The sequence below is a fragment of the Lacibacter sp. genome (assembly GCF_035299325.1).
GTDB lineage: Bacteria > Bacteroidota > Bacteroidia > Chitinophagales > Chitinophagaceae > Lacibacter.
Genome location: NZ_DATGWT010000021.1, coordinates 1 through 57,671, shown reverse-complemented (window position 1 = coordinate 57,671; position 57,671 = coordinate 1). Strand labels below are relative to the sequence as shown.

The 57,671-nt window shown below is 41.0% G+C and carries 40 protein-coding genes (1 of these 40 running past the window's edge); 11 read left to right on the top strand and 29 right to left on the bottom strand.

The features are described 5' to 3' along the window. On the bottom strand, window positions 1-1,785 hold the 5' portion of the coding sequence (locus tag VK159_RS12140; RefSeq protein ID WP_324230406.1) for a RagB/SusD family nutrient uptake outer membrane protein. The gene continues 36 nt to the left of window position 1, outside the view; the window shows 1,785 of its 1,821 coding nt (coding positions 1-1,785); it begins with the start codon at window positions 1,783-1,785; its stop codon lies beyond the left edge, outside the window. Between the two features lie 17 nt (window positions 1,786-1,802). After that, window positions 1,803-5,000 (bottom strand): TonB-dependent receptor, encoded by a 3,198-nt coding sequence (locus VK159_RS12135; protein ID WP_324230405.1) that lies wholly within the window; start codon window positions 4,998-5,000, stop codon window positions 1,803-1,805. A gap of 370 nt (window positions 5,001-5,370) precedes the next feature. On the opposite strand from VK159_RS12135, the gene VK159_RS12130 reads away from it, so the two are divergent. Next, window positions 5,371-6,402, top strand: coding sequence for a LacI family DNA-binding transcriptional regulator (locus VK159_RS12130; protein WP_324230404.1), 1,032 nt, complete (start codon window positions 5,371-5,373; stop codon window positions 6,400-6,402). Between the two features lies 1 nt (window position 6,403). On the opposite strand, the gene VK159_RS12125 is transcribed toward VK159_RS12130, so the two are convergent. After that, the gene (locus VK159_RS12125) at window positions 6,404-6,781 is read right to left on the bottom strand and encodes a hypothetical protein (protein WP_324230403.1); all 378 of its coding nucleotides are present in this window, start codon (window positions 6,779-6,781) and stop codon (window positions 6,404-6,406) included. A gap of 210 nt (window positions 6,782-6,991) precedes the next feature. On the opposite strand from VK159_RS12125, the gene VK159_RS12120 reads away from it, so the two are divergent. Continuing rightward, window positions 6,992-7,336: a single-stranded DNA-binding protein gene (locus VK159_RS12120; RefSeq protein ID WP_324230402.1), complete on the top strand. Its 345-nt coding sequence runs from the start codon at window positions 6,992-6,994 to the stop codon at window positions 7,334-7,336. Between the two features lie 84 nt (window positions 7,337-7,420). After that, a complete protein-coding gene (locus tag VK159_RS12115) occupies window positions 7,421-9,898 on the top strand; it encodes a helix-turn-helix domain-containing protein (protein ID WP_324230401.1) in 2,478 nt (825 codons plus the stop codon). Between the two features lie 5 nt (window positions 9,899-9,903). On the opposite strand, the gene VK159_RS12110 is transcribed toward VK159_RS12115, so the two are convergent. Next, a complete protein-coding gene (locus VK159_RS12110; protein ID WP_324230400.1) occupies window positions 9,904-10,227 on the bottom strand; it encodes a hypothetical protein in 324 nt (107 codons plus the stop codon). Between the two features lie 67 nt (window positions 10,228-10,294). Between VK159_RS12110 and rpoN the strand changes: the two genes are divergently transcribed. Then, a complete protein-coding gene (rpoN, locus tag VK159_RS12105; protein WP_324230399.1) occupies window positions 10,295-11,791 on the top strand; it encodes an RNA polymerase factor sigma-54 in 1,497 nt (498 codons plus the stop codon). Window positions 11,792-11,793: 2 nt separating this feature from the next. Next, window positions 11,794-12,474 carry a hypothetical protein gene (locus VK159_RS12100; protein WP_324230398.1) on the top strand — a complete coding sequence of 227 codons (681 nt, stop codon included), beginning with the start codon at window positions 11,794-11,796 and terminating at the stop codon, window positions 12,472-12,474. Between the two features lie 75 nt (window positions 12,475-12,549). Here the strand turns inward: VK159_RS12100 and VK159_RS12095 are convergent, their stop codons facing one another. Next, entirely contained in the window at window positions 12,550-13,317 is a 768-nt protein-coding gene (locus VK159_RS12095; RefSeq protein ID WP_324230397.1) for a murein L,D-transpeptidase catalytic domain family protein, read from the bottom strand. 294 nt (window positions 13,318-13,611) lie between these two features. On the opposite strand from VK159_RS12095, the gene VK159_RS12090 reads away from it, so the two are divergent. Beyond that, window positions 13,612-14,763, top strand: coding sequence for a cysteine desulfurase family protein (locus VK159_RS12090; RefSeq protein ID WP_324230396.1), 1,152 nt, complete (start codon window positions 13,612-13,614; stop codon window positions 14,761-14,763). Window positions 14,764-14,858: 95 nt separating this feature from the next. Here the strand turns inward: VK159_RS12090 and VK159_RS12085 are convergent, their stop codons facing one another. The 9 genes from VK159_RS12085 to VK159_RS12045 form a co-directional block, all read right to left on the bottom strand. Next, the gene (locus VK159_RS12085) at window positions 14,859-16,169 is read right to left on the bottom strand and encodes a gluconate:H+ symporter (RefSeq protein WP_324230395.1); all 1,311 of its coding nucleotides are present in this window, start codon (window positions 16,167-16,169) and stop codon (window positions 14,859-14,861) included. Window positions 16,170-16,196: 27 nt separating this feature from the next. Further along, window positions 16,197-17,366, bottom strand: a complete 1,170-nt coding sequence (locus VK159_RS12080; RefSeq protein WP_324230394.1) for an endo-1,4-beta-xylanase — start codon at window positions 17,364-17,366, stop codon at window positions 16,197-16,199. A 46-nt stretch (window positions 17,367-17,412) separates the two neighbouring features. Then, window positions 17,413-18,243 (bottom strand): fumarylacetoacetate hydrolase family protein, encoded by an 831-nt coding sequence (locus VK159_RS12075; RefSeq protein ID WP_324230393.1) that lies wholly within the window; start codon window positions 18,241-18,243, stop codon window positions 17,413-17,415. A gap of 18 nt (window positions 18,244-18,261) precedes the next feature. Next, window positions 18,262-19,128 carry an alpha/beta hydrolase gene (locus VK159_RS12070; protein WP_324230392.1) on the bottom strand — a complete coding sequence of 289 codons (867 nt, stop codon included), beginning with the start codon at window positions 19,126-19,128 and terminating at the stop codon, window positions 18,262-18,264. A gap of 13 nt (window positions 19,129-19,141) precedes the next feature. Then, window positions 19,142-20,161, bottom strand: coding sequence for an SMP-30/gluconolactonase/LRE family protein (locus VK159_RS12065; RefSeq protein WP_324230391.1), 1,020 nt, complete (start codon window positions 20,159-20,161; stop codon window positions 19,142-19,144). A 54-nt stretch (window positions 20,162-20,215) separates the two neighbouring features. Then, the gene (locus VK159_RS12060) at window positions 20,216-21,934 is read right to left on the bottom strand and encodes an IlvD/Edd family dehydratase (RefSeq protein ID WP_324230390.1); all 1,719 of its coding nucleotides are present in this window, start codon (window positions 21,932-21,934) and stop codon (window positions 20,216-20,218) included. Window positions 21,935-21,973: 39 nt separating this feature from the next. Continuing rightward, complete coding sequence (locus VK159_RS12055; protein WP_324230389.1) at window positions 21,974-23,554, bottom strand: aldehyde dehydrogenase (NADP(+)); 1,581 nt, start codon at window positions 23,552-23,554, stop codon at window positions 21,974-21,976. A gap of 225 nt (window positions 23,555-23,779) precedes the next feature. After that, window positions 23,780-25,375 carry a SusD/RagB family nutrient-binding outer membrane lipoprotein gene (locus tag VK159_RS12050; protein WP_324230388.1) on the bottom strand — a complete coding sequence of 532 codons (1,596 nt, stop codon included), beginning with the start codon at window positions 25,373-25,375 and terminating at the stop codon, window positions 23,780-23,782. Between the two features lie 5 nt (window positions 25,376-25,380). Further along, complete coding sequence (locus tag VK159_RS12045; RefSeq protein ID WP_324230387.1) at window positions 25,381-28,602, bottom strand: SusC/RagA family TonB-linked outer membrane protein; 3,222 nt, start codon at window positions 28,600-28,602, stop codon at window positions 25,381-25,383. 229 nt (window positions 28,603-28,831) lie between these two features. Between VK159_RS12045 and VK159_RS12040 the strand changes: the two genes are divergently transcribed. The 5 genes from VK159_RS12040 (at window position 28,832) to VK159_RS12020 (ending at window position 34,741) form a co-directional block, all read left to right on the top strand. After that, a complete protein-coding gene (locus tag VK159_RS12040; RefSeq protein WP_324230386.1) occupies window positions 28,832-29,719 on the top strand; it encodes an AraC family transcriptional regulator in 888 nt (295 codons plus the stop codon). Between the two features lie 11 nt (window positions 29,720-29,730). Continuing rightward, window positions 29,731-31,248 carry a gluconokinase gene (locus tag VK159_RS12035; RefSeq protein ID WP_324230385.1) on the top strand — a complete coding sequence of 506 codons (1,518 nt, stop codon included), beginning with the start codon at window positions 29,731-29,733 and terminating at the stop codon, window positions 31,246-31,248. 92 nt (window positions 31,249-31,340) lie between these two features. Then, window positions 31,341-32,459: a bile acid:sodium symporter family protein gene (locus VK159_RS12030; protein WP_324230384.1), complete on the top strand. Its 1,119-nt coding sequence runs from the start codon at window positions 31,341-31,343 to the stop codon at window positions 32,457-32,459. A gap of 11 nt (window positions 32,460-32,470) precedes the next feature. After that, complete coding sequence (locus VK159_RS12025; protein WP_324230383.1) at window positions 32,471-33,415, top strand: RraA family protein; 945 nt, start codon at window positions 32,471-32,473, stop codon at window positions 33,413-33,415. 45 nt (window positions 33,416-33,460) lie between these two features. Then, window positions 33,461-34,741 carry a mandelate racemase/muconate lactonizing enzyme family protein gene (locus tag VK159_RS12020; RefSeq protein ID WP_324230382.1) on the top strand — a complete coding sequence of 427 codons (1,281 nt, stop codon included), beginning with the start codon at window positions 33,461-33,463 and terminating at the stop codon, window positions 34,739-34,741. A gap of 84 nt (window positions 34,742-34,825) precedes the next feature. Here the strand turns inward: VK159_RS12020 and VK159_RS12015 are convergent, their stop codons facing one another. The 15 genes from VK159_RS12015 to VK159_RS11945 form a co-directional block, all read right to left on the bottom strand. Next, window positions 34,826-35,950, bottom strand: coding sequence for a Gfo/Idh/MocA family oxidoreductase (locus VK159_RS12015; RefSeq protein ID WP_324230381.1), 1,125 nt, complete (start codon window positions 35,948-35,950; stop codon window positions 34,826-34,828). Between the two features lie 56 nt (window positions 35,951-36,006). Next, window positions 36,007-37,353, bottom strand: coding sequence for a family 43 glycosylhydrolase (locus VK159_RS12010; protein ID WP_324230380.1), 1,347 nt, complete (start codon window positions 37,351-37,353; stop codon window positions 36,007-36,009). Between the two features lie 16 nt (window positions 37,354-37,369). After that, on the bottom strand, window positions 37,370-38,167 hold the full coding sequence (locus VK159_RS12005) for a polysaccharide deacetylase family protein (protein ID WP_324230379.1): 798 nt from the start codon (window positions 38,165-38,167) through the stop codon (window positions 37,370-37,372). A 40-nt stretch (window positions 38,168-38,207) separates the two neighbouring features. Beyond that, window positions 38,208-39,779 (bottom strand): glycoside hydrolase 43 family protein, encoded by a 1,572-nt coding sequence (locus VK159_RS12000; protein ID WP_324230378.1) that lies wholly within the window; start codon window positions 39,777-39,779, stop codon window positions 38,208-38,210. 44 nt (window positions 39,780-39,823) lie between these two features. Next, window positions 39,824-40,777, bottom strand: a complete 954-nt coding sequence (locus VK159_RS11995) for a glycoside hydrolase family 43 protein (RefSeq protein ID WP_324230377.1) — start codon at window positions 40,775-40,777, stop codon at window positions 39,824-39,826. A gap of 8 nt (window positions 40,778-40,785) precedes the next feature. After that, on the bottom strand, window positions 40,786-42,777 hold the full coding sequence (locus VK159_RS11990) for an alpha-L-arabinofuranosidase C-terminal domain-containing protein (protein ID WP_324230376.1): 1,992 nt from the start codon (window positions 42,775-42,777) through the stop codon (window positions 40,786-40,788). 2 nt (window positions 42,778-42,779) lie between these two features. Then, window positions 42,780-45,182 carry a glycoside hydrolase family 127 protein gene (locus VK159_RS11985; RefSeq protein WP_324230375.1) on the bottom strand — a complete coding sequence of 801 codons (2,403 nt, stop codon included), beginning with the start codon at window positions 45,180-45,182 and terminating at the stop codon, window positions 42,780-42,782. A 34-nt stretch (window positions 45,183-45,216) separates the two neighbouring features. Beyond that, on the bottom strand, window positions 45,217-46,062 hold the full coding sequence (locus VK159_RS11980) for a sialate O-acetylesterase (RefSeq protein ID WP_324230374.1): 846 nt from the start codon (window positions 46,060-46,062) through the stop codon (window positions 45,217-45,219). 30 nt (window positions 46,063-46,092) lie between these two features. After that, window positions 46,093-48,030, bottom strand: coding sequence for an SMP-30/gluconolactonase/LRE family protein (locus VK159_RS11975; RefSeq protein ID WP_324230373.1), 1,938 nt, complete (start codon window positions 48,028-48,030; stop codon window positions 46,093-46,095). A 43-nt stretch (window positions 48,031-48,073) separates the two neighbouring features. Then, a complete protein-coding gene (locus VK159_RS11970; RefSeq protein WP_324230372.1) occupies window positions 48,074-49,693 on the bottom strand; it encodes a hypothetical protein in 1,620 nt (539 codons plus the stop codon). A gap of 42 nt (window positions 49,694-49,735) precedes the next feature. Then, window positions 49,736-50,947, bottom strand: coding sequence for a cupin domain-containing protein (locus VK159_RS11965; RefSeq protein WP_324230371.1), 1,212 nt, complete (start codon window positions 50,945-50,947; stop codon window positions 49,736-49,738). 40 nt (window positions 50,948-50,987) lie between these two features. Further along, window positions 50,988-53,240 carry a PQQ-binding-like beta-propeller repeat protein gene (locus VK159_RS11960; protein WP_324230370.1) on the bottom strand — a complete coding sequence of 751 codons (2,253 nt, stop codon included), beginning with the start codon at window positions 53,238-53,240 and terminating at the stop codon, window positions 50,988-50,990. Window positions 53,241-53,359: 119 nt separating this feature from the next. Continuing rightward, on the bottom strand, window positions 53,360-55,285 hold the full coding sequence (locus VK159_RS11955; RefSeq protein ID WP_324230369.1) for an alpha/beta hydrolase-fold protein: 1,926 nt from the start codon (window positions 55,283-55,285) through the stop codon (window positions 53,360-53,362). 45 nt (window positions 55,286-55,330) lie between these two features. Further along, complete coding sequence (locus VK159_RS11950; RefSeq protein WP_324230368.1) at window positions 55,331-56,551, bottom strand: alpha/beta hydrolase-fold protein; 1,221 nt, start codon at window positions 56,549-56,551, stop codon at window positions 55,331-55,333. A gap of 36 nt (window positions 56,552-56,587) precedes the next feature. Further along, window positions 56,588-57,671, bottom strand: a 1,084-nt coding sequence (locus VK159_RS11945; RefSeq protein ID WP_324230367.1) for an esterase, incomplete at its 5' end; no start/stop codon positions are given.

Here is a 57,671-nt window from a genome sequence, read left to right as displayed (position 1 = left end):
TGCTGCAAGTGTTCCCTGATCAAACGGGAATAGTTCACTTTTGCCAGCTGTAAAAAAGCGTGCAAGGCCTTGATATAGTGGCAATCCATCTATTGCACTGTTACTGGTTAAGTGTTGTGCCCAGTCTGTACGTGTCCATCCCGTTGTTGGAGAAGGCACCTGAGTTGGTCGCCAGAAAGGTAAAGCTGTTGCAGGAGCAGTTGGACCTGCATAATATTGAATTTCTTCGCCATTATTTCTCCAGTAAATGTATTGGGGTACATTGTTGTAAGGAGCAGTTCTGGTTCTGATGAGAAGTATTTTATCTCTTGCTTCCTGAATTTTTGCAGCCAGTAAATTCCAACGTAGCAAATCGTATTTACGTACACCTTCATGTCCAAATTCTAGAAAACGCTCATTCACAATGGCATTAAAGAAACCTGCTTTATCTGTTGGCGTTATTCCTATCATTGACAAGTTACCAACGAAGGCACGTTTACGAACTTCTTCAAATGCTGCAATGGCCTCCGGTGTTGGGCCGTTACTAATTTCATTCACAGCTTCAGCATACATCAACAGCACATCAGAAAAACGGATTACCGACCAATTGTATCCAACATTCAGCACTGTACCTGGTAATAAAGGTACACGCCAGTCTCTGCGGTACTTACCTGTGTTGAGTTCACCCAGTCTGCGTTGCGATTTTATATTAGTAGCCGATGTTACCTGGTAATGAGTAATTGTTACATCTCTTCTGGTATCAACTGAATCAAACGCATAAAAGAAGTTGGGTAACATAACAATACCACCGCCACCTGTACCATATCGTGATGCTGCGTTAAGATTTGGACCATCGTAATTACCCATTCTGCTATCGCTGTTGCTGTTGCCGCCACCGGCACCAACTTCAAATAAAATTTCACCGTAAGGGTCGTAGGTAAATGATGTAACCTTACGCCATACGTCGGAATAGCTTGGGTTTAATGTGTGTTGTGTTCTGGCGGCCATTAACTCTTCACATTCTTTTTTTGCAATCTGATAGTAGGTGAGATAATCGGCAGGCCTTTCCATTTGTGCATTGCTGCGCAACGAATAGCCACCACGGAATAATGCAATACGTGCACGCAAAGCCTTGGCAGCTCCTTTGGTGATACGCTCATTTCTTGGAACTTCTGTACGCCAAGGCAACAGATCAATGGCTGTAGCAAGATCAGCAATAATATTATTGTAAGTAGAATCACGGTTTGTTTGCGGTATAAACAAACTAGTTTGTTTATAGGCAGGCACCATTGGTGCAGGCACGTCGCCCCAGTTGCGGATTAATTCAAAGAGGAATTGTGCTCGTAATGTTAATACCTCGCCGTGTAACCTGCGCAGTTCTTTCTTTTCCGCTTCGGTTCCGTTGTTGTATTGATTCATTAATGGAATTTGCTCAATACAAAGATTTGCTTTTTCGAGACCTCTGTATAACTGACGGAAGGGGTTTGCAATTTCAGAATTGGTAAGAAGCAGTTGATAGCGGCCAACTCCACGGCGACCATTATCAATATTACCACTAACAATTCCTTCATCTGTATCATAAGGATAATACATACTGATACGGATGCCGTAACCATTATCTCCCTGTAATTCATCATAAACACCCACCACTGCCGAGTATGCATTTGCAGGATCAGAAAACGCCTGCTCAACACTGTATTGCGAAACAGGTTGAACTTCAGTAAATTTTTTACAGCCTGTAAGTATGCTTATCAGTAGCACACCCGACATTACTTTTATTGCTGATTGGAAAAGTTTATTTGTCATAGCAATCTTTTTTAGAATTAGAAAGTAACATTTACACCTACTACCCATGTTCTTGCTCTTGGATAAGCTGCAAAATCAACACCCGGTGTTAATGGGTCGTTTCTGCGTGCTGTTACATCCGGATCGTAACCAGTGTAGCCGGTAATCGTAGCCAGATTGTTTACAGTACCAAATACACGGAGGGTAGAAATTTTTGCCTTGCCAGTTATTTTGGCAGGAAGTGTATAACCAAACGTTACGTTGTTGATACGTAAATACGACCCATCTTCAATTGCCCATGAATGTAACCACCAGCGTTGTACACGCACCGGGCTCCAGATTTTTGCATTAGCATTTAGTTTACCCAGTGCATCGGGATCGGTAACAACATTACCGTTTGCATCAATATTTGTCCAGCGGTCTTTCATTGTTGAAAGCATATTGAGGTTAAGAAATGCACCATCTGTCCATTCTAATTTATTTGCATTATAAATATCATTGCCAACAACAAAGTTGAAGAAGATACTTAAGTCGAATCCTTTGTATGAAAACTGGTTGTTCCAGCCACCGGTGAATTTTGGATTTGCATTACCAATAACAGTCCGGTCGCCATCGGCTGTAATTGTGCCATCACCATTTAAATCTTTCCATTTAAGCATGCCCGGTTGCGGAGTACCGTAGACACTGTTTAACGCAATACCCGGTTTAATAGTGTAAGTAGCAGTAGTTGAGTTGTAATCGAAATCGCCAATCTTATAAAAACCGTCAGTAACAAATCCATACATCAATCCGGTAGACTCACCTACCCGAACGATATAATCAGGCACGCCATCACTACCCTGCCAACCGGAGTTACGCACAATTTCGGTGAGACCGCCTAAGCTTTCAACTTCATTTTTATTAAATGAGATATTAAAGTTCGACGTCCATGTAAAGTTTCGATTGCTTACAGGTGTGGCATTGATCTGGAATTCCAGGCCCTTGTTTGAGGTTGCACCCACATTCTGTATTTGTGAATTATACCCGGTTGTTGGTGGTATAGCCACATCTAACAATAAATTGTTTGCAGAATTCTTATAGGCATCTATCGAAAGCTGAATGCGGTTGTTCAGGAAAGCAAGATCTAAACCAAGGTTACGGGTGATATTTTTTTCCCAACGAAGATTTGGGTTAGCCAAAGAGGTAGGGGCAAAGCCCGGAACAATTGAATGATTGAATGCATATTGCCCTGTAACACCGTATAGCTGCAGATACAATAAATTACCAATACGGTTATTACCCACAGCACCATAACCGAAACGCAGCTTACCGTCACTTAGCCAGCTGAGTTTATCAAGAAAATTTTCCCTGGAGAAACGCCATGCAACCGAGCCCGAAGGAAACACGAGTGATCCGTTATCAGAGCTGAATTTTGATGAACGATCTGCACGTAGGTTAAAGGTCGCCAGGTACTTATCATTGTATGCATAGCTTACCCTTCCAAACCATGAAAATATTCTGTCGGGTGGATTAATAAAAGATGTTGGCAATGGCTGCTGGGCAGTGGAACCTGAAGGCACAGATCCCAACCCCATATTTGCCAACGCTTTGTCTGCACTTATATCAGCAGGGAAATAACGTGTTTCTACAGAATTCTGGCTTGAACGGCGATCAACGGTTTCCTGACCAGCTAACACGGAAAAATCATGATATTTTTTATAGTTGTTTAAACTGTACTGAAGTGTGTTCGAATTAGTGAGTTGCCAGTTGTCCTGTTTGCCTATTGAAGCTACGGGCAGCGCTGCAAAGTTTCTTGCAGTGGGAGTGATTTTACTGTAAAACAAATCAGTTTGTATTCCTGCATTATCGTAACCTACGGTTGAACGGAAGACGAGATTTTTTGTAAGGTTAATGTTTGCATAACCGGTTAAATAAATTGCATCGGTTGTTTGTTTACGATATTCTGCTTCGGTAAGAATAACAGGGTTGATTGCGCCCGCTGAAGCAATGTAATAGGCTTCATCAAAATCCTCAACACCACCGCCATTAAAAGGTATTTCAAATGGGCGATAATTTATTGTATGTCGTAAACGGTTTGTGGTTCGTGTACCACTGTTGGTGGTACCTGCTCCATTAATTACCTGGTTGAGATAGCGGGTTGTAAATCCTACTTTTACTTTATCGGAAACTTTATGATCAAGTTTAAAGTTTACCAGGTTACGGTCGAATCCAGAGTTTAATTGAATGCCTTCTTCTCTGTTTGCAGTAAGACTCAGATTAAAACTTGTATTCTGGTTGCCGCCGTTAACCGCAACATTATGATTCTGGAATCTTGCCTGGCGGCCGAATACACGCTCTTGCCAGTTAATAGCGTCTATATTTTTATATACACTTAGTGTGTCCCATGTTGTACCATAGGTTTGAGCAAAATTACCGCTGTCCGTTGCGCTGCCACGTGAACGCTCATATTGCCAAAGCACAAACTCATAAGGACTGAGTACATCCACTGTTTTTCCGATTTGACGAAAACCATACTGGCCATTATAGCTTACTGTTGTTTTGCCTGCCTTACCGGCTTTGGTTGTAATAATCACTACACCATTTGCACCACGTGCACCATAAATAGCCGTGGTTGATGCATCTTTCAACACATCAATTGAAGCAATATCCTGTGGTGACAAAACAGATAATGCATTTTCTACCTGCACACCATCTACAATGTATAGCGGACCATTATCTTGTGTAATGGAGCTGCCGCCACGAACACGAATAACAATTTCTGCACCAGGAGCGCCTTCTGAAGCAATAGCCTGTACACCAGCCAAACGGCCTTGTATTGCCTCGGCAGCAGATGAAATAGGAATATCTTTAAGTTGTTTCGCATTTACTGACGATACAGAACCCGTAACATCTTTACGACGAACGGAAGAATAACCTACCACCACTACATCTTCCAACGTACTTACATCTTTTTCAAGACTAATGGATACCTCGGATTTACCATCAACTCTTACAGTTTGAGATTTATAACCGCTGTAACTGATCAATAATGTTACAGTGCCGGTGCCCGGGGCTGCAATGGAGAAAGATCCGGTTGCATCTGTTTGCACTCCTTTTTGTGATCCACTTAATAACACGTTTACACCTTGAAGTGGTGCGCCGGCATCATCCATTACTTTTCCTTTGATTTGGCGGTTTTGGGCAAACAGCAATGTGCCGCACATCAAAAGCAAAAGCAGGAGTAAAGATTGTTTCATACTACGCTTTTTTTAGAATTGATTTTTTACCGGAGCACACAGCCACGGTAAAATGGGTTTAAAATTGAAACTGATTTTTTGAATCGTTAACTAAATGGCTGTTGAATTAGACACGGTCTGGCGACTTATGTTTTAGCAAGCAATTCCGTTCTGTTGTCATAACAAGTCTAGGCACATTTTGAGGATTACTGAAGGGTTTAAAACCTTTTATTTACGCAATCGTTCCCGAGAACGATGCCATTTTTTAAACAACCATCCTGCCCTGTCTGTTTTATCAAAAAAATGATTTGCAACGGGTTATGTATCGAGCCCCGAAGTGGCTCATCATTTCAGGCATGAATAAACTATCTTTAGCCGCAAGATTGTTTATATGAAGTTTGAAGCTGTAACGATAAAAGATATTGCTAAAGCATTGGGTCTTTCCACATCAACTGTATCGAGGGCTTTGCGTGACAGTCACGAGATCAGCGCTGAGACCAAACAACTGGTGCTTGAGTGTGCTGAAAAACTCAATTACCGGCCCAATCCCATTGCATTAAGTTTAAAAGAAAAGCGAAGCAGATCTATAGGTGTTGTAGTGTGTGAAATTGCTAATACCTTTTTTTCACAAGTGATCAATGGTATTGAATCAATTGCTTACGACCGGGGTTATAATGTAATTGTATCGCAAAGCCGTGAGTCGTACGAAAGGGAAGTGATCGATCTCCAGTTCCTTGCATCACGTTCAGTTGATGGGGTGATCATTTCTTTATCTACCGAAACAACTGATCTTACACATATCAAAGCGTTGCATGCACGTGGAATGCCGATCGTTTTGTTCGATCGTATTCATGATGATATTGATACACACAAAGTAATTGTAGATAATTACCGGGGAACCTATGAGGCAACTGAACATCTTATTAAGAACGGATTTAAACGAATTGCTGCATTAGCAGGATCAGAGTTTTTGTCCATTACTGCCGAACGTTTAGCCGGTTACCATGATGCATTGAAAGCGCATAATATTTCATACAGCAAAGAATATGTGCAGCATTGTTTTTATGGCGGGATGGTATTTTCTGAAGTGGAAGAAGCGGTGAACAAGCTGCTTACCTTAAAACAAAAGCCGGATGCCATTATTACCACAAGCGATAAATTAACAACGGGCTGTTTAAAAACGTTGAAGCGTCGTGGATTGGATATTCCAAAAGACATTGCGTTGATCGGCTTTTCTAATTCTGATATTGCTGAGTTGGTTGATCCGCCGTTGACAGTAATTCGTCAACCTGCTGAAGAGATGGGAAGAGCTGCCACTGAATTGTTGTTGCAGCTGGTGGAAAGCAAACGGCCGGTGAAAGAATTTGAAAAACGTGTTCTTACACCTGAGTTACTGATCAGGGGATCGGCAATCAAGCTATAACTTATTCTTCTTTCTTTTTAACGATCAGGAACCAATCATTTTCCAACGGCAGATATCCATAATCGTAACAATAGAAATAGGTCTTGCCTGTTTTTGTAGTGTATAAATGCGTGATGTATTTGAAATGAAAACCCAGTCGTTGGAGTTTGTCTTTATTGGCTTTAGCGGTTTCTTCACCGTCAGGCAAAAGGCCTTCCAATATCTTTCTGTTCTTCAATAATGTATTGTTGATGTTGCGTACAAAACTGCTGTGGCTGCCCTTTGCTTTTTGCTGATTGTTATAACTATTGCGGCAGTAATCATCACAGAATTTCTTATCAACTCTTCCTTTTAATGTTTTACCACAGGCGAGGCAGGTTTTGTTGTCAGATGCAGTCATAGCATAGCTTTTGACCGATAAGATACAATTTATTTATCCGTGTGCAAACGTTTCTACACGTTTAGCTTCGGGAAGAAACGGTTAACTACCGACTATCGTTTTTACAGCAGTGCATCTTTGTGTTGTCAACGGAAAAACAAGTACCGCTGATTGAGATAACAAATTTTTAAACCTCGCCTGTACAAACTACGGGCGGCAAATTTCAAACTTATGTACGCATTAAAAAACAAAGTGCAATTGATCGGTAACCTGGGCAATGCACCTGAAGTAAGAACATTGGAAAGTGGAAAGAAAATGGCACGCTTTAATGTTGCGACCAGTGAAAGCTATCGCAATGCGAAAGGCGAAAAGATCACTGAAACACAATGGCACACCCTTGTAGCCTGGGGCAAGGTGGCGGAGATCGCAGAAAAGTACCTGGTGAAAGGAAAGGAGGTGATGATCGAAGGCAAACTCATCAACCGCAGTTATAACGATAAAGACGGAAATAAGAAATACATCACTGAAGTGCAGGTAAGTGAGATTTTAATGCTGGGCGGAAAAGACATGAATTGATTGAAAGATTGAAGTTATGTTTGATCATTAACTTTGACGGCACGGCAATCGATTACAAGCGTCTTATCTATTAATTTATCATTTATGCAATCTGTGGAACGCAACGAAAGGTTTGAATTAGCGTATCGGTTTGTAACTGAAACGCAGGAAAGCGTGTTCCTCACCGGAAAGGCAGGAACCGGCAAAACAACTTTCCTCAAATATTTGAAAGAACATAGTGCAAAGAATACCATTGTGGCGGCACCAACAGGGGTAGCTGCCATCAACGCAGGAGGTGTTACGTTGCATAGTTTATTTCAATTGCCCTTGCACCCATTGTTACCAACTAGTGCAGGCAAGCAGGAATTACTTTCAAAGATCCGTTACAATAAACAACGTTTGCAGTTGCTCCGCAAAATGGAAGTGCTCATTATTGATGAAGTGAGTATGGTGCGTTGCGATGTAATGGATGCCATCGATACAATTTTGAGAAGCGTTCGTTACCAGCATGATCTTCCTTTTGGAGGTGTACAATTATTATTGATCGGTGACTTGTTTCAATTGCCGCCCGTTGCCCAAAATCATGAATGGGCTGTATTGCAGGAGTATTATAATTCCACTTTCTTTTTCGATAGTAAAGCAATACAGGAACAGATGCCATTGCTGATCGAGTTAACAACCATCTATCGGCAAAAAGAAGAACAGTTTGTTCGACTGCTCAACAAAGTGCGCAACAATCAACTGGATGCCGATGATCTGGAGATATTGAATGAACGTTATCAGCCCGGCTTTCAACCTGATCGTGATGAAACATTTATTACACTTACGTCACACAACAACCAGGCAGAATTAATTAACCGTCAGCAATTGCAACGTTTAACAGCGCCGCCTTATACCTACAAAGCAACCATCGATGGTGAGTTCCCGGAGAACAGTTATCCTGCCGATGCAGAGTTGGTATTAAGAGAAGGTGCACAGGTGATGTTTCTTAAAAATGATACTATCAGTAAACGTTTTTTTAATGGAAAGATCGGTGTGGTGCATTCGTTGACTGATGAAGAAGTAATTGTAAAATGTGGGAATGAGAGTATTCGTGTGCAGAAAGAAACATGGGATCACTCCCGCTACACACTTAATCGTACCGATGGAAAACTGGAGCAGGATGTATTGGGAACATTCGAGCAATATCCATTACGGTTGGCATGGGCCATCACCATTCATAAAAGTCAGGGCTTAACGTTTGAAAAAGTAATGATCGATGCCGGTCTTTCATTCACCAGTGGACAGGTATATGTGGCGTTGAGCCGTTGCACAAGCTTAGAGGGAATTGTATTGTTGTCGAAAATTCAACCCAATGTGATTTTCAGTAATCAGCAGGTTGTTGATGGACAAAAAGCATTGTCGCCAAAAGGTTCTTTGCCGCAGCGGTTTGAAGAGGCAAGAAAAGCTTTCTCCCAACAATTGCTGGAAGAGTTGTTTACATTTCAACAAACAGCATTGGCGTTGAAATTGTTGATGCAGGCTGTAACCAAACATAAATTCGAGTTGAATGAAGGAGCGGAAGAATGGATAGGCAGTATGCAATTTCAATTTCAGCAGGAGCAATCGGTGGCCAGGAAATTTTTACTCCAGATCAATCAATTACTCAAAGAGCAACCTGTGGTTGAAACAAACAGCCAATTGCAGCAACGTGTAAATGATGCAGTGAATTATTTCATTCCACGTTTTGAAGAACTGCAGCAACAGTTAAAACAACATCCGCTTATTACCGAACATAAAACAGCAGCAGATGAAGTGAATGAGCAGTTGAATGCATTGTTTACAACTCTGCATACTGAGATCTATTATTTGAAATCAGGATTGCAACCGTTCTCTATCACTGATCATTTGAGGCATAAGCTTAACCTTGTAACACCTCGTACAAATCTTACCTGTTATGCTGCTAATAAAAAGCAAACTGCTGCCGGTATCAATCAACCCGATCTGTATTTCCGTTTAAAAACCTGGCGTGATCGTATTTGCGATGAACAGAATATGCCCATCTATTTATTGGCTAACAGTAATAGTTTGCAGGAAATCTGTACTTATCTGCCATTCACAAAAGCACATCTTCAATTGCTTTCAGGTTTTGGTAAAGCCAAAGCCGATAAGTATGGTGATGAAATAATTGAGATTGTGATGAGTTATTGCGAAGAGCATGGCCTGGAAACAAATATCGAAGCAAAAAAAGATAGCCCCAAGCGTGAGCGTAAAGAAAAATCAACCCAGCCGAGGGAAGATACAAAATCGGTAACGCTTACATATTATAGTGATGGGAAGAGTATTGCTGAGATAGCAGCATTAAGAAATCTTACAGCAGGAACCATCGAAGGTCATCTTGTAGATCTCATTAAAACAGGTGCGATAAGAGTTGAGCAGCTGATGAATGCCGAAAAACTACAAACAATCTTAAACCGGATCGAGTTGTTTCCCAATCATTCAAATACAGAGCATAAACTTGCCTTGGGCGAAGCCTATAGTTTTGCTGATGTGCGTGCGGTGCAAAATCACCTGCTGTTTATAAAAGAGAACATTATGCAGTAATGATCTTACTGTTTCCCTTCAAGTTTATTTACATAGTCAAGTGAACCGAGGCGCACTCTCAAAGGGATGCCTGTCTTTTGTTCCAGCTTGTATTCGCCAATGCACATAAATCCCCAATGGGCGAAAGGACTACCAAGATTTGTAGAAATTTTTTTTGAATGATTGGTCGATAATGGCTGAAGAAGGTTGTATTTGTTAAAAAGGGAAGAATGAATTATTTGAGCCTTCTCTTTTTTAACTTTCACAGAATCAGCTTGTTGGCCTTTTGCTGCCAGCGAAATCAATAGGAGAATTATCAGCATTCCGCAAAAATTGTTCCAATTTCTCATTCCTGTCTGTTTTTTTAATATTTTAGCGGCTCGCAATTGCATAGTAAAGTATAAATGTATTGAGAAAATGGCACTGAGTCAGGGACTACATCAAAAATTACTGCAAAAGTTATCGCCCCAGCAAATTCAGTTAATGAAGCTGCTGCAGGTACCTACGGCCAATCTGGAAGAACGGATTAAAGAAGAGTTGGAGGAGAACCCGGCATTGGAACAATCAAATGAAGAAAATGATGACCAGGATACGGGGGAAGTAAAAGACGAATTTGATACTTCTGATGAAGAAGAATATGATCTGGATGGCGGCGAAGATGAATACGACAATATCGACATTCATGAATACGTGAACGAAGGGGATGATGATATTGCCGATTACCGCATGCGGGATGATAGCTATGGTGAGCAGGAAGAACATAAAACCACTCCCGTAAAACTTGAAACTAGTTTTTACGAAGTGTTGCTCCAGCAGTTGGGTATGTTGAAGCTGGACAGCAAGCGTCAGGCCATTGCAGAGCAGGTTGTGGGCAGTATTGATGACGATGGTTATCTGCGCCGTGAAAACAGTGCCATTGTAAACGATCTCGCATTCAGACAAAATATTGATGCATCGGAAGCAGAGGTGGAAGAAGTAATTCAGATCATTCAGCATTTCGATCCGCCGGGTATTTGTGCAAGAGATCTGCAGGAATGTTTGCTGATTCAGTTAAGGCACAAGCAAAAAACAAATGCATCGAAGGATATTGAACAAGCCATCACAATACTTGAAAAGTATTTTGACGAGTTTACAAAAAAGCACTACGAAAAAATTCAACGTAGCCTTACATTAGATGATGAGCAATTAAGAGCAATCATTCACCAGATCATTAAGCTAAACCCAAAACCCGGAGGTAATTTTGGATCTGTAAATAAAGCAGAAACATATATTGTTCCTGATTTCTTTATTCTGAATAACGGTGGCAAGCTTGAACTCACATTAAATTCCCGTAACGCACCTGACCTGCGCATCAGTGAAGGTTACCGTGATATGCTGAAGGAATATGATAAGGGCAGCAAAAGAGATAAGCGTCAGAAAGAAGCTGTTCTTTTCATCAAACAAAAAATTGATGCGGCTCGTTGGTTTATTGATGCCATCAAGCAAAGGCAGAACACATTATTGCATACCATGACGGCCATCATGCGCCACCAGGAGGAGTTTTTCCTCACCGGCGATGAAACCAACTTAAAACCAATGATCCTGAAAGACATTGCTGAAAAAACCGGGTTGGATATTTCAACGGTGAGCCGTGTGGCCAACAGTAAATTTGTACAAACAGAATTCGGCACCTATCGTTTGAAATTCTTCTTCAGTGAATCGTTGAGTACAGATAGTGGCGAAGAAGTGTCGACCCGTGAAGTGAAAAAGATCCTCTTTGATATGGTTGATGCTGAAGAAAAGAGAAAACCATTAAGCGATGAACGTTTAACCGAACTCCTTCAGGAAAAAGGCTATAATATTGCACGCAGAACCGTGGCAAAATACAGGGAACAGTTGAATATACCCGTGGCCAGGTTACGAAAACAATTATAAGTATGACGGAACATTTGGTGATTAATGAAGAGGGAAGCTTGGATACAACTCCTGAAAAATATCCGGCTGCGTTGAGAATTCCCGCATTGATCTTTTCTTATTTATTTCACCCGCTTTTTATTATTGGTTGGGTGGTGCTGTATCTATTATATCAAAACAATCATGTGTTTCTTGGTGTTGATCCTGAAACAAGAATCATTTATTTTTTACGGGTGTTTGGTACAAGTATTTTTTTGCCGATCGTAACTGTGTTATTGTTAAAAGGGCTTGGATTTATTCAGTCCATTCAATTGCCTACTCAAAAAGACCGCATTATTCCATACGTTGCGTGTATTACATTTTTCTTCTGGACTTACTATGTATCAAAGCAATTAGGTGACCCCACAGAGTTGCGTGCATTTTTATTAAGCGCATTTGTTGCTTCCTGTGCTTCACTCATCATTAATAATTATATGAAGGTGAGTATGCATGCGCTTGGCGTTGGCGGCATGGTAGCTTTTTTTGTACTTCTGGTTTTCGCAAATAAATTAGATGATGTGTTTTCCTTATTAGCAGCAGTACTTATTGCAGGTGTTACCTGCAGCAGCCGGTTGATAGTAAGTGATCATAAACCTGTCGAAATTTATACCGGTATTATTACCGGCATCGTCATTCAGCTTGCTGCATGGATGATCGTACATTAAAAACCCCGGCAGGAATGCCAGGGCTTTTCATCATCAGGAACTCGAATCTCAATTGGTTAAAAAGATTGAACAGGATTAACTGTTCAGTATTGTTGATTTCGTTTTGTATTCTTCAGTTGGGTGATAAATAAATAAAAGACTTCCGTTTTTAATGCTGTTAATGATAGCCTTTGTTTGTTTTGTTGGAACAGCGGGACAACCAAGGCTTCTGCCTAAGTAACCATTGCTGTTGGCAAACTGGCTTGTTACATAATCTGAGCCATGCAATACAATAGCACGTTCAAACGCATTATCATTAATTCCTTTTTCTAAACCCTGAAGCCGTAATGCATATCCTTTGCCACCATAGTAAGGTTGCATGGTGAGGTAAAAACCAAGGCTGCTCTTATTTGATTCAGGTTTGTTTGAAAATTCAGTTGCATAGATAAGTCCGCTTTTGCGGCCATGTGCAACCAATGTTTGAAAAAGAATCTTTCCTTTTTCCATATCAATTACAAACAAACGCTCTTCAGAAGAGGGCTTTGAGAAATCGGCAATCGTCAACACATCTTTTTTCGACATTTTGCCTTGCTCCAAAAGTTTGTAATAACCTTCATAGGCCAGTTCAAAGGCTTCTTCCTGCAAACCTGCTTGTAAAAGGTGAAGCGTATCGTAAATGCTATCGGCCTTTGCAGCAATCATTTCTTCTGCATTCATTTCAACCCTTGCGGCTTCTTCCACTTCTTTTATATAATGCGTAAGTGTTCCGGCGTCGGGGCTGTTACCGGCAATAGCAATTGGTATTTGTAATGTGATGAACGCTGTAATAGCAATATACAGCAGGTTGGTACGGAATAGTTTCATAGTTAAGTGGTTTAACGGATGTTGGATTTTTAAAAATAATAAAAGTTTTGCTTTCACCAAACTCATAGCCGGTAACGATTTAATGTGAAAAATAGTATCTCAGGCAGCAGAGTTGTTTTGGAACTAAGTGTTTTGTAGTAGAGCCTGTTCGTTGGTGAGAGCAATGCAAAGGTAGGCCGATGCTTTTAGCCAGGATGTTAAAAAAGGGTTTGAATTCGGCAAGAATGTGCCTGCAAGAGCCGCCCAATCATGCGAATGGTTCTATTTATGTTCTAATTTGCAGCTCTTATAAGTATGCAAAACCCCATCTATCTCGATTATAATGCCACAACTCCTTGTGATCCAAGGGTGATGGAAGAAATGCTGCCTTATTTCACCAGCCAATTTGGAAATGCAGCCAGCCGAACACATGCATATGGTTGGGTAGCTGAAGAAGCTGTTGCGATAGGCCGGGAGAGAGTGGCAAGGCTGATAGGGTCTGATCCATCAGAACTGATTTTCACTTCCGGAGCAACTGAAGCTGTTAATCTTGCACTGCGGGGTGTATATGAAACCTATCAATCAAAAGGACATCATATTATTACTTACCAGACGGAGCATAAAGCAGTGTTGGATACCTGTGCTTATTTAGAAAAACAAGGTGCGGTAGTTACTTATCTTCCTGTTGATGAGAATGGATTGCCCGATCCATCTCTGCTTGAAAAAAGTATACAAGCTGATACGATTCTGATTGCAGCGATGTATGCCAATAATGAGACAGGTGTTTTGTTTCCGATAAAAGAATTAGCAGCCATTGCCAAAAAAACCGGCGTGCTATTTTTCAGTGATGCCACGCAGGCAGTAGGAAAAGTTCCCGTTGAAGTGTTGAAAGATGATATTGATCTGTTGGCTTTATCTGCACATAAACTTTATGGTCCGAAAGGAGTGGGTGCTTTGTATGTGCGGAGAAAAAATCCAAGAGTAAAACTAAGTCCACTTTTGTATGGTGGTGGTCATGAAAAAGGTTTGCGTAGCGGAACGTTAAATGTGCCGGGCATTGTTGGGTTAGGTAAAGCTTGTGATATTTGTTTGTCAGATATGCAAACTGATCAAACAAGAATTGAACAACTGCGTGATCAATTGCTGAATGGATTGTTGCAGCTCGGCTGCACCACTCTTAATGGCGACAAAAATTTTTTACTTCCGCATGTGGTAAATGTTTCATTTGATTTTCCTGGTGCGGCACAACTCATCGGCCAGTTGAGTAAACATATTGCTGTATCATCAGGATCAGCATGTACTTCTGCATCAGCAGAACCGTCGCATGTATTAAAAGCAATGGGATTGAAAGATGAACTGGCGATTGGTTCTATACGTTTTAGTTTGGGACGTTTTACAACCGAAGAAGAAATTACTATTGCACTGAATAAGATCAAACAAGTTGTACGGGATATGCAACCTGTTTAATTAACCGTACGATCATTGTTTTTATTTATCCGCTTATTGGTCGCATATCAGATTACAGCGTAAGTTGTTCGGAAAAAAGTAATCCGGATCAATGATTAGATGAAGTAGTTTAATAGCAAAACCCCTAGCAACCCTAAAACAGAAATGAGGGTTTCCATCACCGTCCACGATAAAAATGTTTGTTTGAGTGTAAGATTAAAAAACTCTTTGAACATCCAGAAACCCGAATCATTGATGTGTGAGCCAAATACACTGCCTGTTCCCACAGCCAGCACCATCAATTCCGGCGACACAACTCCCGAAGCCACTAAAGGAGTAACCACACCTGCAGCAGTTATGCCCGCAACTGTAGCAGAACCAATTGCAACACGCAACATTGCAGTAACAACCCATCCAAAAATTAGCGGCGGCATTTGCCATTTACCACTGAACGAAGCAATGTATTGATCAGTGCCGCTATCCTGCAACACTTGCTTGAATACACCGCCTGCTGTAATGATCAATAAGATGAGTGCAATGCCGGAAATTGCATCAGCCAGCCATTTCATAGTTGTTTCCATTGTTTTACCTGCCCTGATACCGAAGTACCAGATCGCAATAAAAACGGTTAACAATAATGCAATGGTTGTATCGCCAATGAAAAGAATTACTTTCTTCAATAATTGATCGGGCAAAAAATTATCAGCAATTACAGCCAGTGTAATTAACAGCACAGGTAACAAGCCAATTAAAAAACTGGGAAATGCAGCAGGTAATTCACGTTCGGGAGTTTGTTGAGGAGAAAGAAATGTTCCTGCAATTTTCACTTCTATACGTTGCAGTACACGGCCTAAAAAAGGACCAGCCACTATTACAACCGGTATTGTGATCATCAAACCATAGATCAATGTTTTGCCCATATCTGCATTAAATGCATTTACCAGGAAAACAGGACTTGGATGCGGCGGAAGAAAACAATGTGTGGTAGATAACGATGCAGCCATTGGAATAGCAACGTATAACAATGGAAGTTTTGCTTTGCTTGCAATGGAAAAAACCAGCGGCACTAATATGATAAAGCCTGCGTTATAATAAAGTGGAATGCCAATTAAAAAACCAGTGAGCAGTACAGCCCATTGGATATTTTTTTGTCCGAACCCATTGATCAGCGTAGTGGAAATTTTTTCAGCAGCCCCACCTGCTTCCAGTACTTTACCAAGTATTGCACCAAGACAAATGATAAGCGCCAATCCTCCTAATGTATTACCAACTCCTTTTTCAACTGATTTAATAACCTGCATCGGTTCCATACCGAGAAAAAGACCGGCAAGAATGGCCACCAGCAACAACGATAAAAACGGACTTACTTTTTTATAAGTCAAAAATATCTGCAAACAAATGGCAAGAAAGATGACAAGCAATTCCATAATTATTTCGTTGAGTTCGCTGTATTATTATTTCAGCTTCGCCGGAACATTCAATACAGCATTGAGTGCAGGTTTTGGCTGATGATTTCGATCCCATAGCAACGGGTAATTCGTACGGTTCGGAATTGGATAATCATTTTTCCAATTCATTCCATCCTGCACACCCCACAAAGTAACTCTTGCAATTTTTTCTTTTCGCTTGTAAAAGATAGCGAATAGTTCTTCATAACGTTTGGTCAATAAATTTTGAATACTATCCGGCAATCCATTCCTGTACGGATCAAGGAAGGTTTTAAATTCTTCGAGTTGAAATTGTTTATCACTCATTCCCTGCCCAATGATCTGCCCTTCTTTTGTTAATGGCAGTACATCTACATCCAGTTCAGTGATCATCACTTTTACACCACACGCCGCATATGCATCAATAGCCGCTTCAATGTATTCAGTTTTTGGATAGTTCAATCCCCAATGACCTTGTATACCCACTCCATCGATGCGGATGCCTTCTTTCTGCAACATTTTTACAAGGCGAACAATGCCGTCTCTTTTTGCAGGACGCCATGCATTAAAATCGTTGTAGTATAATTCTGTATTGGGAGCAAACTCGCTGGCAAACTTAAACGCATACTTTACCAATGTATCACCATTGCCAAATGCATTCACCCATGTGGTGGGGCGATAGCTGCCATCGTTATCAATTACTTCATTCACCACATCCCATGCATGTACTTTTCCTGCGTACCGACCTGCAACTGTTTTGATATGATTGCGAAGCTGCTCGATCTGTTCTGCTTTTGAATTTGGTTTGCCGGCTGCATTGGTAAAAAACCACGCTGGAGTTTGATTGTGCCAAACCAACGTATGACCAATGATAAACATTTTATGTTTTTCACCAAAAGCTACAAATGCATCTGCCGGACCAAAATTAAAAACGTTTGGTTGCGGATTGATCAATGCAGCTTTCATGCTGTTCTCCAACGTAATTGTATTGAAGTGTTTCACCACAATATCCTGCGATGCTTTTGCTGAACCTGAAACGATCGGATCGTTCACCGCAACGCCCATAAGAAAGGCATCTTTATAAACGTCTTTCAAAACCAATCCATTACTAGCTCCTTTACCTGCACGTTTCGATTGACTGCAACCAAATAATAACACGATAGACGCAAACGAAAAAAAGAGAATTAGTTTCACCATGATCTGTTTTAATGATCGATACGTTATTCCTGTAAAAAGGAAATAATTATTTTACTGTGTTTTGCAACGTGCCGATGCCATCAATGCTGATGCTGATTTCGTCACCACTTTGCAAAGTAAAATCGCTGCCGGGAACGATTCCTGTTCCTGTCATGATCAAACAACCATACGGAAAACTGCTTTCACGATAGATAAATGAAACCAGTTCCTGTGGCGTACGTTTCATTTGACTGATAGCAATTGTTCCTTCAAATACTACTGCCGCATTTCGTTTAATAGAAAGATGAATCGATGTTTCGGGCTTGAGCGCTTCATTTGTAAGATAAATACATGGACCTACTGCTGCACAACCATCGTATGTTTTTGCTTGTGGCAGGTACAATGGATTTTCGCCTTCAATACTGCGGCTGCTCATATCGTTACCAACTGTATAACCAATAATTTTCCCGGAAGATGTAACCACCAGTGTGAGCTCCGGTTCAGGTACATCCCATGTACTGTCTTTACGGATGCGAACAAAATCATTATGACCCACAACACGATGAAACGAGCTTTTGAAAAAACATTCAGGTCGTTCGGCTTCATATACTTTACTGTAAAAATCAGCGCCACCTGCTGCTTTGCTTTCTTCCTGCCGGCCCACCATACTACGATAGTAGGTTACACCACAAGCCCATAACTCCTGGTTGCTGCCCATAGGTGGCAACACTTCACTAATTAATGTTTTATCGGATGCAGACAATTTAGAAGTAAGCGCTTTTGCTTTTTCAAACACATCATCATTGTTAATAAACTCATCCCAGTTTTCATCTGTAACTAAAAAAAACTGATTGGCCTGTTCAATAACAACTCCTGCTTTGGTCTTAAATAATTTCATGTTTGTATGATTATCTGTTTATTTATTTGTGATATCACTCCATAGCCAGATCAATGATTCCGGCAATATACTGCCTCCATGTTTGCCGCTATGTGTGCCTGTGCCTTTTTCAAATTTAAATTCATAGCCTTTGAATTTAAAGGCCGATTCCATTTCCAAATTAGCAAGCCACCAGTTTCCATGTTCGTTATCAAGATCATTTGTGCCGTCCTGCATAAATATTTTGATGTCTTTCTTTTTATGCTTGCGGATGATCGATGGATAGTTATTACCTCCACGGATATTTGTGTAGCTCCCGATATGACTCAATACTTTGCTGAAGTATTCAGGATGTTCCCATGCAGCTGTAAATGCACAAATGGCTCCACTTGATAAACCACCTATGCCATGCATCTTAGGATCGTTGCTGATATTATATTTCCTTTTCAGTTCAGGAATAATTTCATCCATCAGCATTGTTGCATAACGATCATCCAAAACATCATATTCATCAGCACGGTTTCTTGACGCATACCTGTTTTGCGGATAGTCCTTTGTATTGTGACCCGGATTTACAAACAAGCAGATCGTAACAGGTAATTTCTTTTGATGAATTAAATTATCATACACAATAGGAACACGAAAATCACCGGAATCATTTACATAGCTATGCCCATCCTGGAAAACCATTAATGCTGCAGGTTTCGATACATCATATTGTGCAGGTATGTAAACATAGTACTCTCTGAAATTATTATAGAGCTTGCTTTGCCATTCGTGTTTTGTAACAGTTCCGCCTGGTACACCCTCTTTTCGTTGCGAGTTCGGCCCCAGCATATAAAGCGAATCCTGCGCTGCACATGCAACGGATGTAGTTAGAAAAATGAGGAATAAAAATTTCTTCACGATGGCTGATAATTTATTTTCTCATTTTAAAACGCAATACCTGCATATCGTTGCTGATGTACAAAGTTTTTTCATCAGCACTCAGTGCACAGTTCGATGTGGGGTTTTTGAGTTTTAGTTTGCCCAGTACCTTTCCTTCTTTGTTGAAGATCCAGATACCGCCGGGTCCTGTTGCAAATACATTACCGTTTTTATCAACCTTCAATCCATCAGGTGAGCCGGGTTGCCCTTTTGCAGAAGCAATATCATTGTAAAAAAGTCGGCCGTTCGTTAAGGAATCACCAACCACATCAAAAAGAAACCAGTTTGGATTTTTCCAATCGGAACTGGCGATAATGATTTGCTTTTCACCGGGAAGAAATGCGATTCCATTGGGGCGTGGAATACTATCCACCAATAAGATCACTTCACCATTGGTTTTTACTTTGTACACTCCGTTGAATGGAATTTCTTTTTTTGGATCATTATCTCTTTGCGACTCTAATCCATAAGGTGGATCAGTAAAAAACAATTCACCTGCACTGTTGTACACTGCATCATTCGGACTGCTCAAACGTTTACCTTGATATTTATCTGCCAACGTAATAAACTTCGCAGTTGGTTGATCAAGTGGCGCATCCATTCGTGCCATCTGTCTGTTTCCATGCTGACATAAAACAAGATTTCCATTTGCATCTAATAGCAAACCATTGCTACCCGTTTCACCTCCACGCTTTACAGTATCGGTATAACCGGAAGGAGTGAGATATACTTCTTTGCCTTTTGCTTCTGTCCATTTGTAAACTGTATTGGTTGGAACATCAGAGAACAACAGCATATTTTCTTTTTCGATCCACAAAGTTCCTTCGCTCCATTCAAAACCTTCGGCGATGATCTCTGCTGTTGCATCTGCATTAACAATTGAATCTAATGCAGCATCGATTCGTTCAACTGTTCCTGTTGTCTTATACTCACTCATAGTTTGTTTCTCTTCATTACTGCACGAAAGCATGACAATTACTGCAATAGTGAATATTGATTTATATAACCTCATATTTTTAATAACCCTTTTTTATCTTTTGTATCAGCGTCATCTGTGTTTCTATCATCAATGTGAATCTCTCGTTACCACACTACCCGAACTTCCCTGTAAGAAATCAAGATCAGCACCTTTATCTGCGCCCATCACATGTTTAATATACATGCTTACATAACCACGGGTAGCTGCAGGTTTGGGTGCAAGCCATGCTTCTTTCCGTTTTGCTAACTCCTCATCACTTACATGTAACTGCAATAATCTTTTCTCTACATCCAGTTCAATCATGTCGCCATTCTGTACCAATGCCAATGCGCCACCGATTGCACTTTCAGGCGATACATGCAATACAGCTGTACCATATGCTGTGCCACTCATTCGTCCATCGCTGATGCGCACCATATCTTTGATTCCTTTCTCTAATATTTTTTTCGGTAATGCCATATTACCCACTTCCGGCATACCGGGATAACCAACAGGACCAACATATTTCAACACCATTACACAGGTTTCGTCTATATCAAGTTCCGGATCATCAATGCGTGCATTATAATCTTCAATGCTTTCAAACACTACCGCCCGGCCTGTATGTTTCATCAATGCCGGTGTAGCAGCTGATGGTTTAATGACTGCACCATTTGTTGCAAGATTTCCTTTTACCACAACACAACCTGCTTCCGGTTTTATTGGTGATTCATATTTTGCAATCACATCTTCGTTGTAACATTCTGTATTGCCAACAATATTATCATGATGATTTTTTCCTGTAACGGTAATCACATTTTGATGCAGTTCCTTTTTCAATTCATTTAAGATAACCGGCAAGCCGCCTGCATAATAAAAATCTTCCATTAAGTACGATCCCGATGGCATCAGGTTTAACAGCAACGGAATTTTGCTACCGAGCGTATCAAAATCTTCCAAGTTTAATTCAACACCAATTCTTCCTGCAATAGCAGTGAGATGAATTATGAAATTGGATGAACCACCAACTGCAGCATTTACTTTGATGGCATTTTCAAATGCTTCCCGTGTTAATATTTTATCGATGGTTAAATTTTCTTTCACCATTTCTACAATACGTCTGCCACTTAATTGCGCCATTACTTTTTTTCTGCTGTCTGCTGCCGGTATTGCTGATGCACCGCTCAATGTTAATCCTAACGATTCAACCATTACTGCCATGGTGCTTGCAGTGCCCATTGTCATACAATGACCAATACTTCTGCTCATACAACTCTCAGCATATTCAACTTCTTCCTGGCTCATCTTGCCCGTCTTCATGTCTTCATCAAACTTCCACACATGTGTACCGCTGCCGATGGTTTGTCCTCTGTAACGTCCATTCAACATTGGTCCGCCAGGAACAACAATCGTTGGCAAGCCTACACTCGCTGCACCCATCACTGTTGATGGAGTTGTTTTATCACAACCTGTCAACAACACTACTCCATCAATAGGGTTGCCTCGAATACTTTCTTCTGCATCCATGGCAGCCAGATTACGAAACAACATTGCTGTTGGTTTCAACAATGTTTCACCCAAACTCATGATGGGAAATTCCAATGGAAAGCCACCTGCTTCCAACACACCACGTTTCACTGCTTCTGCATGATCACGAAAATGTGCATTACAAGGTGTGAGTTCACTGAACGTATTGCAAATGCCAATCACCGGACGTCCATCAAACATATCGGTGGGCATACCCTGGTTTTTCATCCAGCTACGGTAAATAATTCCGTCTTTATTTTTCTTACCAAACCAATCGTGGCTTCTTAAATGTGTACTCATCTTCCTTGATTTATTAATTTCATGGTTTGCCTTGAGCGGCTAATTTAAATCTTTATTTGTCCTTTCACCGTTAATCAACCTCCAAATAACCAGTGTGTTTTTATTCTTTAATTCAAGCGGTAATAACGAGTCGGGCATGTTCTGATAGCAAACCGGCCTTGTGAAACGATAGATCGCTGCTGTGCCAACTGATGTAGACTTACTATCGGTAGTTGATGGGAATGGACCTCCATGTACCATTGCACTGCATACTTCTACACCTGTAGGAAATCCGTTTATTACAAGCCGACCGACTTTTTGTTCGAGAACATCAATCAATTCTTTGTACTCTGTTAACTCATCTTCTGTTCCGTGAACAGTAGCGGTAAGATGACCGGAAAGTTTTTTAGCGATATCGATCATTTCCTTTTTTCCTGCAGTAGTAACAGCAATACTTGCAGGTCCAAAAATTTCTTCACTTAATTCCGGGTTATTAGTAAATGTTTCACTGTTAGTTGAGAAAAGTACCGGTGTTGCAATGTTATTTTCTTTTGCAGCATTACCCACTGCCAGTTGTGCTACACCATTTACATGAACATGTTGCTCTACAGCTTTTGTATAAGACTCAAAAATAGAAGGTGCCAACATCACACCTCCATTTGTTTTTTCAAACTCCTGTTTCAATGCACTTGTAAATCCGTCTTCATTCTCTTTGTAAAATAAAATGCCTGGGTTTGTACAGAATTGTCCAACGCCCAATGTTACTGATCCGGAATAGCCAGCGGCAATTGCTGCACCTCTTTCTTTCATTGCTTGCGGTAAAATAAACACAGGATTACTGCTTCCCATTTCTGCATAAACAGGTATCGGTTCAGGACGGCTTACAGCAGCATCATACAATGCTTTGCCTGCTTTATAAGATCCTGTAAAGCCAACTGCTTTTACGTGCGGGTGTTTTACTAACTGAATACCGGTTGTAGTACCATCACCATAAAGCAAAGAAAAAACACCATCCGGCATATTAGTTTTACGTGCAGCCATTTGTATTGCTTTGCCAACTATTGAAGATGTTGCGGGATGAGCACTATGTGCTTTCACAATAACAGGGCAACCTGCTGCCAATGCAGAAGCTGTATCGCCACCGGCAACAGAAAACGCTAATGGAAAATTACTTGCACCAAAAACCACAACAGGTCCTATGGCGATATGCATAAAACGAATATCAGGTTTGGGTAACGGAACACGATCTGGTATTGCTGTTTCAATTCGTGCATCAACCCAGGAGCCTTCACGCAGTAACGCAGCAAACATTTTCAGTTGATTCACCGTTCTTCCTCTTTCACCTTCGATGCGTGCCTGCGGCAGACCGGTTTCGCTGCTGCAAACAGAAAGCAGTGTATCGCCGGTATTCATAATTTCTGCTGCGATCGTTTCTAAAAAAACAGCTTTCTCTTCTCCGCTTTTTTTATAATACTCTTGAAAAGCTGCTGCTGCTTTTTCAACTGCCCTGTCTACTTCTGTGGATGTAGCTTTCGAAAAAGTAAATTCGTTATTCAATGCGGTGGCCGGATTGTGGGAAAAAAAAGTTTCACTTCCTTCATCCGAAAACTGATACCCAATGATCTGTTTCTCTTTTATCATGTTTAAAATTTCATTCATTATAATTATGCTGTATGGAAAAGACCCTTTGTAAATACAAAAGGTCTATTTCTAACGATAGATTGCTATGCAAGTTTTATGTTTCTTTAGCTATTTGCAATAAACTATTTCAGTCTCACATTTTTTTCAATACATTCTGATTGTAAGAAAAGACTTCGACTAAAAACAGGATCAACTGATTGATAATTTCACTGAACCTTTTTGATGTTATAACTTATCCCAAAATACCCTGGATGATAATTTATCTCCACCAATAGCCGCAGCGCCGGCATTATAGTTCGCAGTATTGGAAGATGCTTCAAGATCAGGATAAGAAAGCCTCCTTGCAAAACCAACACTGCCAAGCGCTCCGGCAACAGGGTTGGGTGTTAAAGCAGGGAATCCGCTTCTTCTGAAATTTGCAAATGCTTCTGTTCCGTTTCTGATATTCACGATCCAGTATTGAGTATTGATCAGCTTAAGTGCATCGGCAGGAGTGTAGACCACGCCGGGATCATTTAAATAGGCAGTAACTTCTGCACCGGAAATAGGAGTTGTGCCGGTATAAAGAGAGTAGACTGCCATGTCGGCCGTAATCGCATTATCATAATAGATCTTGGCCTGTGCATCACCTCCCGGTATCCAGCCTCGCTTAGCTGCCTCTGCCAGCAGTAATGATGTTTGCGCATAGGTAACCCAGAACTCGGGAACACCCGGAGCAGCAACGATATTTACATTAAACTGTGAATAATTTAGTCCCGATCCTCTGGCACCTCTATACGGACTTCCTGCAGCTAATATCTGATCACTGGTAACGCCAATTGGAACGCCATATTGATTTGCTAAAACCATATCGGGCGTAAGATTGTTTGCAATAGCACCGGGATCCGGATATTGTGCGATCAGGAACTTACCCCTTGGATCATTTGTTACTTTCAATTGATTTACAAACGGCTCTGCTGCATAGTTGAATTGAGAGAAGTTACGTAATGCTGCATTGTCAGGCTGCGAAAAAGCTGTTCCATCATTTTTTACAAACGCATTATCTGCGTTTGATGTCATCACTCCACCGGCAAATGCTTCTGCTACAATGTTCGCAGCTTTTGTAGGATCAAGCTTGCTGTAACGCATTCCCAAACGTAACAATAATGAATTGCCTAATTTTTTCCATTTCGTCGCCTGGTCTGAAGCGTTTGTAGTTTTGGTTGATGGCTGTGCATTTGCACCATAGAAAAGATCTGCGGAAATATATTCACCACTTGTACTTAATGCAGCGATTGATTCTTTCAGTTCTTTGTACAGGTCATCATAAATGGCTGCATCATCATCATATTTTGGAAAAAACAACGCATCGGAAACCGCCTTCCCGGCCTCTGAGTAAGGAACATCACCGTAGTCATCAACAAGGCCCATAAACACCTGTGCTTTCCAGATACGGATCATGCTTCTTAAATTAACACGGGTTGTATTGGTGCCCAGGATATTCAATGCCTGGGTAAGATTTTTTACCGGTGCTGCGTTACCGTTAGAACCACCGGCATAGGATTGATCCCATTTTGGATTACTGTTTCCGTCAATATCTACATTGAAACTAAAACCCTGGTTAGCACCTGTGTTGTACGGAACCACAAATTGCTGCACAATGATATGTTCTGCATTCCATGTACCGATATGTGTTCGTTGGGCACCGGCTAACAACAGAGCAGGATCAATTGATGTTACCGCATATGGGTTCGTGTTTATTTTTTCAAAATCCTTATCACAGGCTGTAAGAAAGCAGCCGCTGCAAATAATAAGGATCAGTTGTTTAAATATTTTCAGCATGTCAATTAGAATTTAACATTTAAAGTAAGATTGTAATTACGTGTAGTAGGTAATGATGAATTCTCATAACCTGCCCTGATGTCACCAGATGACTGAACAGCTTCAGGATCAAGACCCGGTAAATCTTTGTAAAGAATTGCCACATTGCGGCATGAAGCAGACAATGATAACCCTTTAACAAACTTGAACAGTGATACTTTGTTTATAAGACTGGTCAAATTATACGCTACAGAAATGTTTCTGAGTTTGATAAAATCAGACTTGAATGTAAACGGATCGCCAATCTGATCATTCCTGTAACCTGTCCATAAATTTTGCAAACCATTACCTGCAACTGTAATCGCAACAGTATTGGGTAAGCCGGTATTTACATTAACACCAGGAAATACATAACCACCTTCACGACCAGTCAACGACAATTTGCTATGCCCTTGTCTTGTCATGTTCAACAGCGTAGAAGACAATACGGTACCTCCAAACTTATAGTCAACGTTTATACCAAGACTCAGATTCTTATAAGTGAACGTGTTATTCCATCCACCAGTAAACTTAGGGATTGCACTTCCTACAGGGTTAAAACCACCTGTAATACCTTTCGGATTTGTATTTGATGGCAGCGGACGACCATCATTACCTACAAGAATTTCGCCTTTGGCATTTCTCCTGTATGTTCTTGTATACAGTTGGTTCATTGCCAAACCTTCTGTATATCTTATTTCCCCGAGGAACTCATTTCCTGTACCATTAAAATAAAGCAACAGGATTGTTCCACTTGGATTACCCACATTCAGGACTTCTGTTTTAAGAAACGCATTATTCCAGGAAGTAGTCCAGCTAAAATCTCTTTTTTGTACTGCTTTGTATTCCACCAGGGTTTCCAAACCGCTGTTTTTTAGTGAGGCTTCATTTTGTTTTGAAGTAGCATACCCCGATGCAGTGGAAAGATTTACATCAATAATCTGTTCGGTGGTTACTTTCTCAAATGCTGCAACATCGATCAACAACCTGTTCTTAAACAACCTTAACTCCAGGCCTATTTCTTTTTCTGTTACAGTAAATGGCTGTAATAAGGGGTTAGGTGCTCCGTTGCCATTGATACTGGCTGTTGTTTGACCATTGAACAGATTTGCACCAAGTCCATATGTGAGTACGCCATCATAAGGATTAACTAAGGCAACACTACCTACCTGTGCCCAGGAAGCTCTCAGTTTACCAAAAGAAAGCCAGTTTAAATTCTTTAATAGCTGGGAGAAAACAAAACTACCCGATACAGATGAATAGAATTTACTGTTATTGCTGGGATTCAAAATTGAAAACCAATCATTTCTTCCGGTAGCATTGAGGAATAAAAGTCCGTTATATCCTAACTCAAGCGAGCCATAAAGTGAGTTAACACGTTGCTGGCTATAATTATAACCATCACCTGCGCCTTTTACTGTACCATTCCTGTAAGAATAAAGATCAGGAACAGTAAAATTAGTTGCTGTTTGCACCATGTTTTTCCACTCTGAGCGTAATGTATTTCCACCAACACTTGCGTCAACAGAAAACTTGCCAATCTGATTGCTGGTACCAACAAGGAAATCAGCATTGATGTCGGTTGTGGTGGTTTTGTTCAGATTATAACCACCCCTGTATGTAACAGTAGGAGTGGTAGTGGCAATTCTTGTATTGGCCCCTGTGCCATTCAGCGTAAACCATTCTGCGAAATTATCGCCACGATCGTAGTTGAACCGACCCTGCGCATAGAGCCAGTCTGTAATATCGTATCGTAAGGTAGTAGTTCCAAGTAGACGGTTTCTGTCTTCTTTATATTTCTGTCCGTTTTGCAAGGCAAAGTAGGGGTTATTAACGGTTCCCTGGAAACCGTTGGTTCTCCATTCTGCACCTGTAGCAGGATCTTTTGCACTGGTCCTGTAGGCTTCAATTGGAACAGAAATGGGCATACGTGTAAAGAAGTTTACAGCGCCATCGCCCTGTGTACCTATTTGAGGCGGGTTAATATAATCTTCATCTGCGTAGTTCACGTTCACAAGTAATCTGAGTTTTTTAGCAATCGTTTGATTGATACCCACGTTGAAGATTCTACGCTTATATTCATTGCTTGGTACAATACCTTTGGCACTTGTTGTTGAAATAGAAGTTCTGAAACTTCCGTTTGTACCACCACCAGACATGCCAAGTGTATTGGTCAAGTTTGTTCCTGTTTGCAGGAAGTCGAAAAGCTGATGCGGATAAGCAGAATAAGGACGCATTTGCCCATCGAAATTGATGGTAGGTAGTCCATCTAATTTGGCACCCCATCCAAACTGGCCATTACCTTGTATTTGTGCAGCAGTTGTAAACTTGTTACCGCCCTGGCCCTGACCATATTCAGTCTGAACGATTTCGTCCATAAAATTCAATGCCTGTGAAGAAGTATAACTGGACGTAAAATCAACTCCGATACCGGAATTTTTTGAACCCGATTTGGTAGTAATGATAATGGCACCAGCAGCAGCTCTTGAGCCATATAATGCAGCGGCAGCAGCTCCTTTCAACACGGTCATACTTTCAATATCATCAGGATTAATGTTTGCTAAATTATCACCACGGTCACGTTGCTGACCAGCGCCTTCAGCATTTCGTACACCCTGATCCATGGGTAGACCGTTAATCACTAAAAGGGGGGAGTTTGTTGCACCTGCAAAACCAACTTGTCCACGCAGGCGAATTTGATTACTGGCACCGGCACCTGCAGCGGGAGGTGTGATGTTTAACCCGGCAACCTTTCCTACTAGCGATTCACCGAGGTTGGTGGTTCGCTGCCTAACGAGTTCATCCGCATTAACAGATGTTGTGGAATAACCCAGCTTTTTTGCAGCACGTTTCTCACCCAACGCTATCACTACCACTTCCTCCATGTTTGTTTCAGAGCGGGTGAGCGTTACAGAAACAGTTGTTCTGCCGCTGACGGGAACTTCTAAATTTACAAATCCAATAAAGCTAAACATTAATACGTCTGTCCCGGAAGCAGTAATGCTGAAATTACCGGAAGCATTGGTGACCGTTGCTCTGTTTGTACCTTTTACTGCTACGGTTGCTCCGTTAACAGGATTTTTTTCCTCATCCAGCACAGTGCCGGTAACTGTTTGCGCATTTGCTGCTGTAAGAATTGTTAAGAGGAAGAATGAAACCAGAAGCCGGATCAAACCCGTATTGGTTACGGCTTGAAATTTTACCTTCATAATGCAATCGTTTTGGTTATGTGATGAGTGACTTGTGGGAATTGGCATGTTGACCCACATTACGAGAACTTATGCTAAAGTATCTACATGGTGAAGCAAAAACTTCCAATAAAAAACTTCGTTGAATTTTGCAAATGCAGTTGAGATAAATTGATTTTCTTTATACACGCTGTTACTTATAACAACAATTGCGGAACGATGATTTCCTAAAGCTTGCTCTGGTTTATATATGAATCAATTTGTGCTTTGCCATAATGCTGCCTCGGAGTTGCGATTGTTTCCGCATATTCTTGAAATAGGCGTAATCAAAAATCCTGCAATACGTCTAAATGGTTTCCCTTGTGAAATTGATCGTTGTTTTAAGTTGTATTATATACAGGAAGGGAAATTTGAATGGAGTATCAATGATCGGCTATATACACTCTTCCCCGGTGATGTTGCATTGATATTACCCGGCACTGCATTTGGCAATGAAAGTAATGTACTGGAGATCGGTTGCTTTTCATGGATCCATTTGCAGATTGGCAAAAATGAAAAAGGTGAACTTGAAAATCCTGCGTGGAGCAGTTTGTCTGAAGCAGAGAGCTATGCCATCAATAAAATATTACAATCGGACCACACACCCATACTTCAAAAATTTACGGATGCCGGTGTTATTCTGAAAGGAATACAAACTGAGTTATTTAAACAGGAAATCGGTTTTCAGGCGAGAGTTAATCATTTGATCGATGAAATATTTATACAGGTCAGCAGGCAGTTTACAAGAATGTCGAACCCCGGACGTGACTTTCCAAAAACGTTCATGAAGCTGGAACAGGAACTTCGTCAAAATCTTTCGCACCAATGGACGGTAGAAGAAATGGCAGCATTAGTGGGATTGGGTACAACACTGTTCAATGAGAAAGTAAAAAGTTATTCCGGATTTTCTCCGCTTAACTATTTGATCAATATCCGTATTTCAGAAGCGATCAAATTATTGAAGATACCGAACATCAGCCTCACAGATATTGCACTGGATACAGGCTTTTATTCATCACAACATTTTTCGACCACGTTTAAAAAGTTAACCGGCTATACACCCAGTGAATTCAGAAAAAACCATATTGGAACAAACTAATTTATAATCAAATGGAATGTATCATCACTATAGAACTCGGCACCAATGCAGTAAGAGTTTATGCATTTGATCTTAATGGAAATATCATCGGCTCGTTGAAAGGATACTGTCCCACTTTTCACAGTGAACCCGATTACAGTGAGCAAGATCCCGACCAGATATTTATCACCATGCTGTATGTATTGAAAAATCTGTTGAATGAAGTACTGCATCCAAAAAAATATAAAGTACGATGCATTTGTTTCAGCTCATCGATGCATAGCGTACTTGCAGTAGATAAACGAGGCAATCCAATGGGCCACGCTATTACATGGGCCGATAACAGAGCCAACAAAGAAGCTGCCGAACTTAACAATTCACCTCTTGGGAAAAAGATTTACAGTGCTACCGGCACGCCGCTTCATCCCATGTCGCCTCTAACAAAAATTGCCTGGATCAAAAACAATGAGAAAGAAAAATTCAAACAGGTCAGTAAATTCTTATCGTTGAAAGCATACATTCTGCAACAACTTACGGGAGAGTATGTAATTGATTACAGTATTGCGTCTGCAACAGGATTGCTGAACATTCATAAAATAAAATGGGAGCCGGAATCACTCAAGTTTGCAGGTATTACCGCTGCGATGTTACCCGACTTAGTACCGGTAGATACAAAAGTTGGAAAATTAAATAAAGCATACCAGGCATCATTAGGTTTATCAGCCGATACAAAAATTCTGGTTGGCTCAAGTGATGGTTGCATGGCTGTTCTTGGTGACGGTGTAAATGGCGAAGGTGTAGCCACGATTACCGTTGAAGATAGTGGTGCTGTAAGAGTAGTGAGCGATAAAGTAATGCAGGATGACAAACAGCGCTTCTTCAATTACCTGCTTACAGAAAATAAATATATTTCAGGTGGTCCTACAAATAACGGCGGTGTCATCTTCGAATGGTTCACCCGTCAGTTTGGTGATTTTAAAAATCCATTTGACTTAGAGCATACAATGCTTGAGTTGATCAACGATGCATCAAAAGTACCTGCAGGTTCTGATGGATTAATTTTCCTTCCTTATTTACTCGGGGAGCGTGCACCCATATGGAACCCTAACGCAAGAGGTGTTTTCTTTGGAATAAATATTAAACACGAAAAATCACACTTTGTAAGATCTGCTATTGAAGGCATTCTCTATGAAATTTACAGTATTGGAAAAACGCTGGAAGAACACAGAACAATCAACAGTCTTTCGATCAATGGAAGTTTTGGCACGTTGCCCTTCTTTACACAAATGGTGGCCGACATTTATAACAAACCTGTTCGCTTACGACAGAACTATCAAAGCGTAAGTTATGGATCGTACTTATTAAGCGCAACCGAAATGGGTATTTACAAATCGCTTGATGAAGCAGCAAAAACTGTTGTGCTGCCCGACCTTGCTACGCCAGACAAGCAGAACAATAAAATGTATCTGAAATATTTTAAAATATTCGAGCGGTTAAGTACCAAGCTCGCAAGTGAGTTTGCTGATATTGCTGCGTTACAGCATCAATAATTATTGATCAACACAAGTAAATATCTGCTTGAAGGCAAGAGATGCAAGTCAGTTAAAAAGTTCGTATCAACTATTAAAAGAACACATGAATCATGGAGCGTAAACCAAAACCAATTGTTTTTTCTGTACTTGCTGTATTGTTTGCAATCGTATCAACTATACTTTGGTTTACAGGGTATATCAACTTATCCGGTTGGTCTTTGGTTCTGTTTTTTTTAAGTCTTGCATTTGCGTTCAGAGGTATGGCATTATTAAAAGGCCTTTCGTTCACTGCCATCATTTTTGCTTCTGTTACATTGGCGATGTGGCATCCGGAATATTTTACCACATGGGGCAGTTTTCAGTTAAGCAGCACCATTATTCCGTTCATTCAGCTGCTCATGTTTGGCATGGGCTCTTCCATGAGTGTAAACGATTTTGCTGCTGTAGTTAAATCACCAAAAGGAGTTGTGATTGGTGTGGCGAGTCAGTTTGTAATTATGCCATTGCTTGGCTTTACGCTGGCAAGTGCAACCAACTTTCCTCCTGAAATAGCAGCAGGCATTATTCTGATCGGTTGTTCACCAAGCGGACTGGCATCAAACGTGATGGCCTACTTGTCAAAGGCGAACCTTGCATTATCGATTACTATCACATCCATCACTACATTGATTGCACCGTTTGTTACACCATTATTGATGAAATTATTTGCCGGTGCTTTAATTGAAATCGATCTATTGAAGATGATGTGGGATATTTTTAAAATGATCATCATTCCCATTGGAGCAGGACTTTTATTCAATAAACTATTAAAGGGAAAAATGAAATGGCTTGATAGTGCAATGCCTTTCATTTCCATGTTTGCTATTACCTGCATTGTTACAATTATTGTAGCCTCGGGAAGAGACAACCTGCTTAAAATCGGATTACTGTTAATTGGAATTGCATTGGTGCATAACATTTTTGGATATCTGTTGGGTTATTGGAGTGGTCGCTTATTTAAAATGAATGAACGGGATTGCAGAACCATTGCCATTGAAGTGGGGATGCAAAATGCAGGGCTTGCATCGGGCATTGCAAAGGAGCTTGGAAAAATTGCCACCATTGGTTTAGCAGCTGCTGTATTTGGACCACTCATGAATATCACAGGTTCGGCATTGGCAAGCTGGTGGCATAACCGTCCGCCTGTTAATAATACAAATGAAAAAGAAATGAACCACATTACTCAATAAAAACAATCGCCATGATCAAAATTAAAAACGGATTGCTTGTGTTGTTGCTACTTGTATTTCTTCAACCATTGCAGTCACAGCAAGTACAGATCAGCAAAGAACATTTGATTTCATTAACACCACTTTGGACAGGTGAACGTTTCCCCGACGGGCGACCAAAGGTCCCTGATCAACTTTTACAACGCATGAAAAATGTAAGTGTTGAAGAAGCGTGGGCCGTAATGAAAAACGCAGGCTATGCATATCAGATTGCAGAAGGCTGGCAGATGATTCATCCCGACAGTGTATTAGTTGGCCGTGCTGTAACAGCAACCTTTATGCCCGGGCGACCTGATGTTTGGAAAGCGATTGATTCGGTTGGAAAAAAAGCAGGCAAGCGTGGGCAAAATACATGGGCTGTTGACATACTTGTAAAAGGTGATGTATATGTGGCTGATCAATTTGGTGCACAAAAAAACGGGCCTACCATTGGTGACAATGTGGGCAATGCCATTTATGCAAAAACAGGAAACGGAATTGTGTACGATGGTGCCTTGCGTGATGTGGAAGGGTTGAAAGAAATTCCGGGCTTCACTTCTTATTACACCAGCTACGATCCTTCTTTTCATAATCCGCCCGGTGATTTAACTACCATGATCGTGGGTATTAATCATCCTACACGTATTCGAAGAGTGACTGTAATGCCGGGTGATGTTGTACTTGGTAAACTCGGAGTAGTGGTATTTATTCCTCCACACCTTGCAGAACGTGTGGTTACAACGTCGGAGATCGTACGATTACGAGATCTGTTTGGTCATCAACGTTTGCGTGAAGGAAAATATACTGCCGGACAAATTGATGCAAGATGGAGTGATGAAATTGAACGTGATTTTTCAAAGTGGCTCAACGATCATATCAGTGAGCTGCCTGTTCCGAAAGAGTTTATACAGCAATACTTAAAAGACAGAACCTGGTAACATCTATTCAACAATCGATTCACTCACTACCTAAAAATAAAGTACATGAAGAATAATAATTCACGCAGATCATTTTTATCAAAAGCCGCACTTGCATCGGCATTGATGCCACTTGCTTCTATACAGGCTTTTGGCGAAGGATACAAAGATGCAGTTGATCGTACACCCAAACCATCAGCTCCAGCTGATCTTAAAATTACAGACATCAAATGTGGTTACATACGTGGAAGCCTGTTTGTAAAAATTTATACCAACCAGGATATTTATGGTGTGGGTGAAGGAGTAGATGCTGTGCCCGGTACGTATCACTTAGTGAAAAATTTTGGAATGAGGTTACGGGGAAAAAGTCCGTTGAATGTGCACCGTTTGTTTGAAGATATCCGCAAAGGTGGTTTTTTTCAGGGCGCACAGGCGGGTATGTATATTGCTGTATTGTCTGCTATTGAAACCGCCTTATGGGATCTTGCAGGTAAAGCATTGAACATTCCGGTGTATCAATTACTCGGCGGAAAATTTCGTGATAAAATAAGAGTGTATTGCGATACGGCTTTGTATCAACGCAATTTACCAACGCCAAAAGATTTTGCAGAAGCAGCATTGAATTCAAAGAAGATGGGCTTCAATGCCATTAAGTTTGATCTCGACCAGGCAAATGATCCCAATAAATATGATGCGTATAACTGGACGGCAAGTCCTATGGAACTGCAGCGTATGTACGATCAGATAGCCGCAGCAAGAGAAGCAGTTGGACCAAACATTGACATTTGCGTGGATATGCATGGCCGTTATGATGCCGTTACAGCACAGGCAATAGCAAAACGATTGGAACCACTGAATTTAATGTGGTTGGAAGAACCGATCCCTGCTGAAAATGTGGAGGCATATAAATTAATAACAGAAAGTACGAGTACACCGATTTGTGCAGGAGAAAATCATTATCTGGCTTATGGTTTCAGACGCATGCTTGAAATAGGGGCTGTTGATATTGTGATGCCTGATCTGCAAAAAGCAGGTGGCCTCGGTGAAGGCCAGCGTATTGCCAACCTTGCCAATTTGTATTATACCCCGTTTGCTCCACACATGGTGGCATCGTTTCTTGGTGCAATGGCTGCAGCACATGTATGCGCTTCCGTTCCTAACTTTTTAATTCTTGAATGGCAATCGTATTTCCATACAAATCCTATGTTCAAAGAAATTGTTACATATGAGGGAGAGTGGGTGAAAGATAGTTTTATCACCTTGTCTGAGAAGCCGGGTATAGGAGTAGATATCAATGAAACGGCCATGAAAAAATATGCAGTGCCGGGTGTTCCGTTTTTTGAATAACCAGTTGAAAAGAGATATTAAACCATTAAAAAATCCTGTAGCAAGTTCGATTGCTACAGGATTTTTTTAAACGAAAATATACAGTTACTGAATTTTTATTTTTTTACCGGTTGCCATTGCCTCATACACTGCTGTAATTAATTTCACATCTCTTCTTCCCATTTCACCGGAAGCAATCGATGGTTGATTTTTTATCATTGATAAAGCCATAGCATCCATTTGTTTTGCCTGCTGATTGATATTTGTAAAATTCATGGGGCCTTCAGGTGTTTTGCCTCTTAATCCGCCATAGTTATAAGCAGGCGATAATTCAAACATTCCTTTCTCTGCTTCTGCTCTCAAAAAATTCATGTTGCTTCCATAGCTTGCTTCACCTTCAGCCACTAAACCATTGGGCATTTCAAATTGCCATTTCAACGATTGCTCTACTTCTTTGAATTTATCTGCGATTGTTTTGGGGCCCTCCTGTGCTGTAACAGCAACGGGAACCATTCCGGTTGTGTAACAAATTCCCTGCACACAATAAATACCCAGATCCTGCATAGGACCACCACCGGCCAGATCTTTTTTTAACCGCCATTGTGTTGGATCGCCAATCATAAAACCAAAACCCGCTGTCATTTTTTTGATATCGCCATACACTTTTGTTGTACCCAATCGCATCATTTCCAAATTGTGTGGCTCAAATTGTAAACGATAACCAACGGATAATTGCTTACCGGCTTTCTTTGCTGCTGCAATCATTTTATCACAATCAGCTACAGTAAGTGCCATTGGTTTTTCACAGATCACATGTTTACCCGCTGCAAAACCACGGATGACATATTCTGCATGCATACTGTTGGGCAATACAACATAAATTATATCAATATCAGGATTGTCTTTGATTGAATCATAATTATCGTAGTTGTAAATATTCTTGTCGGGAATATTATACTTCTCTTTCCATACAGGAATTTTAGAAGGAGTACCCGTTACAATACCGGCGAGATAACAATGTTCAGTTTGCTGCAATGCAGGAGCTAATTGCCCGCCTGCATAACCGCCAAGACCCACTAACGCAATACCGAGCTTACCTTCTTTCTTTTGTTGCATGGTTGTTTGTTTTTGTTCATCAGCAAATGTGGAAGAAGCCAGGGGGATACTCAATCCTGCCAGGCTTAACTGATAAAGAAATGCTCTTCTGGATTTAGTTGTATTGTGTTCCATCTGAAACGTTTTAAATCGTTATAGAATGATTGCATTTAACTTGTTCTGAGAACGGATTATTCAAAACTGATCCAATCAACTTCCACCTGCTTTCCATCTTTTGAAACGACAAACAAGTTTTGAACACCGGTTTGTGTTTTCTGCACGGTTGATTTTGTCAACTTCCATTCATTGCTTTTTGCAATACGAAGTTCAGCAATTATGGGTCCGGTGATACTATTGGCACGAAGTTGCAACACTGCTCCATCAGTTGACATTGCATTTATTGTTACGTTTTTCAATGGCTTGTTGCCAAAATCTACACTGTTGTATTGCAGCCATGCACCTGCACCGTTGAAGATGGTTTTCCATCCTTTAAATGTATTCAACGTATCAAGAAAAGCAATCGATATTCCCTGTTCACTCAGTTGGGTATAGCGATCGATTTGAATTTGTTTGTTAGCTGCAGTTACACCAACACCACGTAAGGTAGGAATTACTTTTTTGATTGTTCCATCGGCGTTGAACGATAGACTGTCGATACGGATAGAACGGGCTTTATCAAACTTTGGTGAATAATCTTTATCATGATAAAAAAGGTACCATTGATTTTTAAACTGAACAATGGAGTGATGATTTGTCCAGCAACCGCTTGGTGATTCATCCATAATGGCACCAACAATCTTAAATGGCCCAAGCGGATTTGTACCGATGGCATATTCCAGTCGTTCAATTTTATTTTCAACATGCGGATAGGTCATGTAGTAAATGCCATTCCGTTCAAATACAAACGGACCTTCTTTTAATCCTTTTGTTGGCAACTCGCCGAGTGTGAATACTTCCGAATCCAGCTCCAGCATATTTGCTTTTAACTTGGCGCCATAAATATTTCCTGCCGACCAGTAGAGATATGCTTGCCCATCTTTATCAATAAATACATTGGGATCAATACCACGCACTCCTTTTATAGGTGTTGCTTCAGGAATATACGGACCTTCGGGTTTGTCGGCTACAGCGACACCAATCGTAAAGCCTCTTCCATAGGCAACCGTATCTTTGGCCGCTGTGGGGAAATAGAAATAATATTTACCATTGCGTTCAATACAATCGGGTGCCCACATGCTGTAACTATCAGGACGAACCCATGGCACTTTATTTTGTGTAACAATCACGCCATGATCGGTCCAGTCGGTGAGATTGGTTGAAGAGAATGTATGATAATCTTCCATGCAAAACCAACCGACACGGCCTTTGCCTTCCTGTGCAAGAATATCATGCGAAGGAAAAACAAATACCCTGTCGCCAAATACCCGTGCAGAAGGATCGGCAGTAAACTGGTTGGTAATAAAAGGATTTTGTGCTTGTACCTCTGCAATGCTGATCAACATTGTTACCAGCATCAGGGCAATTGAAAGTATGCGCATAATTATTTTTTATTCTTTATTTCGATTGCTGTTTTTGTTTTACATATTCTGCTACATCGATCATGGTAGCGATCCAGAGTTCTTTTTCCTGTTGTTTGAGATAGCGTAAAAATTTCCGGTGCTCTTCAATCGATACATTCAAACCGTTACCGCCACCTACACCATGAAAAAGAATCACCAGCAGTGAATTGGTTTCCTTTGCTTTCTTTACCCATTGAATCATTTGTTCAGCAGTATGATTATTCACCATGTAACAATCAACATCAGCCAGGTTTACCTCGTTCAGCTTGTGCATTTCGTTCCGCACACTACGCATGGCAACAAAATCCTTTTGAATGTCTTTGCTGAAATCAATGCCACCTGCTTTTGTATCGCCACAGGTAAACGCAAAAGTTCGTTTGGTTTTTCCGTCGAGTGATTGAAGAAATGTATTCGTCATGCGTACTTCATCTACCAATCGTTGTACGGTGTAATTTGCCAGATCATAATCGGGCTTCACCCATTCACGACCAACACCGCCGATGCATGGATGATAAAGTGTATGATTACCTAATTCATGTCCTTTTACTGCAAGGGCTTTCCATTCTGCCAATCGTCGTTTTGTTGACTCAGCAAAAGCAGTGACATAAAACGATGCTTTTAATTGTAATGAGTCCAGTACAGGAATGGCATTATCTAAATGTTCATCAATCGCATCATCATAGGTAATTACAACGGCGGCTTGTTTCCCATTCCAACTACCGGAATTTTGGGCAGTACCATGCACGCATAAAAGAAACGATAAGAGGCCAATGAAAATTTGTTTCCGGTTCATGTTGTTTGTGTTTGCAATCGTTGATGTATTTTGTACTTATTTAATTCCCGGTAATTGAATCACTGATCCTGAAATAATCAAAGTCAGCAAACCCTCCTGTTTCTTTTGTTGCATAATTGAACAACGTAAAACGATAACCCATAAAATGCGGAAGTGTGTACGTCATCTTTAATTGTGTTCCAATAGACTTCCAGCTTTTTCCATCAAGGCTGTAAAAGAAATTGGCTACATCTTTTCTGTCAGTAAAATTGCATTCGGCTTTAAAGTAAACTGTTGATTGATTGATTGGAATGTTTTCAACTTCAATCGGCTTTCCGTTACTTGCATTGATCATCACGATCATTTTACTTCCGCCATTAACTCTCACACCCACCAGGCCATAGTTCTTTTGTAAAAGACCAAGCCCTGCAAAATCACCCTCTTTCATGTTTGAAACATCCAGTGAAGTTGTACCTGTACAAACCGGACCAATTGTGCGTTGTGTTAACGAATTTTTTGCTGATAGAAAACTTGTGTCAACTCTGCCGGTTGTTAACCGTAAAAAACCTTTCCGTGCTTTGAGCGACCATAAACTTTTATCCGGATTATGATTCCATTGCCAAACCAATGGCAACGCAGCATCTTTTCTTTTTCGTTTAAATTCATCGGAAGCAGCAATACCCGGAATCAATCCTTTGCTAGCAGGCAAGTTGAGTGTTGCTGGTACTTTTCCATTTTCACCTAATACCGGCCAGCCATCTTGCCATGTAACAGGAACCAGATATGGAATGCGACCTACTGCACCATAATCACGAAACAGATAAGCAAACCATCTGCCATCAGGCATATCGATCAATCCACCTTGTGCAACGCCGAGATCCTGTAACGCAACTCTTCCTTCCCATGGACCGGTTAATTTATCTGCACGATGAATCACTACTGTACGCATGCCGCCTCTTGGCCAGGTGATGTTGAAGAGATAATACTTACCGTTTACTTTAAACAATTGTGAGCCTTCTCCTAAATTACTTTTTGCAACTTTTTCGCTGGGCGCACTTGCATTTTCTACCACCACTTGATTAAAGCCACCTGGTTTAATACCGGATACATCTTCATTCAATTCAACCAACGTGAGTTTGTGGTTGCCATACAGCATATATACTTTGCCATCATCATCAAAAAACAACGAATGATCATGAAGGCTTGGTTGAAATGAAACATGCTTCCATGGACCCTTCTCAATATTTTTTGTTGAGTAGACATGTGTTTTACCACTTGTAGCTGCAAAGGTTGAAACATAGTATGTGCCTTTGTGGTAACGGATACTGCTGGCCCATGAACCCCGGCCATAAGTAGATTTTCCATTCTCCAGATTCATATCATCATTGCTCACCAATGTATCATACGTATAGCCGATCAGTTTCCAGTTTATAAGATCAGTTGATTTCATAATCGGCACACCCGGACTCATGTGCATGGTAGTGCTGCTCATATAGTAATTCTTGCCCACTCTTATCATGGCCATATCCGGCACATCTGCATGAATAACGGGGTTGATTGCCTGTTTGGTTTGTGCAGTTACATGAACACTCATGCAAATCGATAATCCTGTTATAAATAAATACTTCTTCATCGTTTCAACTGGTAGCTTTAAAAAATTATGCTGTTAATCTTAAATTACTTGACTGGTTTTACACCTTCTGTTGTTTGAATAATTTTTTGAATGGTGCCGTCTTCATTGTAATACATATAATCCACACAAATGGAGCGTCGATAACTGCCACCGGTGGGCAACGTACCGTTGTGATAAAAGAAATACGACTTGCCCTTGTAATCAATGATGCCCGGATGTGTAGTAAAACTGTTCGGTACATTTTCCTGTATAATGCCTTTGTATTCCCAAGGACCTGTTGCACTCTTGGCCATACAGTATTCGATCATTTCGGGTTTCGTACCTGCACTTGCATACACGAGGTAATACCATCCGTTACGTTTGTAAATCCAGGGGCCTTCAATAAAGTTTTTGATTGCTACTACATTGATCGGGCCATCCAGCTCAATCATGTTTTCTTTCAGTTTTACCCATTTGCAACTTCCATTACCCCAGTACATGTAGGCTTGTCCATCATCATCGATCATTACAGTGGGGTCAATATCATCCCAGCCATGTTTTTTATCTGTTGTCATTTCATTGATCACAAGTGCTTTGCCAATGGCATCTTTAAATGGTCCTGTTGGTTTGTCCGACACCGCTACACCAATGGCTGCGCCACCATTACTCACACTGTCTTTTTTATGAAACGTTGAAACAAACCAATAGAATTTGCCATTTCGTTCAATGCACTGTGCCGCATATGCATCGCCGGTAGCCCAAGAAAATGTATGTGGCGAAAGCAAGGTGCCATGATCTTTCCAGTTCTTCATATCGGTTGTAGAGAACACACGCCAGTCAGGCATTTTATAATTGGTAGCTGTTACTGATGCAGTATCATGACCTGTGTATAAGTATAAAGTGCCTTTGTGTACGATGGGTGAGGGGTCTGCTGTAAAAACGTGTTTGATGATGGGGTTTTGTGCAAACGACACAAAACTTACGAGACATAGAATTGATGAAGAGATAATTTTTTTCATGTTCGGTTTTATTTTGTTTTGATCCGAATCACCGTGAGCGACATAGCCGGTGTTTCGTAATTAAATTTTTTACTGATGTTGAAAGTTGATGTTACAGGTGCAATGGCGGTGCTGTTGATAAATGAATTTTCTGCCGTTCCAATTCCGACTAGTTGTGTAAGGGTTGCAGCAGGAATTAATTTCTGAAAAGAAGCAAGATTGATCTGAAACTTCTGTACTGCTGTTCCGCCATTCACAAGTTTGAGAATAATATCACCTGTTTTACTATTGTACACACAAGAAGCGGCCAGCAATGAATCTGCATTGTTTTTTGAGATCACTTTGTCAACATAATAATCACCGGCGTTTGCAGAAAACATTTTTTGTACATGATAATTGGGTGTGAGGTAGTAACTGTTGTTGTTAAAAAAGATCATATCTGTTTTCCACTGCGTAAACTTATCTTTTGCCAGCAGAGGTGCATACGATGCCATGCTTACAATGTCGCCATTACGTTCAAGCCCCGTCATATACAACGCTTCGGCAATGGCATTCGATAATTTATTCCCCCATGATGCATATTCACCGAGATAAACTTTGCTGGCTTTGCGATTGTAAGCATCATAACGGTATTGATTGCTGATAAGCCATTCAGGCTGCACATAATAATGTTCATCTATGACATCTACTTTCAGTTGATTGGCAACAGCCCATCCTTTGTCGAAATCTTCACCCGAATGAAAAGGTCCGCTTGTACCAACAAGAATAATGTTTGGATATTTTGCTTCAACCGCATCATGGATCATTTTAAACCGCTGTTCAAATTCAGTAGTGATCTTATCTTCATTTCCAATACCAACATATTCAAGATTGAACGGAGCAGGATGACCTGCTGCTGCACGTTTTGCTCCCCATGTTGATGTAACAGGTCCGTTTGCCCATTCGATAAGATCGAGTACTTCCTGGATATACTCCTGCATTTCTTCCATTGGCAATGCACGTTGACCCGTGCCACCAATGCGCCATGTGCCACCTGAATTCTGGCAACTGACTGCAGCCGGTAAAACAGGTAATGGCTTGGCGCCGATATCTTCACAGAACTGGAAGTATTCGAAATAACCGATGCCGGTTGTTTGATGATAACCCCAAATATTGCGTTGTGCTTTTCGTTCTTCAATAGGACCAATTGTATTTTTCCAACGATACATATTCCCCAAGCCATCACCATGTACCAAACATCCACCGGGAAAACGAATGAACGATGGTTTCATATTGGCCAGTAATTGTGCAAGATCAGTACGTAATCCATTTGGCCTGTTGCGAAATGTTTTTTCAGGAAACAGCGACACCACATCAATAGCTGTTTTTCCTTTTGTATTTGCGAGTATAACCAATTGCGCCGTATCATGACTTTGATTCGCCGTTAACACAGCCGTATACTTTTTCCAAGCAACGGAAGATGTTGTCAGCTTTGTTTCAGCAATTATTTTCCCTTGAGGTGTTTGCAATGTAATTGTAAATGAAACCGGCTCTTTACTGAGTTGCCGTGTATGCATGGCAAAATTGTAGCGGTCATTTGCCTTTACAATCATTCCTTCAAAGCCAAAATTCTTAATGCCTACACCTGATACGCCTGTAAATTTTTCTTCCTTGCCTATATGCTCCACATCAAGAACAATGTAATGTGGATTATTTGCATGCACAGGATTGTTTGTTTCTATACTTATTCTTCCGTATGAAAAACCAGTAGTGATGTATTCCCAATAAGAAAGCGGATGCCACTCTTTGCGTTCAGTTGGATTGTATTCAAAGGATCTGTTTTGCACCTGCTCTGCATACAAACCTCCATCTGCCGCATAGTTGATGTCTTCAAAAAACAAACCGAATAAATCGGTGCTGATCTTTTTACTATTTAGAATGATTGCACTTTTTTGTTGTGCAATGCTGAGTGAACATACTGCAACAAAAGCAATCAATATAGCTGCCTTTCTTAGTCCCCGAATTCTTATACTAATTTTCATTTTTATTTTTTTACTAATCTCACATCATACACTGCCCCCGCCGTGTGTTCCTGTAATGCCTGAAACTTTACCCGTATTGTTTTCTTTCCTTTGAGCATAGAAGCAGGAATAGCATATTCAACTTCCCTGAACTGTTGAACATTCCATTTGCCGTTGATATTTTCTGTAATAAGTTTTTCATCATCAACATAAATATCAAAAGTGCGGTTTCCTTTTTCTGCACCCCAATAGCGAACAAGTAGTTTCAATGTCGTTTCACTATTTGTTGACAATTGATAACTGAAATAACCATTGCTGCGTGCCGACCGCCAGAAAGCATCAAGATAATTTCCTGTAGTTGAGTTATTCTGTTGAATAAAATGATCTGCTTCCGGTTGTTGCTCACCGGGAGTAACAGCATCAACGGTACGCTTTTGTAATTCTATGCGCTTTTGCTCTATCACTGTTAATGAATCAATGTAATGCTTGTACTGATTGCTTGTCAACCTCATCCAGTACATCATATACCTTGCATCATGCAACTGGTAAAACGGTTGTAACTCCAACCGACTGTTGTTCTTGATTTCCACACCTGATAGTGTAAAATGCAATGGCTTCCCTTTCACCGGTTTTACTGCCGCAACAACAGCAGATTGATTATTGCTCACAATAACAGGTGCCTGATCGATGGGCAACTTTTTTCCGTGAGCGATATGCCCCCAGCGACTGTTATCGGCCGTAAGTCCTTTCAAATCTTCTGTACCTGTTTTTGCAGCAAGCAATACAGGGCCATGCAGAAATGCAATGTACTCGGGCACATTCGGCATCGTTTCGATCCTTGTCTGCATCGGCAGTTTTACCAATACCACATCACCTTTCTTCCAGTTGCGGCGAAGACTGATATAAGAATCCTTGTTCACCTGGAATTGAACCGGTTTTCCATTCACGAGTAGGCTCACCTGATTTTGTTTCACCCATGATGGATAACGGATGAGCAACGAAAAAGAAGAAGCACCTTCTGTAACAGTAAGTTTTGTTTGTTCTTCGTACGGAAAATTTGTTTCCTGTTTCAGCTTTACGCCTCTCTTTTTCCAGTTGAGTTCGGATGCAATAAAAAGATTTAAGAACAAAGAATCATTTTGATGCGTGTAAATAAACTCATTGTACTTGCCATGATTTTCCATGCCGCTTCCCACGCAACACCACATAGCTTCGTTCGGCGTTGAATACACTCTGTAATGACGTGGCCTCGCCGGTGTAAAATATACATAGCCTCCATGTTCCGGATGTTGCGTGGAGAGGATATGATTGTACAAAGTGCGTTCGTAATAATCAATATATTTTGCTGATGGATGCAGACGGAAAAGATCTTGTGTAAGCTTGAGCATATTGTACGAGTTGCAACTCTCAGGTCCTTCCACTTCATTTACAAACTCATGTGATGCAGCTACGCTTGGAAAAAATTCACGTCTGCTGTTTCCGCCAAATGCCAGTGTCCGGTTCTTCGTAACTGTTTCCCAGAAAAAACTTCCGGCATTCAAATAAGTTTGATCATTTGCCAGCTCACCAATGCGTTGAAAACCGATGGCTTTGGGCACCTGTGTGTTGGCATGTTTATTATCCAATTCATCTTTATTTACCGATAATGGTTCTAGAATTTGCCTGTGCGAAAAGCGTTTGGCTGCAAAAAGATATTTCTGATCGCCTGTTATTTGATAGGCATCTGCAAATACTTCATTCATGCCACCATGTTCATTGCCGAGCATCTCTTCCATCTTTGCATCGCTCAATGCCTTTGTAATTTCAATTGCCCAATCACAAAACTGCAGGAACATTTTTTTTGCATCTTCATCGCCTGCATACATCCATGCATCTTTTAAGCCTGCATACATTTTGTGTACGTTGTACCAGGGCACCCAATATTTCCAGATAGCACTTGCATCACCTTCTTTGATCTTTGGCCAAAGATCTTTTCCATTTGGCACTGCACCTACATAACCAACTGCCCACGACGGATGCAACTTAGCATTTGCATCCATGCATTGTTTCAGTTCAGCAATCATATATTCCATGCGGCGTTTACATTCAGCATTACCTGTGGCTGCATAGTTCATTGCCAACGCTGACAAATAATGTCCGCCTACATGACCATCCAATCCATCCCAGTTGGCGAAGATGGTTGCTTTTGCAGGCAAACCAGCTTCTTTTCTGTAACCGGCCAGCAAACGATCTGTATCATATTGTAACAATGTTTGAATATTCAGATCACGTGCATGCTGAAACGGGCCCTTCAACAATTGAACATCCTGTAAGGCAAATGCATTGGGATATAATTTATCCTGTGCGTTCACTGTTTGCAACAAACACAAACCGCCAATGCATACATGCAATAACTTCTTTTGTATTGTACTTCGAATCAGACTCATAATCACTTTAAAAAATTAATCCTTTTTATTATTCTTACTTCATCGTATAACCCAGGAGTGTCAGCATCTTTTCTGCATATCGTTTTCCAAATTCACGGTAGCCTTCTGCATTGAAATGAAGATTATCCGGCGAATCGGCACAACCTTTCGATGATATAACATGTGCTGTTGGAATGATAGCAGGCAACTGATTGATGATGGTATTCATGCCTGCACAAACACCGCCTTGTTCTGCATGCACTACTTCTCCTGCCAATAGAGGAACATTTTGTGCAGTGAGTTGCAGATCGCTTAGCAGATTTTTATACACCATACTTACTTTCGCAGGCCAAGTTGTATCACCATTGTTTGATTCGCCCTGGTGCAGCAGAATTCCTTTGACAACACCTTGTTTTTGTGCAAGCTTTGCCATTTCAACCAAACGGCCATAAGGATTACCATCGTACTCTTTTAACATACCCAGCATCCAGTTGGGTGCTGTTGCCGTATAAGTTTGGTAATTGTTTTTATCAAACAATTCAATTTTACAACCACCAACCGAAACATTGATCACACCGATTTTTACATTGGCAGGCAGGTTCGCTAACAATGTTCTTCCGAAATAATCAACAGGTGTTAAACCGGTTCTGCAACGGCACAACGGAGGAACAGCCGTGAACCATTTTCCTTTTTCTCTGCCGATAGCAGGACAATCAACTGCTTCCAATACCTGAAAGCGTGGATCAACATTCACTGTATCCTGTGCTTCAATTCTTGCATAGCCTTCCATGTTCGATTGACCAAAGCTGAGGAAAATATAAAAATTAGGGTCCTGTGCAACAACGGTTGTGTATGTTGAAAGAAAGAGAAATGCGGCGAGTATAACTGGTTTAATTTTCATATTGTGTTTTCGTATAAATGAACCTGCGTTTTATAAATACTGAATAAATCCTTTTTTGTTTGTTTTGATCTTGTACACTTTACTGTAGCTGACAATGTACAAGGTTTTGAGATCGGCATCTCCAAAGCATAAGCTTACAGGGAATGACGGAAGATTGATCATACCAACAAATTCTCCTTTCTTATTAAATATCTGTACACCATAATAAGTGGCTACATAAATATTTCCATCTGTATCGATGGCCATACCATCGGCACTCGATGATTTTCCTTTTCGATCCAATACATTTTCTGTGAGGAACAGTGTGGCAAACTTTCGTCCGTTACTGATGCTGCCATCGGCATTTACATCATAGGCCCAGATATAATTATCCTTTTCGCTGTTAACCGGATACCACGATTCATTATCGTAGCAGTTGTTGATGTAAAGTGTTTTACCATCGGGAGATAATAATATTCCATTCGGCATTGCAAATTCATTGGACTGCACAAGCCTTGTCATTTTTCCTTCAGGTGAAACATAATACACTGCACGGCCCGGTTGAAATTTTGTTGGCTCCATGGTAAACTGCGGATCGGTAAAATAAAAACCACCTTTCGCATCGGTGATCACATCATTGGGCCCGTCAATTGATTTGCCTTCATATTTATCGGCCAATACTTTTACCACTTCACCCTTCGTGGTCATTTCCACAACACGATGACCCATCATGTCACACACAATCAGGTTCCCGTTTTTATAAGGATACAATCCATTGGTTTGCATTTTTCCTTCCGAAATATTCCGGTATGCTCCGTTGGGATCAAGTTCAACCGTTGAACTTTTCTTTGGATTTGCGCCCCAGTTCTGATCAAAGAACATATTCGATAGATAAATTTTTCCATTCATCCATTTCGGTCCTTCTGTAAAAAACAATTCCGGTTTTGTCTTTTTACCATCAACCAACAACTCCGGTTTTGCATCTGCAGGAATAATTTCATGATACGCTGCAAGTCTTGCTTTTTCTTTTTCAAGATAATCTTCCCGTGCAGGCCAGAAAATATCCAATGCATCACAACCCAACTCACCAATCGTTGCACCATGCACCATGTTACCGGGGATACGCACCATACTGTTTATTTTCATTTCCTGTTCACCATCCAATAATATTTCACGGCAATCGCCCCGCAACACAAACATCAATTGCTCTTCCGGATGGATATGATGCGGAAAAACAGAACCCGGATCCATCGAGATAAAACTCAATTGCATATTTCGTCCTGATAATATCCGTGAATGTGCATCAGGTGTAAGTGTGGTGAGTTGCAGGTTATACAGATCATATAGTTTGTTTGCTGTGATATTTGGTTGCATCACATTCTTCAAATCAGGAATTTCTTTTGGTGCATTTGCAATACCTGCTTTTTGCAGATAGTCAGCACGCAACGGACTGTACACTTCCAGCAGCTTTGCTCCTGAAGCACCAGCCTTAATCGTAGTTGTTGTTCCTTTTTCTGAATAAATAAAATCTGTTCGTGGTGTGCCGCTATGCGTTCCATCCGGGCTTTCACGTTTTTGTGACAGCATTGAAAGCGTGGTGCCATTAACAGTATGTTCAACCGTTCCTTCCAGCAGAAATAGAAACCTGTCTGCAGTTAATACTTCCTCTGGTATGATCGCATTTGGTTGAAGTTGTAATACAGCCACCATGTTTCCAGCTCCCCAGAAAATTTTTGCCGACACGCCTGTATGCAGCACAGTACTGTCTAACTGATCGAGATTGGCTACTTTCGCAGGTTCAATATTTGATTCTACTGTTGAAGCTGGTAAGCCTGCAATTGTACGTTTCTTGAGTTGATGCTGTTTGATGAGTTCATTGTTTGTTTTTTCCCAAGCTGCTTCGGGTACAGCGTTGCAGTTTGAAAGACCAAAGGAAAAAAGCAACAATGCGCTTATATGTAAAATGGATTTGAATGTGTGTAACCGCATGATTCGTTCGTTTAATTTTTTAAGTATTTATCTGTTTCTTTTTCTAATCAAAACTTTCTTCATCTTTCCCAATATTTTTTACTGCAGTTGCACCCAGCCGTTCTTTCAGTTGTGTTAGGTAAAGACTTCGTGGCGCTACATGCTGATCCATCCCTTCCACATAACCATTGGGTTTGGAAAGATCCTGCAGTGCCCTGTTAAAGATCACCGATGCAATACCTTTGTGACCAATGGAATAATTCTGGGCAGTTGGTGGCTGTTGAATCAAAAAATCGCCTTCGCAATTCCAGAATACAATGTTTGCACCAGCCCAACCAATGCTGATATCTTTCCAGAACCTTGCAGTAAGCGGAGCTTTTACATTATCATACAACGCACCATTTACCCAGTTTGCATGAGGCTCACTGGAAGAGTAGGGTTGTGTTGCTTCGCAATTGAGAAATACATTTCCGCTTGAGGAAGAAGATTGCATTACAAACGAGTGCCGTCCTTTTTGCGAATAACATCGCTGGACCAAACTCAACTGCCCATTCAGTTGATAAGTAAACCTTCTTGCACCTGCACGCATGGAAACAGGTTCTCTTGATTCACAATCCTGCACTGTGATCCATTTGGTGCCGGCTGTTGTAAGTACAACGCTGCTGCCAAAATGTAAGGCACTGATATTCCGCACCCATGAATTTTTTGTATTGCTGAAATTGATAAAATTGAAATAGTGATTTTCGTCTGCGTAGTATTCGTCTCCTTCATATTTAGAACCGGGCCCGTCGTATGATCCACGATCCATGTTGCCATAATCTTTTCTTCTGACTGATGGATTGTATTCAGAGATGGCTCTCAAATTTTCAATACCAATCTGTTCAATACGACCGGTATCAGTGTACTTCACAATATCTCCACCGCCCCACCTGGTTTCAATGGCACAAAATACAGGCGCATCAATTGTTATTGTATTACCATTGATGGCAATGATCACCCGGTCGTAAGTGATCGTGAAAGGTTTCCAACGGTATCGCCCAACCGATAATGTATCCTGTCCAAGTTCTTTGATCCATTCTTCGTTACCATATCTGCGAACGAGAATTTTGTTGCCCACCTTGAATCCTTTTGCTGAACCAACGTTGAAACTTTTTGCACCAACAGGAACATACTGATCAGTGATCAGTTGTTTTGGTTCCCCTGCTTCCACAGCACCTGCAGCTCCGGCTACATTAATGAGTGCCGGTTGACGAAAGCCAGGCCCCTGCGTTTGTTCATTTGTTTTACCAATGAGAATCGTACCAAGATCACTCATTCCTTCTCCACGAAGTACAATGCCCGATGCACGGATGTAAATGGGTTTTGCAAGATGATAAATGCCCATCTTCAACAGCACCGCTCCTCTGAAACCAGTTGCCTCAACCGGCATTGCAGCAACACGATCAATTGCTGCTTGTATCAATTTTGAATTATCGCCTTGCACCGGCCAAACAGTTACTTTCGCTGCCACATAGGGAATACGAACACCACCAGCTTTGTAACCTGCGTTGGAAAAATCTGGTATCACATTTCCGATGCTATCAGCTACATACAACAGCTTACCATCAACACCCGGATAAACGAGTGATGAAGTTGGTTGCATATCCTGTGCGTTACTGCTGCTCACAGCAACACACAAATGCATACTGACTAATATGACAGGTGATCGAAAAAACATTTACATTATTTATCGTTGCTCATCATCGCCCATTACATCATAGCCTTTCCACTTGAATTGTGTGGCCAAACCGGATGCTGCAGGCCAGGCAATATCGTGTTGTTTACTTGCTACCCATTTTCTGCGGTTCTCTTCCGTATCAAATGATATTTGTATCTGATAATTGTAAGCAGTAGGTTCGGCCTGAATTTCTTTTGATCTGTTTTCAGGAAACAGCCGAAGTAATTTCGATCCGAGATAACCGGTTTGAACTTTCATCGCAGGAACATAAATGGAGTAGTACATTTTTTCAAACGCTTCTGCATTTTCCTTCGGCACAACAAATTCCATTTGCAAAGCCATTGCTTTGGGTTTGATCAATGGTTTGTTGATCGTCAGATAATCTTGTTTGGATGCAGCAATACCAATCACCAATAGCTCAAGATCTTCTTTGCTATTGTTGCTAATACTTGGTTGTTCACCAAGCAAACCGAAAAAGGATTCATCCTGTTTTATCGTTGCGTTTTGATTATTTAACGTAACAGTTCCTTTTCCTTTTATGACATAGTACACTTCTTCAATACCGTTCAGTTGACGTGTTACTGAACTGTCGGCCGGAATAACAATGTGATCTACATGGTTCCAGTTGGTAGAAAAAATATCAGGACCAAAAACCCGTCTGCTCATCGAAGGTTTAAAACCGGGCGGTACATTCTGATTATTGGTTGGCAGTTTTTCCAGTTTACCTGAAACAAAAACAGGTACGGGATCAAGTGATGCGCCAACACGACTATCTCCCAAATCAAATGCATCCGATTTTCCTTTTTGTTGACTCACTGCAAAATTCATCCAACGCACAGGTTCGTTTGATGCATTGTAAATTGCATGTGAATCGCCTGCTTTGCAGGGCACCACAGCCGGAGCTTTTATTTTTGATGTACGACCGTTGATGGTGAATTGTGCTTCTCCATTGAGCAGCACATACATTTCTTCTATACCGTGATGAAAATGATGGCCGATTCCCGATTTCGCTTTTATGGTACCAACATGCAGATAAAGAAAATTGGTTGAAAGTTCCGTACGTCCGATCAATTGTGTGAATCCCATTTCACCTGCACCGGCATGCACAGCAGACAACATCCTGTATTTTGTCGGATCATTCAAAACAATCCGTTGCTGAAGCGGTTGCGCAACTGTGTGAAGTGCTGCGAGTATAACGAAAGGGATGAATAATTTTTTCATGTTGCTTGTTTAACAGTTCATAATATGCAGAACAGTACTTTTATTTTTTAATGTCGGGTAATGCATAAACCAGATAACCTCTTGGCAAAGCACCGGGTTTAGCAGCTTGATTATAGCTGTCTTTCGCAAATGTGCCCGTTGCATTTACGACTAAATATTGCTTACCATTTTTTGTAAACATGATTGGTTGCCCATTGGTTTCATGACTCAATGTTGTTTCCCATAAAACAGTTCCATCTTCTGCATCAAATGCATACAGCTTACCACCTTTTGCAGTAGTGAATACAATTCCTGTTGATGTAACTACCATTCCTTTTCGTAAAACACCACTCGGTGCCCCGGTTGTTTTATCGCCTTTGCTGTAAAGTGAATCTTCACCAATTGGTTTTCTCCATTTGATGGTACCGGTATTCAAATCGTAAGCAACCAATGATGACCAGGGAGGTGATAATAATCCCATCCAGTCTAACCCATAATCAGTTGTATAGCGATCAACCGGATGATCTACTCCTTCGGGATAATCAAACATGGGCGCACTACGGTTTGCATCTGGTTTTATTTTAGCACCACCTGATGCAACCACCGGTCCATTTACTTTTGAAGTGGTATCTATTCTTCTGGAGAAATTTGGTCGTGCAGGATTTCCTCCGAGATAGCGGTATAATGCAGTAATTGTTTGCTCATCCACATGCACAAAGCCTGGCATCTGTCCACGACCATTCAGTACAATACCTTTAAACTCATCATAAAAAATACGCTGGCCTGCATTTACCAATGTTGGTGCAAGACCTCCTTCCATATTAGCACCATGACAGGTTTTACAGGTTGCGGTATAAAATGCTTTCACTCGTTTTACTTCATCGTTCGACAAATTCGCTGAAGGAGGAAGTACTTTTTTTAATCTATAGGTGGATGCATATTCCTGTGTCATCACATACATGATTCCTTTGCCGGGGTTGGAACCAGTATTACCATAGTTGGCACCGCCCAATGCACCGGGCATCATCACCGTTTCATATTTATCTGATGGAGGAAGATATAAACCGGACTTTGATGAATCAAGACGCTTGAGCCATTGTTGTTTGATGCTGTCAGGAAAAAATGGATTGAGTGTTTCCTTGGTTACAGCATGCCTTGTAAAATCAGGTAATGAAGAAATGGGTTGTGTGGGCCACGCATGTTCGCCGGGCATGTTGCTGGCAGGGAATGGTTTTTCTTCGATTGGAAAAAGTGGTTCACCTGTTTCTCTATTGAACACAAACATAAAACCGTGCTTGGTAGCAACTGCAACAGCATCAATCTCTTTTCCGTTGTTCTTCACCGTTAGTAACTGTGGAGCAGAAGCAAGATCATAATCCCAGAGATCATGATGCACCGTTTGGTAGTGCCAGATTCGTTTGCCCGTTTTTGCATCAAGTGCTACTAAACTATTGCCGAACAGGTTGGCACCAATGCGATCGGCTCCATAATAATCATACGTGGGAGAACCCAGCGGCAGATACACAATGCCTCTTTTTTCATCAACAGACATTTCACTCCACACATTTACAGCACCTGCATATTTGTAAGCATCTTTTGGCCAGGTATCATATCCAAATTCACCCGGATGCGGAATGGTATGAAAGGTCCATTCTAATTTTCCTGTAACTACATTGTAAGCTCTTATATGACCCGGTGGTGAAAAATAATTTTCGCCGGGAGCTGAACCAAGTATAACAAGGTCGTTGTAAATAATGCCCGGCATCATGGATTGCATTCTTCTGATAGAAGAAGGATCACGATCAAGGCCCTGCCGCAGATCAACATAACCACTATCGCCAAAACTCAGAATACTCTTGCCCGTAACGGCATCGATCGCCTGCAACGAATTATTCAACGTAAAGATGAGTCGTTTGTCTTTTTTATCGCTGCTCTCCCAATAGTTGATTCCTCTTCTTGATAAACCCATCAGCTTCGTGTGGATCCAAACTTCTTTACCTGTATTTACATTCACGGCCACCAGTGAAAAGTTTTTCGCCATCACATACATCATGCTGTCCACAACAATCGGACTGAAAAAGTAAGACATACTATCTTCAGAGTTATACATCCACGCTACCTGCAACTGCCCCACATTATCTTTCGTAATTTCAGATGCATCGAAGTACTTCGATTGATCGGGACCACCACCGTATTGCGACCATGTAGTATGGTTATACGTGGATGCCCCGCTGTTGCAACTGATATAAAAAGACAACAACAGCAATGCAGCAACTGCAAAGCTGAGTTTGGCTGACAATCGTTTCAAGATCATAAAGCGATCGTTGTTTTATGGTTTATCAATGAGAGAATCTTTCTATAGCACTCTGCTCACAGTTTATTCACTACTATATTTCTGTTTAATACATTTTTAAAATTCAACTTGTGCTGATATTATCTGAACAGTAATTGTGCAAAATTGTACAGGTTGTTTCTCCATACCGGCCATGTATGTCCGCCGGGATATTCGCTATACGTGTATTTAATTTTCATTTCATCAAACCGCTCCATCATGGTTTGACAATTCTTCCAGGCAATATCTTCCTTGCCACCCATGGCGATCCAGAACTGTTTCAGATTTGTATTGATGGCACTTGCATTTGTTTTCATGAATTCATATTGCGGATTGGAAAGCGCAGGTTGATTACTCCACCATCCTGAACTGAATACACCGAGATAAGCAAACATGTTTGTATTGCGTATACCTGCATGCAGTGTTTGTAAACCACCCATTGACAAACCAGCTAATGCTCTGCTGTTTGCATCTGTTGCAACACGATAATTTTTTTCAATGAAAGGGATGAGTGTTTGCTTTAATTCATTTTCAAAAGCACGTAAAGCCTGTTCGCCAAAACCACCGGGGCCGCCTGCTGAAACGTTGCCATCCATCATCACAATGATCATGGGTTTTGCTTTTTGCTCCGCAATTAAATTATCAAGGATGATATCTGTTTTGCCTTGCATGGCCCAGCCACGTTCATCTTCGCCGCCACCATGTAACAAATACAATACAGGATATTTTGTTGTGGTATTCGCATCATAACCCGGCGGCGTGTAGATATAACATTGACGCCACGAACGTGTAACAGGAGAAAAATATTTCTTGATGCGGATATCGCCATGCGGTATGTCTTTCAATGCATAATAACCATCGCCTTTAAATGGAATTTCAATACCACTTGCCATGCGTCCCATTCCATAAAACGTTTCACTGGCAGGATCAGCTACTGCAACACCATCAATCAACAATGAATAATAATGAAAGCCTTCACTGATGGAATCGGTAGTAACGATCCAGTAACCACCGGTATCTTTTTGCATATCGTATTTCTTTCCCAGATCGATCTGCACTTTTTGTGCATCAGGAGCTTTGATACGAAATAGCACACGACTATCAGGCAATACCTGCGGATATTTTGCAGAACGGATATTGGTTGCTGCTGCTGTTCCCAACACCGTGTACTTCGAAAACTGTGATGCATCTACCGGTTTAAACAGGAATTGAGAAAACATGTACAAGCCATTCTTCCAAACTTTGAAATCATGACCGCCCGGTTCTAAGTAATAGATATGAGGCACTTCGTTTTGACGCAGGTAATCATGTGTGCGTTTGCTGAACGAAAGCAAACCATCATTATCACCACAGGAGATAAATAATAATTTCAGTTGTTGCTTTGTTTTTGCAGGATCGGGCACTAATTCGTTTGGCAACTTCGTATTGGGGGCTGAAGAAAAACCACCTACCCATGCAAACCGATCAAGGTTTCCTAATCCGAAATTCAACGATTGTCCACCGCCCATTGATAAACCTGCGATCGCCCTGTTTTCACGGTCCTTGTAAACAGGAAATTTCTTTTCAATAAATGGGATGAGATCATTTAACAGGTCTTGTTCAAATGTTGCAAAGGCCTGTACTTTATCGGGCGCCATGATGTTACCTGTTGCACGGTCGTCTTTCATGGCTCTTCCATTTGGCATTACAACGATCATTGGTTGCAGCTTTCCTTCTGCATAAAGATTATCAAGAATTACCTGTGGCTTTCCGCCATTGAGCCATTCTTTTTCATCACCTCCAATACCATGTAATAGATACAGTACAGGATATTTTTTCTTTTTAGAAAAGCCTGGTGGAGTGTACACAAGCGCTCTTCTGTTTGCACCTACTGTTTTTGAATTATAGGTGATCGTATCAATCTTTCCCTTTGCAATTTCTGTACGCACTTCATCAAATCCTTTCGGCATCTGCTTCAGTATCTCCTGTGCCTGCACATGCACCATTGAACAAATTAAAATAACAGCACTAACTAGTTTTTTTATCATGATCGAAATTTATCTGCGTTGAATGAACCGGTTGTAAGCGGATACTTATTTAAAAAGAGATGGCGCCATTTCGTATAAACTTCTCCGCCAGCTTTGAAATTCATGTGCTGTGCCCGGAGAAACATAAGTAGCCACTTTATAACCTGCAGCTTTTAAATCTGCTTCTACTTTAGGAAGCGCTTCCGCACCACGGGTTTCTTTACTTCCGTAGGAAATAAAAATATATTTTGGTTTCATTTTACCTTCCAGTTGCGCAGGTGTATAATTGCCACCGCTTAATAATCCCCAATAACCAAATACTTCCGGCTTTGCCAGTGTGATGGTATGCGTTTCAAAACCACCCATTGATAAACCGGCCATCGCCCTGTTATCTCTCTCGGCTTTTGTGCGGAAGTGCGCATCGATGTAAGGAATTAACTCATCGAGTAATACAGTTTGAAATGCATCTACACCGGTTACCTCACCTGCCGTAATTCCTGTAGTAACAATGCCCGGTGCACGCATTCCACCACCAGCCGGAGGAGCAGGAGGAGGAGTTGTTGTACCAGCCGGAGCAGGTGGTGGCGTTGGTCTGCGACCGATTGGCATACCGGTATTCGTCATACCATATGTCATGACTACAATGAAAGGTTTTATTCTTCCTGATGCAATCATGTTATCCATGATGAGGTTTGTTTTTCCCTGTACAGCCCATGAAGTTTCATTTTCGCCCCAGCCATGTTGCAGGTAGAGCACAGGATATTTTGTATTGCCCTTTTCATAACCCGGAGGAGTGTATACAATCGCAGCTCTTTGTGTGTTGGTACTTTTCGAAGGAAAAATGATGTGCTGCATATTGCCATGCGGTACATCTTTCAATGCATACATATCCTGGTCTTTTGCAGGAATTTCAATGCCGCTTTCCCAACGTTGCGATCCATAAAAGAATCCGGTGCCGGGATCATTAAACGTAGCACCATCAACATTTACCCTGTAGTAATGAAAACCTTCATCCATCGGGCCTGCAGTAGTTCCAATAAAATAACCGCTATCTGCCTTCAGTAATTTTGTTCCTCCTTGTCCACCCAGGCCAAGACTAACTCTTACACTATCTGCATTGGGTGCATAAATTCGAAACCTTGCATAACCTTGTGAGTTTACCTGTGGGTATGCCTGAAAAGGTTGATTAAATGGAGATGGTTTAAAATCTTCTTTGATCTCCGTTTGTGCAAAACACATTGTGCTTACAAGCAACGAAGCGAATAAAAAAATTGATCTACGATTCATATGTCAGGTTTTAAGGTTAAAGAGATAGTTATATTTTTATCGAAATATTTCCTGGAGCGTAGTTGCTAAAAACAGTTTGCAATTCATCCATGTATGTCCGCCGGGTACGATGTAACTTTTCAGTTTGATCTTTTTCTCTTCAAACATGGCAATGTTCTTCTTTACCGGTTCGTATAAGAAATCTTCTGTGCCAACGCTGATGGTAAAAAGTTTTACCTGTTGATTGATCTTTTCTGCATCGGGTGAGTAGTTGGCAAAATTTTTCTGAAACTCTTCTGTCGCAGTAAACGGAGCATATGAACTGATATAAGCAAATTTGTCGGTGTTGGTTAAACCGATGTTGAGTGTCTGTCCGCCACCAACAGAAAAGCCTGCTACTGCACGATGTTTACTATCAGTATACACAGGATAGTTTGCTTCAATAAATGGAATGATATCGTTCATCACATCCTTTGTAAAGTCGGGCATTGGCTTGGGCCGAACATTACCGTACGGCATTACAATGATCATCGGCACTGCTTTGCCTTGTGCCATCAAATTATCTGCAATGAAATTTGCGTTACCAACTTTTGTCCATGTTTCTTCTGTATCAGATCCGCCATGAATCAAGTACAAAACGGGATATTTTGTTTTGCTGTTGGTATTAAATCCCGGTGGTGTGTACACCAACAACTGGCGTGTAGTACCTAATGTTGCCGAGTTGTAATAGCGATAGCTGATCTTCCCGTGTGGTACATTTTGTAATGAATGAACCAATGCCGTTTTGCCAGGAACGTCAACAATACTTCTCTTGAAACGTTCGTTGGCGAAGATGTAGGTATTGTTTGGATCGGCCAGTTCAACATTATCTACATGAAAACTGTAGGGATAAATATCAGGCTTAATATCTTTCACCGTAACAGACCAAATGCCCGATGTATCTTTTACAAACGGAAGCGGAGCAGAAAGAAATTCTCCTTTCAGCAGTACAGTTTGTGCTGTTCGTGAATAGTATCTGAAAGTAACGCTGCCATCAGCATTTACATCGGGTGAACTGATAACAGGTGGACGTTGTTGTGCACACACAATACAGCCAATAAATAAACATGCAGTTGTTATGAAGAATGATTTCATGTTGTCT

Excerpts from the sequence above, each read along its gene's own strand:
- VK159_RS11985 (WP_324230375.1), bottom strand. The coding sequence starts at position 45,182 with ATGAGTCTGATTCGAAGTACAATACAAAAGAAGTTATTGCATGTATGC.
- VK159_RS12120 (WP_324230402.1), top strand. The coding sequence starts at position 6,992 with ATGTACGCATTAAAAAACAAAGTGCAATTGATCGGTAACCTGGGCAAT.
- VK159_RS12130 (WP_324230404.1), top strand. The coding sequence starts at position 5,371 with ATGAAGTTTGAAGCTGTAACGATAAAAGATATTGCTAAAGCATTGGGT.
- VK159_RS12055 (WP_324230389.1), bottom strand. The coding sequence starts at position 23,554 with ATGATAAAAGAGAAACAGATCATTGGGTATCAGTTTTCGGATGAAGGA.
- VK159_RS12100 (WP_324230398.1), top strand. The coding sequence starts at position 11,794 with ATGACGGAACATTTGGTGATTAATGAAGAGGGAAGCTTGGATACAACT.
- VK159_RS11970 (WP_324230372.1), bottom strand. The coding sequence starts at position 49,693 with ATGCATTTGTGTGTTGCTGTGAGCAGCAGTAACGCACAGGATATGCAA.
- VK159_RS12135 (WP_324230405.1), bottom strand. The coding sequence starts at position 5,000 with ATGAAACAATCTTTACTCCTGCTTTTGCTTTTGATGTGCGGCACATTG.
- VK159_RS12020 (WP_324230382.1), top strand. The coding sequence starts at position 33,461 with ATGAAGAATAATAATTCACGCAGATCATTTTTATCAAAAGCCGCACTT.
- VK159_RS12000 (WP_324230378.1), bottom strand. The coding sequence starts at position 39,779 with ATGAAGAAGTATTTATTTATAACAGGATTATCGATTTGCATGAGTGTT.
- VK159_RS12085 (WP_324230395.1), bottom strand. The coding sequence starts at position 16,169 with ATGGAATTGCTTGTCATCTTTCTTGCCATTTGTTTGCAGATATTTTTG.
- VK159_RS12035 (WP_324230385.1), top strand. The coding sequence starts at position 29,731 with ATGGAATGTATCATCACTATAGAACTCGGCACCAATGCAGTAAGAGTT.
- rpoN (WP_324230399.1), top strand. The coding sequence starts at position 10,295 with ATGGCACTGAGTCAGGGACTACATCAAAAATTACTGCAAAAGTTATCG.
- VK159_RS12060 (WP_324230390.1), bottom strand. The coding sequence starts at position 21,934 with ATGAGTACACATTTAAGAAGCCACGATTGGTTTGGTAAGAAAAATAAA.
- VK159_RS12080 (WP_324230394.1), bottom strand. The coding sequence starts at position 17,366 with ATGGTGAAACTAATTCTCTTTTTTTCGTTTGCGTCTATCGTGTTATTA.
- VK159_RS12025 (WP_324230383.1), top strand. The coding sequence starts at position 32,471 with ATGATCAAAATTAAAAACGGATTGCTTGTGTTGTTGCTACTTGTATTT.
- VK159_RS11990 (WP_324230376.1), bottom strand. The coding sequence starts at position 42,777 with ATGAAAATTAGTATAAGAATTCGGGGACTAAGAAAGGCAGCTATATTG.
- VK159_RS11965 (WP_324230371.1), bottom strand. The coding sequence starts at position 50,947 with ATGAAAAAATTATTCATCCCTTTCGTTATACTCGCAGCACTTCACACA.
- VK159_RS12030 (WP_324230384.1), top strand. The coding sequence starts at position 31,341 with ATGGAGCGTAAACCAAAACCAATTGTTTTTTCTGTACTTGCTGTATTG.
- VK159_RS12110 (WP_324230400.1), bottom strand. The coding sequence starts at position 10,227 with ATGAGAAATTGGAACAATTTTTGCGGAATGCTGATAATTCTCCTATTG.
- VK159_RS12075 (WP_324230393.1), bottom strand. The coding sequence starts at position 18,243 with ATGAAATTATTTAAGACCAAAGCAGGAGTTGTTATTGAACAGGCCAAT.
- VK159_RS11960 (WP_324230370.1), bottom strand. The coding sequence starts at position 53,240 with ATGATCTTGAAACGATTGTCAGCCAAACTCAGCTTTGCAGTTGCTGCA.
- VK159_RS12090 (WP_324230396.1), top strand. The coding sequence starts at position 13,612 with ATGCAAAACCCCATCTATCTCGATTATAATGCCACAACTCCTTGTGAT.
- VK159_RS12095 (WP_324230397.1), bottom strand. The coding sequence starts at position 13,317 with ATGAAACTATTCCGTACCAACCTGCTGTATATTGCTATTACAGCGTTC.
- VK159_RS12115 (WP_324230401.1), top strand. The coding sequence starts at position 7,421 with ATGCAATCTGTGGAACGCAACGAAAGGTTTGAATTAGCGTATCGGTTT.
- VK159_RS12015 (WP_324230381.1), bottom strand. The coding sequence starts at position 35,950 with ATGGAACACAATACAACTAAATCCAGAAGAGCATTTCTTTATCAGTTA.
- VK159_RS11975 (WP_324230373.1), bottom strand. The coding sequence starts at position 48,030 with ATGCGGTTACACACATTCAAATCCATTTTACATATAAGCGCATTGTTG.
- VK159_RS12050 (WP_324230388.1), bottom strand. The coding sequence starts at position 25,375 with ATGCTGAAAATATTTAAACAACTGATCCTTATTATTTGCAGCGGCTGC.
- VK159_RS12065 (WP_324230391.1), bottom strand. The coding sequence starts at position 20,161 with ATGAGGTTATATAAATCAATATTCACTATTGCAGTAATTGTCATGCTT.
- VK159_RS12005 (WP_324230379.1), bottom strand. The coding sequence starts at position 38,167 with ATGAACCGGAAACAAATTTTCATTGGCCTCTTATCGTTTCTTTTATGC.
- VK159_RS11950 (WP_324230368.1), bottom strand. The coding sequence starts at position 56,551 with ATGAATCGTAGATCAATTTTTTTATTCGCTTCGTTGCTTGTAAGCACA.
- VK159_RS11995 (WP_324230377.1), bottom strand. The coding sequence starts at position 40,777 with ATGAAAAAAATTATCTCTTCATCAATTCTATGTCTCGTAAGTTTTGTG.
- VK159_RS11980 (WP_324230374.1), bottom strand. The coding sequence starts at position 46,062 with ATGAAAATTAAACCAGTTATACTCGCCGCATTTCTCTTTCTTTCAACA.
- VK159_RS12045 (WP_324230387.1), bottom strand. The coding sequence starts at position 28,602 with ATGAAGGTAAAATTTCAAGCCGTAACCAATACGGGTTTGATCCGGCTT.
- VK159_RS12010 (WP_324230380.1), bottom strand. The coding sequence starts at position 37,353 with ATGCGCATACTTTCAATTGCCCTGATGCTGGTAACAATGTTGATCAGC.
- VK159_RS12040 (WP_324230386.1), top strand. The coding sequence starts at position 28,832 with ATGAATCAATTTGTGCTTTGCCATAATGCTGCCTCGGAGTTGCGATTG.
- VK159_RS11955 (WP_324230369.1), bottom strand. The coding sequence starts at position 55,285 with ATGATAAAAAAACTAGTTAGTGCTGTTATTTTAATTTGTTCAATGGTG.
- VK159_RS12125 (WP_324230403.1), bottom strand. The coding sequence starts at position 6,781 with ATGACTGCATCTGACAACAAAACCTGCCTCGCCTGTGGTAAAACATTA.